The organism is Cryobacterium sinapicolor (assembly GCF_004403465.1).
In the GTDB taxonomy this organism is placed as follows: domain Bacteria; phylum Actinomycetota; class Actinomycetes; order Actinomycetales; family Microbacteriaceae; genus Cryobacterium; species Cryobacterium sinapicolor.
Genome location: NZ_SOGQ01000032.1, coordinates 56266 through 103852, shown reverse-complemented (window position 1 = coordinate 103852; position 47587 = coordinate 56266). Strand labels below are relative to the sequence as shown.

At 65.2% G+C, this 47587-nt stretch carries 41 protein-coding genes (1 of these 41 cut by a window edge); 20 read left to right on the top strand and 21 right to left on the bottom strand.

What is annotated here, in order from left to right:
- Window positions 1–239: 239 nt before the first annotated feature.
- From dhaM to dhaK, 3 genes are read right to left on the bottom strand one after another with little or no spacing between them, the layout of a single operon-like run.
- On the bottom strand, window positions 240–926 hold the full coding sequence (dhaM, locus tag E3T28_RS07085) for a dihydroxyacetone kinase phosphoryl donor subunit DhaM (RefSeq protein WP_134429267.1): 687 nt from the start codon (window positions 924–926) through the stop codon (window positions 240–242).
- A 1-nt stretch (window position 927) separates the two neighbouring features.
- Entirely contained in the window at window positions 928–1566 is a 639-nt protein-coding gene (gene dhaL, locus E3T28_RS07080; RefSeq protein ID WP_134429265.1) for a dihydroxyacetone kinase subunit DhaL, read from the bottom strand.
- 19 nt (window positions 1567–1585) lie between these two features.
- Window positions 1586–2587, bottom strand: a complete 1002-nt coding sequence (gene dhaK / locus E3T28_RS07075; RefSeq protein ID WP_134429263.1) for a dihydroxyacetone kinase subunit DhaK — start codon at window positions 2585–2587, stop codon at window positions 1586–1588.
- A 224-nt stretch (window positions 2588–2811) separates the two neighbouring features.
- Between dhaK and E3T28_RS07070 the strand changes: the two genes are divergently transcribed.
- Window positions 2812–3576 (top strand): MIP/aquaporin family protein, encoded by a 765-nt coding sequence (locus E3T28_RS07070; RefSeq protein ID WP_134429261.1) that lies wholly within the window; start codon window positions 2812–2814, stop codon window positions 3574–3576.
- 108 nt (window positions 3577–3684) lie between these two features.
- Complete coding sequence (gene glpK / locus E3T28_RS07065; RefSeq protein WP_134429259.1) at window positions 3685–5199, top strand: glycerol kinase GlpK; 1515 nt, start codon at window positions 3685–3687, stop codon at window positions 5197–5199.
- Between the two features lie 23 nt (window positions 5200–5222).
- On the opposite strand, the gene trpD is transcribed toward glpK, so the two are convergent.
- Window positions 5223–6275 carry an anthranilate phosphoribosyltransferase gene (trpD, locus tag E3T28_RS07060; protein ID WP_134429257.1) on the bottom strand — a complete coding sequence of 351 codons (1053 nt, stop codon included), beginning with the start codon at window positions 6273–6275 and terminating at the stop codon, window positions 5223–5225.
- Window positions 6276–6416: 141 nt separating this feature from the next.
- Here trpD and ctaE point away from each other — a divergent pair, with 141 nt between their 5' ends.
- The 5 genes from ctaE to E3T28_RS07035 are packed head-to-tail and all read left to right on the top strand — an operon-like array spanning window position 6417 to window position 11491.
- A complete protein-coding gene (ctaE, locus tag E3T28_RS07055) occupies window positions 6417–7049 on the top strand; it encodes an aa3-type cytochrome oxidase subunit III (RefSeq protein ID WP_134429254.1) in 633 nt (210 codons plus the stop codon).
- Window positions 7050–7071: 22 nt separating this feature from the next.
- The gene (qcrC, locus tag E3T28_RS07050) at window positions 7072–7884 is read left to right on the top strand and encodes a cytochrome bc1 complex diheme cytochrome c subunit (protein ID WP_134429252.1); all 813 of its coding nucleotides are present in this window, start codon (window positions 7072–7074) and stop codon (window positions 7882–7884) included.
- Window positions 7885–7940: 56 nt separating this feature from the next.
- Complete coding sequence (gene qcrA / locus E3T28_RS07045) at window positions 7941–9014, top strand: cytochrome bc1 complex Rieske iron-sulfur subunit (protein ID WP_134429250.1); 1074 nt, start codon at window positions 7941–7943, stop codon at window positions 9012–9014.
- On the top strand, window positions 9011–10630 hold the full coding sequence (gene qcrB, locus E3T28_RS07040) for a cytochrome bc1 complex cytochrome b subunit (RefSeq protein WP_174776808.1): 1620 nt from the start codon (window positions 9011–9013) through the stop codon (window positions 10628–10630). The genes qcrA and qcrB overlap by 4 nt, the downstream gene beginning before the upstream one ends.
- A 30-nt stretch (window positions 10631–10660) precedes the next feature.
- A complete protein-coding gene (locus E3T28_RS07035; RefSeq protein WP_134429248.1) occupies window positions 10661–11491 on the top strand; it encodes a methyltransferase domain-containing protein in 831 nt (276 codons plus the stop codon).
- A 325-nt stretch (window positions 11492–11816) separates the two neighbouring features.
- Here the strand turns inward: E3T28_RS07035 and ctaF are convergent, their stop codons facing one another.
- The 5 genes from ctaF to E3T28_RS07010 form a co-directional block, all read right to left on the bottom strand.
- Window positions 11817–12239 carry an aa3-type cytochrome oxidase subunit IV gene (gene ctaF / locus E3T28_RS07030; RefSeq protein WP_134429246.1) on the bottom strand — a complete coding sequence of 141 codons (423 nt, stop codon included), beginning with the start codon at window positions 12237–12239 and terminating at the stop codon, window positions 11817–11819.
- On the bottom strand, window positions 12240–13979 hold the full coding sequence (gene ctaD / locus E3T28_RS07025) for an aa3-type cytochrome oxidase subunit I (RefSeq protein WP_134429244.1): 1740 nt from the start codon (window positions 13977–13979) through the stop codon (window positions 12240–12242).
- A gap of 3 nt (window positions 13980–13982) precedes the next feature.
- Window positions 13983–14870 carry an aa3-type cytochrome oxidase subunit II gene (ctaC, locus tag E3T28_RS07020; RefSeq protein WP_134429242.1) on the bottom strand — a complete coding sequence of 296 codons (888 nt, stop codon included), beginning with the start codon at window positions 14868–14870 and terminating at the stop codon, window positions 13983–13985.
- Window positions 14871–15049: 179 nt separating this feature from the next.
- Window positions 15050–15406 carry an iron-sulfur cluster insertion protein ErpA gene (gene erpA, locus E3T28_RS07015; protein WP_134429240.1) on the bottom strand — a complete coding sequence of 119 codons (357 nt, stop codon included), beginning with the start codon at window positions 15404–15406 and terminating at the stop codon, window positions 15050–15052.
- 138 nt (window positions 15407–15544) lie between these two features.
- The gene (locus E3T28_RS07010) at window positions 15545–16966 is read right to left on the bottom strand and encodes a dipeptidase (RefSeq protein WP_134429238.1); all 1422 of its coding nucleotides are present in this window, start codon (window positions 16964–16966) and stop codon (window positions 15545–15547) included.
- Window positions 16967–17003: 37 nt separating this feature from the next.
- On the opposite strand from E3T28_RS07010, the gene E3T28_RS07005 reads away from it, so the two are divergent.
- Window positions 17004–17600, top strand: a complete 597-nt coding sequence (locus tag E3T28_RS07005) for a DUF3043 domain-containing protein (RefSeq protein ID WP_338145391.1) — start codon at window positions 17004–17006, stop codon at window positions 17598–17600.
- 17 nt (window positions 17601–17617) lie between these two features.
- Here the strand turns inward: E3T28_RS07005 and E3T28_RS07000 are convergent, their stop codons facing one another.
- Entirely contained in the window at window positions 17618–18763 is a 1146-nt protein-coding gene (locus tag E3T28_RS07000; protein ID WP_134429236.1) for an alkaline phosphatase family protein, read from the bottom strand.
- A gap of 91 nt (window positions 18764–18854) precedes the next feature.
- Here E3T28_RS07000 and E3T28_RS06995 point away from each other — a divergent pair, with 91 nt between their 5' ends.
- Window positions 18855–21338, top strand: coding sequence for a DNA gyrase/topoisomerase IV subunit A (locus E3T28_RS06995; protein ID WP_134429234.1), 2484 nt, complete (start codon window positions 18855–18857; stop codon window positions 21336–21338).
- A 66-nt stretch (window positions 21339–21404) separates the two neighbouring features.
- On the top strand, window positions 21405–22103 hold the full coding sequence (locus E3T28_RS06990) for an SDR family NAD(P)-dependent oxidoreductase (protein ID WP_134429232.1): 699 nt from the start codon (window positions 21405–21407) through the stop codon (window positions 22101–22103).
- An 18-nt stretch (window positions 22104–22121) separates the two neighbouring features.
- On the opposite strand, the gene E3T28_RS06985 is transcribed toward E3T28_RS06990, so the two are convergent.
- Complete coding sequence (locus E3T28_RS06985) at window positions 22122–24203, bottom strand: DNA gyrase/topoisomerase IV subunit B (RefSeq protein ID WP_134429230.1); 2082 nt, start codon at window positions 24201–24203, stop codon at window positions 22122–22124.
- Window positions 24204–24374: 171 nt separating this feature from the next.
- On the opposite strand from E3T28_RS06985, the gene E3T28_RS06980 reads away from it, so the two are divergent.
- Window positions 24375–24611, top strand: coding sequence for a DUF7455 domain-containing protein (locus tag E3T28_RS06980; protein ID WP_134429228.1), 237 nt, complete (start codon window positions 24375–24377; stop codon window positions 24609–24611).
- Between the two features lie 58 nt (window positions 24612–24669).
- On the opposite strand, the gene E3T28_RS06975 is transcribed toward E3T28_RS06980, so the two are convergent.
- From E3T28_RS06975 to E3T28_RS06955, 5 genes are all read right to left on the bottom strand, one after another.
- Window positions 24670–25398: a type 1 glutamine amidotransferase gene (locus tag E3T28_RS06975; protein WP_134429226.1), complete on the bottom strand. Its 729-nt coding sequence runs from the start codon at window positions 25396–25398 to the stop codon at window positions 24670–24672.
- Entirely contained in the window at window positions 25395–26570 is a 1176-nt protein-coding gene (locus E3T28_RS06970) for a MurT ligase domain-containing protein (RefSeq protein ID WP_134429224.1), read from the bottom strand. Before E3T28_RS06970 ends, E3T28_RS06975 begins: the two co-directional genes overlap by 4 nt.
- 101 nt (window positions 26571–26671) lie before the next feature.
- Window positions 26672–27985 carry an RNA polymerase sigma factor gene (locus tag E3T28_RS06965; protein ID WP_134429222.1) on the bottom strand — a complete coding sequence of 438 codons (1314 nt, stop codon included), beginning with the start codon at window positions 27983–27985 and terminating at the stop codon, window positions 26672–26674.
- Window positions 27986–28215: 230 nt separating this feature from the next.
- Window positions 28216–29550 carry an MFS transporter gene (locus tag E3T28_RS06960; RefSeq protein WP_134429220.1) on the bottom strand — a complete coding sequence of 445 codons (1335 nt, stop codon included), beginning with the start codon at window positions 29548–29550 and terminating at the stop codon, window positions 28216–28218.
- 51 nt (window positions 29551–29601) lie between these two features.
- A complete protein-coding gene (locus E3T28_RS06955) occupies window positions 29602–30525 on the bottom strand; it encodes a proteasome assembly chaperone family protein (protein WP_134429218.1) in 924 nt (307 codons plus the stop codon).
- Between the two features lie 95 nt (window positions 30526–30620).
- On the opposite strand from E3T28_RS06955, the gene E3T28_RS06950 reads away from it, so the two are divergent.
- From E3T28_RS06950 to E3T28_RS06940, 3 genes are all read left to right on the top strand, one after another.
- Window positions 30621–32108 carry a leucyl aminopeptidase gene (locus tag E3T28_RS06950; RefSeq protein WP_134429216.1) on the top strand — a complete coding sequence of 496 codons (1488 nt, stop codon included), beginning with the start codon at window positions 30621–30623 and terminating at the stop codon, window positions 32106–32108.
- Between the two features lie 100 nt (window positions 32109–32208).
- Window positions 32209–33579, top strand: a complete 1371-nt coding sequence (gene lpdA, locus E3T28_RS06945; protein ID WP_134429214.1) for a dihydrolipoyl dehydrogenase — start codon at window positions 32209–32211, stop codon at window positions 33577–33579.
- 70 nt (window positions 33580–33649) lie between these two features.
- On the top strand, window positions 33650–35080 hold the full coding sequence (locus E3T28_RS06940) for a 2-oxo acid dehydrogenase subunit E2 (protein WP_134429212.1): 1431 nt from the start codon (window positions 33650–33652) through the stop codon (window positions 35078–35080).
- 29 nt (window positions 35081–35109) lie between these two features.
- Here E3T28_RS06940 and E3T28_RS06935 read toward each other — a convergent pair whose 3' ends face one another.
- Window positions 35110–36648, bottom strand: coding sequence for a protein kinase (locus E3T28_RS06935; protein ID WP_166786952.1), 1539 nt, complete (start codon window positions 36646–36648; stop codon window positions 35110–35112).
- A 220-nt stretch (window positions 36649–36868) separates the two neighbouring features.
- On the opposite strand from E3T28_RS06935, the gene lipB reads away from it, so the two are divergent.
- Genes lipB through E3T28_RS06920 form a run of 3 tightly spaced genes read left to right on the top strand, consistent with a single transcriptional unit; the run spans window position 36869 to window position 39249 of the window.
- On the top strand, window positions 36869–37504 hold the full coding sequence (gene lipB, locus E3T28_RS06930; protein ID WP_134429208.1) for a lipoyl(octanoyl) transferase LipB: 636 nt from the start codon (window positions 36869–36871) through the stop codon (window positions 37502–37504).
- Complete coding sequence (gene lipA / locus E3T28_RS06925) at window positions 37501–38490, top strand: lipoyl synthase (RefSeq protein ID WP_134429206.1); 990 nt, start codon at window positions 37501–37503, stop codon at window positions 38488–38490. Before lipB ends, lipA begins: the two co-directional genes overlap by 4 nt.
- A gap of 48 nt (window positions 38491–38538) precedes the next feature.
- Window positions 38539–39249: a DUF4191 domain-containing protein gene (locus tag E3T28_RS06920; RefSeq protein ID WP_134429204.1), complete on the top strand. Its 711-nt coding sequence runs from the start codon at window positions 38539–38541 to the stop codon at window positions 39247–39249.
- A gap of 39 nt (window positions 39250–39288) precedes the next feature.
- Here E3T28_RS06920 and E3T28_RS06915 read toward each other — a convergent pair whose 3' ends face one another.
- On the bottom strand, window positions 39289–39729 hold the full coding sequence (locus tag E3T28_RS06915) for an RDD family protein (RefSeq protein ID WP_134429202.1): 441 nt from the start codon (window positions 39727–39729) through the stop codon (window positions 39289–39291).
- Between the two features lie 143 nt (window positions 39730–39872).
- Between E3T28_RS06915 and glnA the strand changes: the two genes are divergently transcribed.
- Entirely contained in the window at window positions 39873–41297 is a 1425-nt protein-coding gene (gene glnA / locus E3T28_RS06910) for a type I glutamate--ammonia ligase (protein ID WP_134429200.1), read from the top strand.
- 104 nt (window positions 41298–41401) lie between these two features.
- Here the strand turns inward: glnA and E3T28_RS06905 are convergent, their stop codons facing one another.
- Window positions 41402–44437, bottom strand: a complete 3036-nt coding sequence (locus E3T28_RS06905; protein WP_134429198.1) for a bifunctional [glutamine synthetase] adenylyltransferase/[glutamine synthetase]-adenylyl-L-tyrosine phosphorylase — start codon at window positions 44435–44437, stop codon at window positions 41402–41404.
- A 20-nt stretch (window positions 44438–44457) separates the two neighbouring features.
- A complete protein-coding gene (locus E3T28_RS06900; RefSeq protein ID WP_134363788.1) occupies window positions 44458–45795 on the bottom strand; it encodes a glutamine synthetase family protein in 1338 nt (445 codons plus the stop codon).
- Between the two features lie 101 nt (window positions 45796–45896).
- Between E3T28_RS06900 and panB the strand changes: the two genes are divergently transcribed.
- Entirely contained in the window at window positions 45897–46769 is an 873-nt protein-coding gene (gene panB, locus E3T28_RS06895) for a 3-methyl-2-oxobutanoate hydroxymethyltransferase (RefSeq protein ID WP_134429196.1), read from the top strand.
- 18 nt (window positions 46770–46787) lie between these two features.
- On the opposite strand, the gene E3T28_RS06890 is transcribed toward panB, so the two are convergent.
- Window positions 46788–46976 carry an SPOR domain-containing protein gene (locus E3T28_RS06890; RefSeq protein ID WP_134429194.1) on the bottom strand — a complete coding sequence of 63 codons (189 nt, stop codon included), beginning with the start codon at window positions 46974–46976 and terminating at the stop codon, window positions 46788–46790.
- A 12-nt stretch (window positions 46977–46988) separates the two neighbouring features.
- On the opposite strand from E3T28_RS06890, the gene map reads away from it, so the two are divergent.
- Window positions 46989–47587, top strand: the 5' portion of a protein-coding gene (gene map / locus E3T28_RS06885) for a type I methionyl aminopeptidase (RefSeq protein ID WP_134429192.1). It continues 268 nt past the right edge of the window; the window shows 599 of its 867 coding nt (coding positions 1–599); the start codon lies at window positions 46989–46991; its stop codon lies off the right edge, out of view.

Sequence of the window (47587 nt, the reverse complement as noted above, 5' to 3'; positions counted from 1 at the left end):
CAGGTGGTGCTCAACCACGCCGGTAGTGGGGCTGAACGACACGAATCACGCATCTGAACAGTGGGGCTCAACCGCACCACAAGTGGTGCCCAACGAAGCCAATATTCACATGATGCTCGGATGAGCCGCCGCCCACCTGGCCGGGGAACGCGTTCGGCTGCTCCCCCAGGGCATATTGTCTTTCACCAGGCGCTCAGACTCCGCCGAGTTGCATAATCGCCCAGGGCTGTGCAACGTGCCTATTCTTCTCCGAAGCCCGACTCCAGAAGGTCCCCGAGGGCTGCTACGGCCGCCGCTCCGTTCGCATCCGACGAAGAGATCTCCGCGCTCATGCCGCGGGTGAGTCCGAGCGACATCACGGCGAGCAGACTGGACGCGTCCTTACCGTTCACGGTGACCCGGGCCTCGAACGTGCTGGCGAGCTTCACGAAGTCGGCCGCCGGCCGGGCGTGCAGGCCAGCAGTGTTGACCAGGGTGACGGTTCGCGTGACCTGCTGCGGTAGCTCTGGGTCCGCGGCGACCTCGGACTCGGCCCCGATTGCGGACTGAGCGGCACGAACGACGGAGTCGAGGTCTCCCCCGACCTCGGCGGCGACGGCTGCCGCCACTCCCCCCTCGATGAGCGGCGCGTCCGCGATGCGTACCCGGGCACGAACCGCATCATCGAGGAAGTCCAACGCGGTTTCGGCCGTCAGGATGGCGGAGCCCAGATCACAAAGGAGCACCACGCCGGCGCCGGCATCAGCCTGCTCAATGCCGCTGAGCACCTTCGTGAAGCTCGTGCCGATCCCCCCGCCGTCCGTTCCGCCGGCCGGGACCATCCTCGTCTGTGGTGCCATTTGGCGCGCCAGATCCACGAGACCGTCGGCGATCTTCGTGCTGTGAGAGATGAATACGAGGCCGACGGACTGTTCAGGACCGGCCATGTCAGACCATCGAAGCGGTGTCGGCCGCTGCACGCAGCAGCAGGGCGGAAGACTGCGCTCCCGGGTCGCGGTGGCCGATGGCCCGTTCGCCCAGGTAGCTCGCCCGCCCCTTGCGCGCGACCCACGGTTCCGTCGCCTGCGCCCCTGACTCGGCGGCGACTGCCGCGGCCACGAGGATCGCCAGGTCGTCCGCGCCTTCGGCGCGGGCTGCCTCGGCTGCATCGACCGCAGGAGTCCAGGCGTCGACCATGGTCTTATCCCCGGACTCCGCCTTGCCGCGCAGAACGATGCCGTCCCGCGCTGCCGTCAGAAATGCGACCAGAGCAGAACCGTCAAGGTCGGCCGCGCCGGTCACAGCGACGGCCGCCTTGAGGAACGCAGTCCCATACAGCGGACCCGCGGCGCCGCCCACGGTTGAGATCAAGGTGGTCGCGACGAGCTTGAAGACGTCCCCGGGGTTCGCCTCGGACGGGAGATCCTCGAGTTTGGACAACACCGCCTGGAAACCACGATCCATGTTCTCGCCATGGTCACCGTCGCCGATTGCGCGGTCCAGATTGATCAATTCCACACGGTGCTCGCTCATCACAGCCGCACTGGTCCTGATCCAGGCCTTCGCCCAGGTGACGTCCAAATTCATTTGAGCTCCTTCTGCCGACCTACCGTCCCCACCGTAGCGCTGCCGTCTGGACGGGCGCATCCCACAGGGCGGTCAATTCGTCATCGAGTTTCAGCACGGTGATGGATGCCCCCTGCATCTCGAGCGACGTCGTGAAGTTGCCGACGAGGGTCCGGGTCACGTCGATCCCCTGCTCGGCCAACACCTCGGCGGCCCGTCGAAAGACGATGTACAGCTCGATCTGCGGTGTGCCACCCATACCGTTGACGAACAGGAGCACCTTGTCCCCGGCCACGAACGGAATGTCCTCGAGGATGGGGCCGAGGAGACGGTCGACGATGGCATCGGCAGGCTCGAGCTTGATGCGCGCGCGCCCCGGTTCGCCGTGGATCCCGATCCCGATCTCAATCTCGTCATCGGCGAGGGAGAAGCTGCCCTCCCCTGCGTGGGGAACAACGCAGGGAGTCAGGGCCACACCCATCGACCGGACACCGGAGATCACCCTCTCTGCGATCGCGGCCACGGTCTCCAGGGCGTCTCCACGCTCAGCGGATGCTCCAGCGATCTTTTCGACGAGGACCGTTCCGGCCACACCGCGTCGTCCGGCCGTGTAGAGCGAGTCCTTCACGGCGACGTCATCGTTGACCAGCACGGAGCGGACCTCGATGCCGTCGGCGGCGGCGAGGTCCGCGGCGGTCTCGAAATTCAGGACGTCCCCGGTGTAGTTCTTGACGATGTGCAGCACCCCTGCTCCCCCGTCCACCGCCTTCGTCGCGGCGAGGATCGGATCGGGTGTCGGCGAGGTGAAGACGGCGCCGGGCACGGCGGCATCCAGCATTCCGAAACCGACGAACCCGCCATGCAGGGGCTCGTGTCCGCTTCCTCCTCCGCTGACCAGACCCACTTTCCCGGTGACGGGGGCATCGCTGCGCACGATGTAGACCGGTTCCGTGGAAACCCGGACGATATCGGCGTGGGCAGCGCCGAACCCGGCCACGGCCTCCGCGACGACGTTCCTGGGATCATTGACGAGTTTCTTCATGTCTCTTCCTTCGATCGAGGTGGATGAACGGCCCGTCTACGGGCTGTTGTAGAGCAATGTGCAGTCCCGCCTCAACCTACGCGCTGCCCCCGTTACCGGTAAGGGGTTGTGATTTGCACGTCCACCGGCCCATTCCGCTGCGTTAATCGCCGCGCTATGTTATTGCCGATCACTCACTGCTTCGGGTTGCTTCGGCACCTCCAGCCTCACTAAGGAAGGTCAACGTGGACAATATTGGAGTCGTATTCTTATCGGAAGTGCTGGGCACGGCAATGCTGGTCCTCCTCGGAACCGGTGTGGTCGCCAACGTCGCGCTGGCCAAGAACAAGGGCCTTGGCGGCGGGTTCCTCATGGTCACATTCGGATGGGGCTTCGCGGTCTTCGCCGGCGTCATCGTCGCCTACAATTCCGGCGCGCACCTCAACCCGGCTGTCACCCTCGGTCTGGTCGCCTCGGGGGCGACGGAGTTCGGTTCGGGCGTCCCCGTGAACTTCCTTTCCGTCGTCACCTACATCGCGGCGCAGTTCCTCGGTGCGTTCATCGGAGCAATCATCTGCTGGGTGGCTTACAAACAGCACTTCGATGCAGAGCCGAACTCAGCCAACAAACTCGGCGTCTTCTCGACGGGTCCGGCCATCCGTTCTTACGGCTGGAACCTGACGACCGAGATCATCGGCACGTTCGTGCTCGTCTTCGTCGTACTCGCCTTCGGCGGAGGACGTCAGGGCGAGAGTGGCGGACTGGCCGCCCTCGGCGCACTGCCGGTTGCACTGCTCGTTATCGTTATCGGCACCTCCCTCGGAGGGCCGACCGGCTACGCAATCAACCCGGCACGAGACCTGGGTCCCCGCATCGCGCACTTCGTCCTGCCGATCAAGGGCAAGGGCCCATCCGACTGGGCGTATTCGTGGGTTCCGGTGATAGGGCCGGTCATTGGCGGTGTGCTCGCCGGATGGGCATCCCTGTTCCTCTTGCCTGTACTCACCTAGCCCTTCCCGTGGGCCGGTTCAGTCGATGAATCGGCCCACTCTTTGCGGTGTCACGCAATGGCGTGCGCTGGATCGAGCACAGATTTTCACAATTCAAGGAGGCATTCCATGGCAAAGTACGTCATCGCAATCGACCAGGGAACGACAAGTTCTCGAGCGATCGTTTTCGACAAAGCCGGCTCGGTGATCGCCGTCGGCCAGCACGAGCACGAACAGATCTTCCCGCGGGCCGGATGGGTGGAACACGACCCGATGGAGATCTGGAACAACACCCGTGAGGTCATCGGTCAGGCGCTGTCGAAGGCGAACCTGACCCGGCATGACATCGAGGCCGTGGGAATCACCAACCAACGCGAGACCGCCGTGGTCTGGGACCGCCACACCGGGCTTCCCGTCTACAACGCGATCGTCTGGCAAGACACACGCACCCAGCCGATCGTGGATCGTCTCGCTGCCGACGGCGGAGTCGAACGGTTCAAGGCCAAGGTGGGACTGCCGTTGGCGACCTACTTCTCCGGCACCAAGATCGTCTGGATCCTCGAGAACGTCGAGGGTGCCCGCGACAAGGCCGAGGCCGGCGACCTGATGTTCGGAACGACCGACTCCTGGGTACTGTGGAACCTCACCGGAGGGATCGAAGGCGGCGTCCATGCGACGGACGTCACCAATGCCAGCCGCACCATGTTCATGGACCTGAAGACCCTGCAGTGGGATGACGAGATCCTCGCCGCGTTCGACGTGCCGAAGTCGATGCTGCCCGAGATCCGCTCCTCCTCGGAGGTCTACGGGCTGGTGAACGAACACAGCCTGCTGCGGGAGGTGCCGATCGCCGGAATCCTGGGTGACCAGCAGGCCGCAACCTTCGGGCAGGCAGCCTTCGACCAGGGTGAGGCCAAGAACACCTACGGCACAGGTAACTTCCTGATCTTCAACACAGGCACCGACATCGTGCATTCGAAGAACGGTTTGCTCACCACCCTTGCCTACAAACTTGGCGACGCAGAACCTCACTACGCACTGGAGGGTTCGATCGCGGTCACCGGTGCCCTCGTTCAGTGGCTGCGGGACAACCTGGGAATGATCAGTACCTCCGAGGAAATCGAAACGCTGGCCAAAACCGTCGAAGACAATGGCGGCGCCTACTTCGTGCCGGCCTTCTCCGGACTCTTCGCGCCGTACTGGCGTTCGGACGCGCGCGGAGCCCTCGTCGGCTTGACCCGGTTCGTGAACAAGGGCCACATCGCCCGTGCCGCACTCGAGGCGACGGCGTTCCAGACCCGCGAGGTCCTTGACGCGGTCAACGCCGATTCGGGTGTGCCGCTGACCGAGTTGAAGGTCGACGGCGGCATGATCGCCAACAACACGCTCATGCAGTTCCAGGCCGACATCATCGGAGTACCGGTGGTGCGACCGGTCGTGGCCGAGACCACCGCACTCGGAGCCGCGTACGCCGCCGGCTTGGCAGTTGGGTTCTGGAGCGACCTCGACGAGCTGCGGGCCAACTGGCAGGAGGACAGCCGGTGGACGCCGCACATGGACGAGGAGGAGCGAAACCGCCAGCTGCGCAATTGGAAGAAGGCCGTCACAAAGACGTTCGGTTGGGTGGACGAGGACGTCGTTTAGCGCGCCAGCTCCGGCCGGTCGGGTCAGACCCGACTGGCCGCCACCCATTCGGCCAGCTTGGCCGTGGCCGCACCGGAGTCGACTGCCTCAGCGGCCACGGCCATCTTGGTGCGGAAACGATCAAGAATGTTGACCTGAGCCTGCCCAGGATCCTTTGCCAAGTCGAACGAGACCAGGCCGGCGGCCGCGTTCAGCAACACGATGTCACGGACCGCACCGAGCTCACCGCCCAGCATCGAATGGACAACGGTGGCATTGTGTTGCGCATCCGCGCCAACCAACTCACTGATCGACGACCGACGGATACCCAGGTCCCGCGGATCGATGTCGTGCTCCGTCACCAGCCCCCGCGACACCTCCCAGATATGGCTGTGACCGGTCGTGGTCAGTTCGTCCAGACCGTCGTCGCCCCGGAAAACCAGGGCCGTCGCCCCGCGGGTCTGGAAGACACCCACGATAAGCGGAACGCGGTCCAGATTGGCGACGCCGACGGCTGACGCCTCGGGACGAGCCGGGTTGCACAACGGGCCGAGGTAGTTGAACACGGTGGGGATGCCGAGTTCCTTACGCGCCTGGGCGGCATGCCGAAACCCCGGGTGGAACGCCGCGGCGTAGGCAAAGGTGATCCCGGCGGTATCCAGAATGGCCGCGACCTTGTCGGCAGTCAGCGTCAGATCGATGCCGAGGGCAGCGAGCACGTCCGAGGAACCCGACGCGGAGCTCGCGGCCCGATTGCCGTGCTTGACCACGGGGACGCCGACCCCCGCACAGACGATGGAGGCCATCGTCGAGATGTTGACGGTACCGAATCGGTCCCCGCCGGTCCCGACGATATCCAGGGCCATCGGGTTCACCGCCAGGGGGACGGCATGTTCAAGGATCGCATCCCGGAAACCGACGATTTCATCCACGGTTTCACCCTTCGCGCGGAGGGCCACGAGGAAGCCGGCCAGTTGAGCCGGAGTCGCCTCCCCGAGCATGACCTGCTGCATGCTCCAGGCGGCATCGGACACGCTGAGGTCCTCCCCCGAAAGCAGGGCGTTGAGGACGTTTGGCCAAGACTGAATTTCAAGCATGAGAAGATTTTAGCGAGATCGTCGGACCGCCCAGAATTCACTTCCGGAGGCGCGTTTGTTGCAATCAGGTAGTCATTCCGGCAAATGAGCGACAGGCCTGTCCGGATGACAATAACCACTCCACAAATCGGCCATAATGGAATGGTGACGAGCCCATCTATTACGTACACGGTCAATGCGCCCGTTGTTAACCGGCCCAACAGCGTGGCTGTTGGCACTATCGTCTGGCTGGGCAGCGAAGTCATGTTCTTCGCCGGCCTATTCGCCATTTACTTCACACTGCGGTCGACGTCACCGGAGTTGTGGTTGTTCGAGACGGAGAAGCACGGCTTCGGCTTCGCCCTGGTGAACACGCTGATCCTCGTGTCCTCCTCGGTGACCTGCCAGTTCGGCGTGTTTGCCGCTGAACGCCTGCAATCACGTTCGACCGGATGGAAGCCGAGCCAGTGGGGCATGGTCGAGTGGTTCTTCCTCACCTACGCCCTCGGCGCCATTTTCGTGTCCGGCCAGGTCTTCGAATACGCGACTCTCGTTTCCGAGGGAGTGTCACTCACCAGCAATGCCTACGGCTCTGCGTTCTACCTCACCACCGGTTTCCACGGAATCCACGTGACCGCTGGCCTGATCGCCTTCCTGCTCGTCATCGGGCGCGCTTTCGCCGTCAAGAACTTCGGCCATAAGGAAGCAACCAGCGCCATCGTCGTGTCCTACTACTGGCACTTCGTCGACGTTGTCTGGATCGGGCTGTTCCTCGTCATTTATGTTCTTAAATAGAAAGTCGGAGTGGACACCACGTATGACCACGATTAGCACACCCAAGCAGACCGGCGGTCGCAAAGCCGGACGTCGCAGCCCGCTTGCCAGCGTCGCCCTCATCGCGATCGGACTCCTCTTCACGGGAGGCGCTTACGCCGCTTTCAGCACGAGTACGGCGAGTGCCGAAACGAATGCTGCCTCCCAGCAGACCGTCGGTGAAGGCCAGAAGCTCTTCGCCGCGAACTGCGCCACCTGTCACGGATTGGAAGCGGCAGGCACCGAGGCCGGCCCCAGCCTGATTGGCGTGGGCGCGGCGTCAGTCGACTTCCAGGTCGGCACCGGGCGCATGCCGATGCAGTTGAACGGACCGCAGGCTGAGAAGAAGGCCGTCCAGTTCACAGACGAGCAGATCGCCTCTCTCGCCGCCTATGTCGCGTCCCTCGCGCCGGGTCCGGCACTTCCGGATGCGTCACTCCTCGACGGTGAGGGCGATGCCGCCAACGGAGCCGAGCTGTTCCGCATCAACTGCGCGATGTGCCACAACGTCGCCGGCGCCGGCGGTGCTCTCACCCAGGGCAAATACGCTCCTGCTCTGGCCGGGGTCACCGAAAAGCACATCTATGAGGCCATGGTCACCGGCCCGCAGAATATGCCCGTGTTCAACGACATGAACATCTCCCCGGAGAGCAAGCGGGACATCATCACCTACCTCAAGTACCTGGACAACAACCCGTCTCCCGGTGGATTCGCCCTGGGCGCCCTTGGACCGGTCTCGGAAGGTCTTTTCCTGTGGATCTTCGGTCTCGGATCCATCGTCGCCTTGACGGTGTGGATCACCGCGAAGTCGAACTGATCACCGCCCAGGTCTGACACAAACTGTTTTTATGAGAATTCCGATGAAGGAGAACAATGGCCATGGACGATAACAGCGGGAAGGACTTGACCGCCGCTGACTCGTCGAGCGTCGGGCATGAGGGGGCTCCCGCAGGCACGGCCGTCGTCGTACGGGATGCAGTGGCCAACCCGGGCTTCCCCCCACACCGCCCGCGCGTCACCGATCTCAACCCGAGCGCGGAACGTCGCGCCGAGCGAACCGTCTACACGCTGTTCTACCTGTCGATCGTCGGCAGCGTTTTCGCGATTGTGGCCTACATGGTTTTTCCGATCATCCCGGAAGAACCGGATTCGGTTCGTCTGAACAACCTCTTCATCGGACTAGGCCTCACTCTCGCCCTGCTCGCCATCGGCATCGGGGCCGTGCACTGGGGCAAGGCCCTGATGTTCGACCACGAAGGCGTCGACGAGCGTCACCCCGTGCGGGGGTCCGATGAGACCCGCGAACGTGCGGTCGAGATCTTCCACGAGGCCAATGTCGAATCGGGTATCGGTCGCCGCACCCTGATCCGGAACAGTCTGATCGGGGCGCTGATCGCCTTCCCGCTGCCGGCCGTCGTGCTGTTCCGCGGATTGGGCCCCCAGGACACCAACCCGGCTGCTCTGCTCGAACACACCATGTGGAAGAAGGGCACCAGGCTCGCCATCGACCCCACGGGCACGCCGATCAAGGCCTCGGACGTCACTCTCGGTTCTGCGTTCCACGTGATCCCCGAGGGTTTGCAGGACCTCGGTCACGGCAAACTCGAGGAGAAGGCCAAGGCCGCGGTTCTTTTGATGCGCCTGAAGCCGGAAGACATCAACGAGCCCGCCGACAAGAAGGATTGGTCGTACGACGGTATCGTCGCGTACTCGAAGATCTGCACGCACGTCGGATGTCCGGTCGCGCTCTACGAGCAGCAGACCCACACGCTCCTATGCCCCTGTCACCAGTCGCAATTCGACGTGACGAACCAGTGCGAGGTCATCTTCGGTCCGGCTAAGCGCCCACTGCCGCAGCTGCCCATCACGGTAGACTCCGAGGGTTACCTCATTGCACAGAGCGATTTCACTGAACCCGTCGGACCGAGCTTCTGGGAGCGGAATTGAGTACTGCAACTACGACCACTGAGCTGGTCGAAACGAAGAAGTCCGGTGGTCTCACCGGGGCCGCCGCAAACTACATCGACGAGCGCACGAGCATCTCGACTGCGGTCAAGGAGCTGGGTCGCAAGATCTTCCCCGACCACTGGTCCTTTCTGCTCGGTGAGGTCGCTCTCTACAGCTTCGTCATCATCCTCCTGTCCGGTTCGTTCCTGACCTTCTTCTTCAGCGCGTCGATGACGCCGGTGGAATACGACGGCTCATACATGCCGCTCAAGGGTGTGGAAATGTCCGCGGCGATGGCATCTTCTCTCGACATCTCCTTCGACATCCGCGGCGGACTCCTCATGCGCCAGGTACACCACTGGGCAGCACTGCTCTTCGTGGCCGCCATCGGGCTCCACATGCTCCGCATCTACTTCACCGGAGCGTTCCGCAAGCCGCGCGAACTGAACTGGGTCATCGGCTTCGTGCTGTTCATCCTGGCCATGGCCGAAGGTTTCACCGGTTACTCTCTCCCCGACGATCTGCTCTCCGGAAACGGACTGCGGATCATCGACGGAATGGTCAAGGGAATGCCGCTCGTCGGTACCTGGATCTCCTTCCTTCTCTTCGGCGGCGAGTTCCCAGGTGAGGCGATCGTCGGTCGTCTCTACTCCCTGCACATCCTCCTGCTGCCGGCTATCATCGTGGCGTTGATCGCAATGCACCTGCTCTTCGTGGTCGTGCACAAGCACACCCAGTACCCCGGTGCCGGACGCACCAACCAGAACGTGGTCGGTTACCCGGTTCTCCCGGTGTACGCGGCCAAGGCCGGCGGATTCTTTTTCATCGTCTTCGGCATCGTGATGCTGATGGCATCGCTGTTCACGATCAACCCCATCTGGAACTACGGCCCCTACGATCCTTCCCCTGTTTCGGCTGGAACACAGCCGGACTGGTACATCGGTTTCGCTGATGGAGCCCTTCGTCTGATCCCGCCGGGGCTCGAGTTCGTGTGGCTGGACCGCACCTGGTCCTTCAATATTCTGATCCCGCTCGTGACGCTCGGCCTCTTCATCCTGGTTGTCCTCATCTACCCGTTCATCGAGGCGTGGGTGACCGGGGACAAGCGTGAGCACCACATCCTCGACCGCCCCCGGAACGCCCCGACACGCACCGCCATCGGTGCCGCCGGCGTCACTTTCTACGCGGTGCTGTGGGCGACGGCCTCCTCGGACATCATCGCAACGCACTTCAAGGTGACAATGGAAGGAGTGATCCACACCATGCAGTTCCTGGCTATCGTGGGTCCGTTCATCGCCTTCTTCGTGACGAAGCGGATTTGCCTGGCGCTGCAGAAGAAGGATCGCGAAATTGTCCTTCACGGTTACGAGTCCGGACGCATCGTTCGTTTGCCTGGCGGCGAGTACATCGAAGTCCACCAGCCTGTCGACGAATACGAGCGCTGGAAGCTGGTCAGCTACAACGACTACAAGCCGCTCATGATCCGTCCGAATTCCCAGGGCAAGATCACGGTCGGGCAGAAAGCCCGTGCCGGGATGTCCCGCTGGTTCTTCGAGGACCGGATCGAACCGGTCTCCAGCACGGAACTCGAACGGTCGCACTCCGACCACCACTAGGCTCCGGCCGAAACTACAGAACGGGCATCGATGTCCCTCCAGACCCTGTCGGAGTGGCTTCGGTGCCCGAACTGTTTTCTCCCGCTCTCGCCCAACGAGCCTCTGGCCCTGCGGTGCGGGTCTGGACATTCGTTCGACGTGAACAAGCGCGGGTATGTGTCTCTGGCCGGCAGCGCGAGCGGTTTGATCGGCGACAGCGCCGCGATGGTCGACGCGCGCGCCCTCTTCCTCGAAACCGGCTGGTACCAACCGCTGCGTGAGCGCCTCGCCGAGCGGGTAGCGGCCGAGGATCCCACTCGGGTTCTGGACATCGGCTGCGGAACCGGCTATTACCTGCAGGGCATCCTCACGCACTCTCCGGCCGTCCGCGCTCTGGGCATGGATCTCTCCCCCGTGGCGGTCCGGCGCACCGTGAGCGGTCAAACTCACGTTGACGGGTTGGTAGCGGACGTCTGGTCCCCACTGCCGGTGCGTGATGCCTCAGCTGACGTGATCGTCAACGTCTTCGCTCCCCGGAACGCGTCTGAATTCCACCGAGTGCTTCGCGAGCATGGCCTGCTCTTCGTCGTCGTGCCGCAGGCGTCCCACCTCCGGGAGCTCCGGGCGGCCGGTCTGGCACTCGACGTACCCGCGAATAAAGGTGCGCACCTGTCCGCGGCTCTGTCCCCCGCCTTCGAACTCGAAACGCGGGACGAGCTGTCGTCCACGCTGAGGCTCGAACCGGCCCAGGCATCCGCTCTGATCGGGATGGGCCCCTCCTCCCACCACACGGATGCTGCGGCGCTCGCGCGCCAGCTGAGCGGCGTGCAGACCGTCACGGCGTCCTTCGAGCTGTTGGGATACCGGCGGCTCTCGAACTGACAGCGGCGCGTCCGCTGCTGGTTCAGCACACCTCGACTGCGTTGCCTGCCGCGATTCAGGCTGGTCAGTGTCCCGCGCGACGCTGACCAGTGTCCCGCTTCGGAATCGCCGGTATCGGCCGACGCACCACGCTGGCGGGTGCCGGATGGGCCGCGGGGCTCACGGTATCGATCAGACTCCCGGAGGACGGCACCCCCCGACTCGCCCGACCGGACGGCCTTACCAGCTTCTCAACACTTCGGATGCAGGCGACGACAGAACGGCGCCCAAGACCAGTGTCCGGAGCGCCGTTCGTCCGTGCCGTAGGCACGTGAGTGAGTTTAGATCAACGAGCGAAGTTGCCTCGATAGTACTCGTACACCCAGCCGACGAGGCAGATGACACCGATACCCAAGGCGATTATCGAGATCCACACGCCCACAGCCAGACCCAGGAAGAGCAGAGCGGCGCTGGCGGCCAGCAGGATAGGCCACCAGCTCCACGGGCTGTAGAAGCCGACCTCGGGGTCACCGTCGTCAATATTCGCGTCGAGGCGGTCCTCGGGAAGTTCGCCGCCCTGGGCGCTATGCACGCGTCCCAGATAGAAGGCGATAAAACTGAAGAGGATGGCAGACAGGCCGAGTGCGAACGTGCCAGCCCACTCAACCTTGTTTTGCAGCGGGTCGACGAGGCCCCAGATGACATAGGCCACCGTGATCACGACGAAAAAACCCGTCAGAATCCAGAGCAGATTTACGTTGGCTCTCATCTACTTTATCCTTTGCGACGCGGCGTCGTACGTAGGGGCATCCGGTGCATCCTTTGCCGGCCCGATACCGACCGTAATGGGCGCCTCCGGGTGGTTCAGGTCGAACGCAGGGCGCTCAGACCGGATGCGAGGGATGGAGGTGAAGTTATGACGGGGCGGCGGGCAGGACGTCGCCCACTCGAGTGACCCTCCGTAGCCCCACGGGTCATTCACGGTGACCATGGGAGCCTTGCGGGCAGTGATGTAGACGTTCAGGAAGAACGGGATCATCGAGACCGCGAGGATAACCGAACCGATCGTGGACAACTGGTTCATCCACGTGAAACCGTCTTCGGGCAGGTACGAGGCGTAGCGCCGCGGCATGCCGACGACGCCCAACCAGTGCTGCACCAGGAAGGTCGTGTGGAAACCGATGAAGAGAATCCAGAAGTGCCACTTGCCGAGGCTCTCGTTGAGCATCTTGCCGGTCCACTTCGGCCACCAGAAATAGAACCCGCTGAACATCGCGAAGACCACGGTGCCGAAGATGACGTAGTGGAAGTGCGCGACGACGAAGTACGTGTCGGAGACGTGGAAGTCGAGGGGCGGGGAAGCCAGGATGACGCCGGTGAGACCCCCGAAGGTGAACGTGACCAGGAAGCCGAGGGCCCACAGCATGGGCGTCTCGAAGGTCAGGGATCCGCGCCACATGGTTCCGATCCAGTTGAAGATCTTCACCCCGGTGGGCACGGCGATGAGCATGGTCATCAGGGAGAAGAACGGCAGGAGGACAGAGCCGGTGACGTACATGTGGTGCGCCCAGACCGCCACGGACAGGGCCGCGATGGAGATGGTCGCGTAGATCAGGGTCTTGTACCCGAAGATCGGCTTGCGGCTGAAGACCGGGAAGACCTCAGACACGATGCCGAAGAACGGCAGCGCGATGATGTAGACCTCGGGATGCCCGAAGAACCAGAACAGGTGCTGCCACAGGATGGCTCCACCGTTGGCCGGATCGTAGATGTGCGAGAGAAAGATGCGGTCTGAAGCGGCGGCCAGCAGGGCCGCGGCGAGGACCGGGAACGCCATCAGGACGAGAAGGGACGTGACCAGGGTGTTCCAGGTGAAGATGGGCATCCGGAACATGGTCATTCCGGGGGCGCGCATCGTGATCACCGTGGTGATGAAGTTCACGGCGCCGAGAATCGTTCCGAAACCGCTCAGCCCGAGCCCGACCATCCAGAGGTTGCCGCCGACGCCCGGGGAGAACGTCGTACTGGCGAGAGGCTGATAGGCGAACCAGCCGAAGGACGCTGCACCCTGCGGAGTGAGAAACCCGCCGATGGCAACGAGGCTGCCGAAGAAGAACGCCCAGAACGAGAAGGCGTTCAATCGGGGGAACGCCACGTCGGGAGCGCCGATCTGCAGCGGCATGAGGGAGTTGGCGAATCCGAAGAACAATGGCGTCGCGAACATCAGAAGCATGATGGTGCCGTGCATGGTGAAGAGCTGGTTGTACTGTTCCTTCGTCTGTACGACCTCGAGGCCGGGGGCGAAGAGCTGTGCGCGGATGACCAGGGCCATGACTCCGGCGAGGCAGAAGTAGACGAAGGACGTGATCAGGTACATGTACCCGATGACCTTGTGGTCGGTGGAGGTGATCCAACGGACGATGACGTTACCCTTGCGGTCAACGCCGGGGGGCCGGCGCGATGCTGTCGGGGCGGCCGGTGAGGTAGGCGCCGTAGTGGTGGTAGTCATGGACTAGTTGCCCTCCTGCTCGGTCGGGGCTGTCGTGCCCGGCTGGTTCTGGTTGCGTTCGTACTCGAGCCCGAGCTGTCCGTCGTTGCCTGCGGCACGGAGGGAGTCGATGTAGGACTCGTAGTCAGCCTCGGATACGACCTCGACCTTGAACAGCATCAAGGAGTGGTACTCGCCGCACAACTCGGCGCACTTACCGGAGTAAGTCCCGATGCGCTCCGGGATGACGGACATGTAGTTCGTCTTGCCGGGGATCATGTCCTTCTTGTACAGGAAGTCCACCACCCAGAACGAGTGGATGACATCGCGGGCGTCGAGCGCCAGTTCGACTTTCTTGCCGACCGGCAGGACGAGGGTGGGGATCTCAGACTGAACCAGCGAGCCGGCCGGTCCGTCGACGTCGGGCTGACCCTGGATTCCGGCGGTGTACACGTCTTCATTGATGTAGTTGAAGTCCCACGCCCACTGCTTGCCGATGACCTGGACCTTGACCTCGGGCTCATCGAAGCGTGCCTCGATCTGCGCTTGGTCCCGCGCGGTGAAGGCGAAGAAGCCGACCACGAGAATGAGGGGAACGACCGTGTAGAAGATTTCGATCGGCATGTTGTACCGCAGTTGTACCGGGAGGCCGGTCTGGCCCTTGCGGCGCCGGTAGACCACGACAGCCCAGATCGTCAGCCCCCAGGTGAGAAGCCCCACGATCATCAGAACGATCCAGGAAGTTGTCCACAAACCGGAAATGCGCTCAGTCTGATTGGTCACCGCCGGCTCGCCCTCGATGAAACCGGGGAGGTAGCCATGGAGCTGGGCTTGCGAGCAACCTGCTAGAACAAGGGCCAACGACGCTGCGATCGGAATTGCAGCCCATCGGAGACGATGGTTTTTGCGCACCAGTAACCTTTCGGTGAGACTCGACGACACTTAACGGAAAGTGCTTTTATAGACTTCAAGCCTACTGCGGGTGGCACGTTCCGTTGTGCAAGAACAGGCCGCCTGAGGTAACGAATTCGCCGCCAGTCGCAGTATTCGCAGTGCTGTCGTTCCGTTGCTGTTCAATTGAAGCTGCGGGATCAACTGAAGGAATCTCCACACGCGCAACTGCCGCCGGCATTGGGATTGTCGATGGTGAACCCCTGCTTCTGGATGGTGTCCTCGAAGTCGATGGATGCCCCATCCAGGTAGGGAACACTCATTTTGTCGACGACGACCTCGACCCCATCGAAGTCGACCAGCGCGTCCCCTTCGAGCACTCGCTCATCGAAATACAGCTGGTAGATGAGGCCGGAACAGCCGCCGGGTTGCACGGCGACGCGCAGGCGAAGGTCTTCTCTTCCCTCCTGGGCGAGCAGGCTCCGCACCTTGTCGGCGGCGGCGGCGCTCAGACCCACGCCATGGGCGGCTGTGCTGGTGACGACTGTGTCGGTCATGGGGCTCCTCATTGTTCGCATCGTTCTTGCGTGGTCGTGTGCAGCGGCCGGATGTCCGCTGGATTCCACGCAGATTCTACCGAGCAATGCCGGGAATGCACCCCGTTCATTCCCGGCTCTCAGCCCCGCACGGTGAGGTCATCGTTCGGTGCGCTGGTTCAAGCGGCCGAGAAGGAAGGCCTCGCTGAGGATGGCCCGCTTGAACACACCGAGGTGCAAAGATTCGTTCGGGCTGTGCGCCCTGGAATCGGGGTCTTCGACCCCGGTGACCAAGATCTGTGCCTCCGGGAACACGCGGACCAGATCGGCGATGAAGGGGATTGATCCGCCGACGCCGATGTCCACCGGGCTTTCACCCCACGCTTCGGCCATGGCGCTTCGCGTCTCGGCGACGGCCCAGCCGCCGGTGTCCACCAGGAAGGCCTCCCCCGTGTCGACGTCGTCGATGTCGATTCGGGCACCGAAGGGAGCCATGGCGCGCAGGTGCGCCTCGAGCGCGCGGAAGGCCTCGTCGGCCGGCTGACCGGGAGCGATCCGGGTGCTGACACGTACGGTGACGGCCGGCGTGAGGGTGTTCGACGCGTTGGCCACGGACGGTGCATCGATCCCGGTGACCGTAATGGACGGCTGGGACCAGATCCGGCTGAGGACCGAGCCGTGCCCGATCGGGCTGACGCCGTCGGTGAGCCCGGTCTCCAAGCGGAGCTGCTCCACGGAGTAGTCGGGGGTCGGAACGTTGATGCTCGTCAGCCCGGCGACGGCGACAGAGCCGTCCTCGGCGTAGAGGCTGTCGAGGAGGCGAACGGCTGCCATCATCGCGTCGGGAACAGCTCCCCCGAACATACCTGAATGCGATGCGTGGTCAAGAGTGCGAACGGTCAGACGGAAGGTGACGTTGCCGCGCAGTGCCGTGGTCAGCGCCGGGGTGTTGATGTCCCAGTTGTTCGAGTCCGCGACGACGATGGCATCCGCCCGCAAGGCCTCCCGGTTCTCCCCCAGGAAGGTGGCGAAGGACCGGCTGCCGAACTCTTCCTCCCCCTCGATGAAGAGCGCCAGGCCAAGGTCGAAGTCGGGTCCTTCAGCCTCCACGAGAGCTCGGATCGAGGCGATGTGTACCATGACGCCCGCTTTGTCGTCCGCGGCGCCGCGTCCGTAAAGGCGGTCGCCGCGCACCGTCGGTTCGAAGGGGTTGGAGTCCCAGTCAGCATCCTGGCCGGGAGGTTGCACATCGTGGTGGGCGTAGAGCAGAACTGTCGGGCGCCCGTTCCGAGCGGCGCGCGTGGCCAGAACGGCCGGGTGGCCGAGCTCGGCACCGCCCGGGATCCCGGCCGTCTTGATTTCAACGGATTCGAACACCCCGAGACCGCGGACAAGGTTCGCGACGGCATCGGCGCTGGCGGCGACCTGTCGAGCGTCGAAGGCGTCCCAGGATACGGAGGGAATCCGCACCAGGGAGCACAGATCTGCGATGGTGGTGGGAAGGCCTCGCTCGACGGCCGCGCGAAGAGCCGGTGCGGCCGGGGAGATTGCCGTGGGAGCTGTTTCTCGAATATCGGTCATCGGGTAATCTTAAGGCAACCAATTGCAAGGAACTGATGTGGCTAAGCCTGTGAACCCAGACGCACAACCATCCATGGAGACCCCGGAAGAGACGAAGTCTCGTCTCGCGGCCGGCCACCCCGTCGGCAAAGGGCAGGCGACGCCCAGCCGGAAACAGCAGGAGGCCCTGAACCGGCGCCCTCTGGTTCCGGACGACCGAAAGCTCGCGGCCAAGCAGGCCAGAAGCAAGGCCGCTGAGACTCGCGAGCGCACTCGGATCGGGATGGCTGCGGGGGACGAAAAATACCTCCCGATGCGGGACCGCGGCCTGCAGAAGCGCTTCGTTCGCGATTTCGTCGACGCTCGCTTCAACGTGGGCGAATTCATGATCCCGGTGATGTTCCTCGTGATCCTGCTGAGCGTCTTCCCCGACCCGGCCATCCAGACCTACGGTTTCCTCGCTCTGTGGGCCTTCGTTATCGTCGCCGTGGTCGACTGCATCATCCTGGGCTTCATCGTCACCCGCAAGCTCAATGCCAAGTTCGGAGTACAGAAGGCCGAGCGGGTTCGCTGGTACGCGGCAATGCGGGCGTTGCAACTGCGCGTCTTACGTCTGCCCAAGCCCCAGGTCAAGCGCGGACAGTACCCGTCCTGAGGTCCGTTCTCCAACGCTCAGGCGGAGAATGCCCCTGATCTGATCAGCGGTACCCGGAGTTCCTCATCCGTCAGAGATCCGTGCTGACCGACCATCGACCGTGCGGATTGGTTCGGCTCTCGGGAGTCGTAGTAGGCGATGAGTTTGCGTGCGGCGACGATGACGTCGCCGATGCGCGGCAAGACATCGGGCGAAACATCGCCGAAGAGACCGGACTCGACAGCCTCAGTGCGCGTGAAGATCCAGGCGCGGTGGCCCTCGACGGCGCGCCACGTGTCGGCAAGAGCCGCGGCGGCCTCGTCGACCGCTTCGGGTTCGAGGTAGAGGTGCAGGCAGCGTGGGTCCCCGCCGATGTGCCGGACGCCGCCGACGAGTTCGGGAACCGTGTCGAAGAGCACGTGACTGGTCGCCGGGACGTCGATGATGCCATGGTCGGCCGTGAGCAGGAGCCCCTCGTCGGCCGTGAGTCCTGCGGCGAAGCGGGCGGTCGCATCGTCGAGGACTTCCAACGCAGCCAGCCACCGGTCGGACTCCCAGCCGTGGGCGTGGGCGGCCACATCCAGCTCGGGGACATAGAGGTAGACGAGGGCGCGCGGCTCGGTGTCCAGAAGGTGCCTGGCGGCGGCGAACCTGTCGGACACGCTCTCCGCCGGCACATAGCGCGCACCGCGAAGCGCCGCCTGGGTGAAACCGGATGCGGAATAGCGGCGGGGTCCGATAGCGAAACCGGGAACGCCGGCATCCGCCGCCCGTTCGAAGACTGTGCGCACGCGCTGCCAGGTCTCCGGCCGCATCCCGTCATCCCAGCCGGTCAGCTGGTTCACCACGCGGTCCCTGTCGGCGTCTCGGACCCGGTAGCCGACGAGGCCGTGCTGCCCAGGGGCGACACCCGTGGCGAGGGTCGTGATCCCCGCCGCGGTGGTGGACGGGAAGACCCCGTCGATCACGCTGGACTTGGTCAGCAGCGACTTCAGGAACCGGGCGTGCCCGGCCCGGGCGCGCAGGGAACTGATTCCCAGGCCGTCCGCGAGAACAACGACCGTTTTGTTCGTCGGAACGAGGCGTAGTGGATTGGGAAGACCCTGGACCGACGCGAGGGAAGATGTGAGTACGTCGGCAAGGCGAAGGGTGCTGAATTGGCGGGCCGGTAGCATAGAAGGCATCGTGCCAAGTTTGACATAGACAAAGCCGAATCGATCCAGCGCCTACCCGACAGCGCGCGTCCCGCAACGCACGCCTCAGCAGAATTCACGAATGAGCCGTCAAGACAGCACCCCGCCCGCCACGTTCACCGAGCGCATCGAAGACGTCGATGTCTCCACCGAGATGCAGGGCTCGTTCCTCGAATACGCCTATTCGGTGATCTACTCTCGGGCGCTCCCGGACGCCAGGGACGGACTCAAGCCCGTGCAACGGCGCATTCTGTATCAGATGAGCGAGATGGGGCTTCGTCCCGATCGCGGCCACGTCAAGTCCGCTCGAGTCGTCGGCGAGGTCATGGGCAAGCTGCACCCGCATGGCGACACCGCGATCTACGACGCTCTCGTGCGGATGGCGCAGGCATTCACGCTGCGCGTTCCCCTGATCGACGGCCACGGCAACTTCGGCTCCCTTGATGACGGCCCGGCGGCCCCTCGCTACACCGAGGCCAGGCTGGCCGCTCCCGCCTTGGCCATGACGGAGACTCTCGACGAAGACGTCGTCGATTTCGTGCCCAACTATGACAATCAGCTCACCCAGCCGGACGTTCTCCCGGCCGCCTACCCGAACCTGCTGGTCAACGGTGCGAGCGGTATCGCCGTGGGCATGGCCACCAACATGGCACCGCACAACCTGATCGAGGTCGTCGGTGCGGCGCGACATCTGCTCGCCCACCCGAACGCGAGCCTGGAAGACCTGATGGAGTTCGTTCCCGGGCCTGACCTGCCCACCGGCGGCACGATCGTCGGATTGGCGGGAATCAAGGATGCCTACGCGACCGGCCGCGGCAGCTTCAAGACCCGGGCACGGGTATCCGTTGAAGCCATCACCGCCCGCAAGGCAGGTCTCGTCGTCACGGAACTCCCCTACCTCGTCGGCCCCGAGCGGGTCATCGAGAAGATCAAGGATGGGGTCAATTCCAAGAAGCTCAACGGAATCTCCGATGTCACCGATCTGACGGACCGCACCAAAGGACTTCGACTCGTCATCGGGATCAAAACCGGCTTCAGCCCGGAGGCCGTGCTCGAGCAGCTGTACCGGGTCACCCCGCTCGAGGACTCCTTCAACATCAATGCGGTCGCCCTCGTCGACGGCGGCCCGCAGACGCTGGGACTTCGGGAACTGTTGCTCGTCTACATCGGACACCGCATCGAGGTCGTCACCCGGCGCTCCGCTTACCGGCTGGCCCGACGCAAGGAGCGCCTGCACCTCGTCGAGGGTCTGCTGGTGGCGATCCTGGACATCGACGAGGTGATCCAGGTCATCCGCGCCAGCGATGACAGCGAACAGGCACGCGCCAAGCTGATCGATGTCTTCGACCTGAGCCAGATTCAAGCCGAGTACATCCTCGAGCTCCGCCTGCGGCGCCTGACCCGGTTCTCCCGAATCGAACTTGAAAACGAGCGGGATCAACTGCTGGCGGAGATCGCGGCCCTGGAGAAGCTTCTCGGCAGTAAGGCGTCCATCCGCACTCTGGTGTCCGACGAACTCGCCTCGGTGGCCGATCGTTTCGGCACGCCACGGCGGACCTTGTTGACCGAGGCGACGGCGAGTATCGCCGGCGCAAACGGCGCCGCCGCCAAGCGGAAGGCCGCCATCCTCGAGGTGACGGACACCCCGACCCGGGTCTACCTCAGCGCAACGGGCAGGATCGCTCGGGTGGAGCTTGCGGCCGACACTGCGGACCTGCCGGAGCGGATCACGCCGGCACAGAGGCGCAGCAAGCATGACGCCGTCCTCTCCGTTTTGGACACGACCAGCCGAACTGAGATCGGAGCGGTCACAAGCCTGGGGCGGCTCATCCGCTTCTCCCCCGTCGACCTCCCGGTGTTGCCGCCGACCTCGGTCCAGCTCGGGGCGGGCGTGCGCGTGAGCGATTACCTGGCCTTGCCCAACAAAGCCGAGAGGATTCTGGCGCTCGTCGCGCTCGACTCCGAACGGTCGATCGTGCTCGGGACCAGACAGGGCACCGTGAAGCGCGTCACCGCGGGCGATTGGGCCAACAAACCAGACTTCGAGATCATCGCCTTGAAGCCCAAGGACGTGGTGGTCGGCGCTGTGCAGGGTGCGGAAGACGACGAACTGGTCTTCATCGCCTCCGACTCCCAGCTGCTGCGCTTTCCGGCCGGCTCGGTGCGCCCGCAGGGACGCACGGCCGGCGGTATGGCCGGCATCAAGCTGACCGCCGGCGCACACGTGGTTCACTTCGCCAGCGTGGACGCACGGAACGAGGATGTCCTCGTGGTCGCGACCATCGCCACCGGCAGCCACACGCTGACCGGAACCGATCCCGGCAGCGCCAAAGTTTCCGACTTCTCGGAATACCCGGCAAAAGGCCGGGGAACCGGTGGCGTGCGCTCCCAGCGATTCCTGAAGGGCGAAGACACCGTCTCCGTTGCGTGGGTGGGTCCCCTTCCGGCCCGGGCGGTCTCTTCAGATGGCACGCCCCGAACGCTGCCTGAATCGGGGTCGCGGCGTGACGCATCCGGAGCCATGCTCGATTCCGTGATCGGTGCCATCGGCGCCCGGATCGGCTGACCACTTCGCGCTGTCTCCAGCAGGAACCGCAGGACAGGGCGCAGGGTGGTGGGTTATGGTGGCGAAATGACACACCTCGACGACTCCGCCATTCTCGTCCTCGGCGCCTCGGGGGGTCTGGGACGTGAAATCGCCCGACTTCTGGCTGCCGGAGGCGCCCGACTCGTCCTGAGCGGGCGCGACCAGGCGAAACTTGAGGCGCTGTCGATCCCCGGGACCCGTCTCGCCGCCGACCTGACCGACCCGGAGGCGATTCCGGCTCTCGTCGCCGAGTCGATTCGAGTCAACGGGCGGCTCGACGGCATCATCAACGCCGCGGGGGTTGTCGCGTTCGGGCCCGCGACGGAGGTGAGTGACGAAACGCTCACGGAGCTGTTCGCCCTGAACACGCTGGCGCCGATCCGCCTGCTGCGGGCCGCCCGATTCGCGCTGACCGAATCCGCCGAGCAGGGCCGCGACCCCTTCGTCGTCACGCTCAGTGGGGTCGTCAGCGAAAGCCCGACCGCCAATCTCGCCGCCTACTCGGCGTCCAAGGCCGCCCTCGCGGCCTTCGGACAGGCCGCCGGCCGGGAACTGCGCCGCAGCGGCATCCGTATCTTGGACGCCCGGCCCGGCCATACCGAGACGGAACTCTCCACTCACCCGATCCAAGGGACCGCCCCGCGCCTGCCGGCCGGCTACTCCCCCGTTGTCGTTGCCCAGCGCGTCGTCGACGCCATCATCAACGGCGAGCGGGACCTGGCGAGCACGTCCTTCCAATCGTGAGACGCCCGGCCCGGGTCATCACACGTCGATGCGGTCGCGACTGAGTTTGTCCGAACTTTCGATGATGAATTCCTTGCGCGGGGCGACGTCGTTGCCCATCAGGAGTTCGAAAACGTTTCCGGCCATCTCGGCGTCGGCGACCCTCACCCGGCGCAGAGTGCGGTGCGCCCGCTCCATCGTCGTTGTCGCAAGCTGGTCGGCATCCATCTCGCCCAGACCCTTGTACCGCTGGATCGGATCCTGATAGCGCTTTCCGCTCTTTTTGAGGCCGGCAAGGACGGCCTGAAGTTCGACCTCCGAATAGGTGTAGATGGTTTCATTAGGCTTCGTCCCCGGGTTCATCACCACGACCCGGTGGAGTGGCGGGACGGCCGCGAAAACGCGGCCCTCCGTGATCATCGGGCGCATGTAGCGGAAGAACAGGGTGAGCAACAGCGTCCGGATGTGCGCGCCGTCCACGTCCGCGTCGCTCATAATGATGACCTTGCCGTAGCGGGCGGCGGACAGGTCGAAACTCCGGCCGGAACCGGCGCCGATCACCTGGATGATCGATGCGCACTCGACGTTGGACAGCATGTCGGCGACGGATGCCTTCTGCACGTTCAGGATCTTGCCGCGAATGGGCAGGAGCGCCTGGTGTTCACTATCCCGAGCGAGCTTGGCTGTTCCCAGTGCGGAGTCTCCTTCGACGATGAAGAGTTCACTCGTCGACACGTCGTTGCTGCGGCAGTCGACCAGTTTTGCGGGTAGAGACGAACTCTCCAGTGCGTTCTTGCGGCGCTGGGTCTCCTTGTGGGCACGAGCCGAGATGCGCGATTTCATCTCGGCCACGATCTTGTCCAGCACGACCGCGGCCTGCATCTTGTCGTCCCGCTTCGTCGACACGAATCGCTCGTTCATGGCCTGGGCGACGACGTTGGCGACGATGGCGCGAACCGCGGGTGTGCCGAGCACCTCCTTGGTCTGCCCCTCGAACTGAGGCTCGGGCAGCCGCACGGTGAGCACTGCGGTGAGGCCGGCCATCACGTCGTCTTTCTCCAGCTTGTCGGACCCCATTTTGAGTCGACGGGCGTTCAACTCAACCTGGGCACGGAGAAATTTGAGCAGGCCCGCGTCGAAACCGGCCTGGTGCGTTCCGCCCTTCGGCGTGGCTATGATGTTCACGAAACTGCGGACGACGGTGTCGTACCCTGTCCCCCAGCGAAGGGCGATATCCACGGCGCAGTCCCGGACCAGCTCGGTGGGCACCATGGCGCCCGTGGGGGTCAGAACCGGGACGGTCTCCCGGAAGGTCCCATTGCCGGTGAGGCGCCAGGTGTCGGTGATCGGGCTGTCGGTGGCGAGGTGGTCGACGAACTCCGAGATCCCACCCTCGAACTTGAAGGACTTGAGCACGTGCACGTCAGTGCGCTGGTCCGCGATCTCGATCCCCAGGCCCGGCACGAGGAAGGCCGTCTGGCGCGCCCGTTCGAGCAATTCCTCGGTCTGAAATGCCGCGCCCTTGGTGAAGATCTGGCGGTCGGCCCAGTAGCGCACTCGCGTGCCGGTCACGCCACGCTTGACTTTGCCGATGACGCGGAGCTCACTCTGCTTCTCGAAGGGTGTGAAGGGCGCGTCGGGGCTCTTCTCGCCCGAATCCGCGAAGATCCCCGGTTCGCCACGGTGGAAGGACATTGCCCAGGTCTTGCCGTCTCGGTCGACTTCGACGTCGAGACGTTCGGACAGGGCGTTGACAACGGATGCCCCCACACCGTGCAGTCCGCCGGACGCCGCATACGACCCGCTGCCGAACTTGCCGCCCGCGTGCAGTTTGGTGAAGACGACCTCGACCCCGGTCAGTCCCGTTTTGGGCTCGATGTCAACCGGCACACCGCGGGCCGTGTCGCGCACTTCGACGCTCTCGTCCGCGTGAAGCACGATATCGATGCTGCTGCCGAATCCACCCAACGCCTCGTCGACCGAGTTGTCGATGATCTCCCAGAGACAGTGCATGAGCCCCCGCGAGTCGGTGGACCCGATGTACATGCCCGGACGTTTGCGAACCGCTTCCAGCCCTTCGAGTACAGACAGGTGGCGGGCGGAATAATCAGAAGAACTCACAACAATCAAGAATACCGGTCGGCGCTCCCCGCCAGACGTCGACACCCGATCGAAGTGCACTACGCGGTGAGCGAAATAGCGGTCCCCCGACTCGATATCCGCGCCGGACCGTGTTTCCATGGAGTACAGGTTAAATTGGTATCAGTTGGTATCAGTCTGGAGGAGGAAACCATGTCCCAGATCGCAGCCGAGAATGGTGCCATCAACCAAGAGAAGGCTCCCCACCAGCTCACCGCGGCAGACCGCTGTGATGCGTGTGGGGCTCAGGCCTACATCCGTGTGGTCGTGAACAACAGCGAGCTGTTGTTCTGTGCACACCACGGTCGCAAGCACCAGGAGAAGCTCGCCGCCATCGCGGAGAGCTGGCACGACGAGTCGAGCCGCCTCCTCGAGGATCAGCGCTCCTAACGGAATCGGCGGGGCGCACAGCAGCTTCGGTTGCTTTGCGCCCCGCCGAGTCAGGCCGCTACTCTGTTGGAAGTCCGAGCCGTACCGCAACCTGGTTGCGTGCGGCTTTTGCCATGTCGTCAGCGGCCGACGAATGTCCGCCGGGACGGTATTCGTGTCCGATGCGCACCAGAGCAGTGCGCAGGAGGTGGTCGGCAAGACCGGGATTTCGGGCGAGCACAGGCCCGTGCAGATGAGTACCGACGACGCTGCCCATGACGAGTCCCTCGGAACCCGCGCCATTGCCGGTTCCGTAAAGCACTTGGCCGAGCGGCGACGCCTCGGCGCCGACGTAGCTGCGGGAATGGTTCTCAAAACCGATCAGCCGGCCGTGTCGGGAGGTGACCACGATGTCATCCGTGGCGCGTGCCGGCATCGGCACAGCGCGACCGGCCAGGATGCCCAGCCCCTCGACGACGGTTCCGTCGCCGAGTTCTATGCCCCAGCTCAGGAGTTCCCAGCCGGTTCCGACCAGGAGGATCGGGACACCCGCAGTGGCCCAGGTGCGCAACTCCGTGGTCATCGTCGCCAGGATGTCCCTGGCGCGCACCAGATCGGCGTCGGAGCCCGATCCGACGATGACGGCGTCGACCTGGTCGGGCAGATCAGCCGAGGAACGCACCTCCACCACGGCGGCCTCAACACCGGCCCACCGAGCCCGCTGGGCGAGAACGCGGGCGTTGGCGGCATCGCCGTTGGTACCGAGGAGTTCGGGTAGCAGTGACACGATCGAGAGCGGACGGGTCATTCCTGCTCCTCCTTGTTGGTGACGAGCCCCAGGTGTGCCCTGGTGCGTCGCATGGAGTCCGCGGAGAAAATGATCGTTTTCAAACCCGTGAGTGGTTCCGGCAGCGCCAGGAACTCGTCCAGGGCCAGGCCCAGGTCCGACTCGATGCGGTCGACGACCACGTCGTCGTAGACAAGCTGAAGGGCGATGTCCTGCGCCTTCGATCCGGACGCGATGCGGACCCGGCCCAGGCTCGAGGTGTTCACGGGCCAGAAGTACGACGGGTCGCGCACGTCGGACCCGATTGCGATGAGGATCTGATCGGTCCCCGGTTCGAGACTGTCGACGTTCAACTGGAAACTGGCCGGATTCTGCACCAGCACGAATTCGACCTGCCGACCCCGGACCGTGACGATCTCGCCACGGCCGAAGACCGGAGGAATGGCCGAAATGGCACCGATGGCCAGCACTGGATCGAAGCGTCCACCGAGTGCGGCCCGCGCTGTGCTCAGCGCGGTCAAGGCGTCCACGGCATAGTGCGTGCCGCGGGCGGGCAACCCGATCGGGTACCCCACCCCCGCAATGCTCACGGTCGCGCGGCGTCCGTGCACCGAAGTGAGAAGCATCCCCTCTCCCTCGTCCAGCCGGGAAGTGGTGGTCGCACTGTAGCCGAGGCCCCGCGGGTTGGCAGCGAGAACTTCTGCGGAAACTCCGTAGCGAGCGATTGCAGAGGTGCCGTCGAGGCGAGCGGCCAGGGCGGTCAGGTACTGATCGTCCGCGTTGATCACGACGGTTCCGGTAGCTCTGGCGGCGATCTTCGCGAGCATCGCCGCGACCATGTCCGAGTCATGGAACCGATCGATCTGGTCGACCATGACGTTCGTCAAAGCGACTACGCGCGGCGTCAGCGAACCGGAGATGAGGGCGCCATGGCCCTCATCCATCTCCAGCACGGCGATGTCGCCCGCGATATGGCCGCTCAGGCTCGCCTGCTCGAGCAGCGCCGAGGTCAGACCCTGACTTATGTTGGCCGTGGACTGGTTGGTGAAGACGACCATGCCGTGAGCGCGGAGAGCCGCGACCAGCATTTTGGTCGTGGTTGATTTGCCGCTTGACCCGGTGACGATGACCAGTCCACCGGGGAAGCTGTTGAGGGTGCGGGGAAGGAACCCAGGTGCGATCCTGTTGACCACGAGGCCGGGGATCGCGGATCCGCCGCCCGGCTTCCTCCATCGGGCCAGTTTCCGTACGACTCGTCCGAGGAGAATCGCCGGCGCGTAGCGCAAACCGATCTCTATTCGAGGTAGTCGCGTAGGGACTGCGACCGTGAGGGGTGACGCAGTTTGGCCATGGTCTTCGACTCGATCTGACGGATGCGCTCCCGCGTCACGCCGAACGTGTCGCCGATCTGGTCGAGAGTCTTCGGCATGCCGTCGCCGAGGCCGAAGCGCATTCGGATGACGCCGGCTTCGCGCTCGGAGAGCGAGTCGAGCAGGCTCTCAAGCTGCTTCTGCAGCATGGTGAACCCGACCGCGTCAGCGGGGACGACGGCCTCCGTGTCCTCGATCAGGTCGCCGAATTCGCTGTCGCCGTCTTCGCCGAGCGGAGTATGCAAGGAGATGGGTTCCCGGCCGTACTTTTGAACCTCCACAACCTTCTCCGGCGTCATGTCCAGTTCGCGACTCAGCTCTTCCGGCGTGGGCTCCCGGCCGAGGTCCTGAAGCATCTGGCGCTGCACTCGGGCCAGCTTGTTGATGACTTCGACCATGTGCACCGGGATGCGGATCGTGCGGGCCTGGTCGGCCATGGCACGCGTGATCGCTTGACGGATCCACCAGGTGGCGTAGGTGGAGAACTTGAAGCCCTTGGTGTAGTCGAACTTCTCGACCGCACGGATCAGGCCCAGGTTGCCCTCCTGGATCAGGTCGAGGAACTGCATTCCGCGGCCCGTGTAGCGCTTGGCGAGCGAGACGACCAGGCGCAGGTTGGCACCCAGGAGGTGGCTCTTGGCGCGGGCGCCGTCCTTGGCGACCCACAGGAGTTCGCGGCCGAGGGCGCTCTTCTTCTCGGAATCGGTCATCTGGGACATCTTGTCCTCGGCGAACAGCCCCGCTTCGATTCGCATCGCGAGCTCGACCTCTTCGGCGGCGTTCAGCAGGGCGACCTTGCCGATCTGCTTCAGGTAGTCCTTGACTGGGTCGGCCGTCGCGCCGGTGATTGCGCTGGAGTAAACCGGCACCTCGTCGTCGTCGTCGACGAGAGACAGCACCAGAGCACCACTCGGCAGCGCTTCGGCCGATGCTGCACGCTTCTTCTTGGCTTCGTCGGAGTCGTCGTCGGCATCCGCGTCGTCGCCGTGCCCGGCCTCATCGTGCTCGTCGGACGCCGGCTTGGCTTTGGCTTTGGTGCTGGCGGCGCGCTTGCGCGGTGCGGGCTTCTCTTCACCGTTCGCAGCCGCAGCCGCAGCCGCAGCCGCGGCCTTGGCCAGGGCCGCCTTGGTCGGCTTCTTCACGGCGGCGGCCTTGGGCGCCGGCGCAGCTGCGTCCGGAGCCTCAGGTGTGCTCGCGGTGGGCTCTTCGGTCTGCTCGATTTTTGTGCGGGTTGCCATTCGAACACCTCTCATGCCGTGGCCCGGGAGCCTGCGGCGCTGCCAGGCGGGTCCCGACCGAATGGATCTGGCGGGAAGTGGCCTGAGCAGTGTGGATTTTGGGCAGTACTAGGACCCATGTCAAGTCCCGGGCTATTCACACCGACACTGCTGTCGTTGCTCCCAGGACCAGAACGGGCCCTATTGACAATTATTGCATGCTTTGTGTATGAGACAAGCCAGACGCGCAGCTATTCGGGCCGCTGCCCGCGACGCCATGCCCGCGCCACGGCGACCCAGAGCGGCGCAACCTCCACTCCCTCGTCACGGGACAGCTGACTGCGGGTGCGGGCGCGGGCGTGCAGCAGAAAGATCACGCCGAGTCCCACAACCAGGAACTGCACGGAGAACGCGACCCGGAAGGAATCCAGCGAGTACAGATCGCTCGCCTCGCCTCCGGAAGTCCGCCAGCCGTCTTGAAGATCGAGAAGCAGCCCAATCAGGTAGACCATCACGAAACTGGCAGTGAAGCCGCCGACGTTGACGACGCCGTTCGCGGATCCGTGGCTGCGCTGGGGATTGAAGGTTCGCGCGAAATCGAAACCGATCAGCGATCCGGGGCCTCCGATGCCGAGGGCGACGAGCAGCACCACCATCAGCCAGAACGGCGGCTGCTCCGGCCACAGCAATACCGCTGCCCAGGCCGCTCCCATCAGCGCCACGACGCTCAACACGATGTTGCTGCGGCGCAGCGGAAAGCGTGCCGTCAGAATCCCGAGGATCGGCCCGCAGACCATGCCGGCGCCTACCAGGACCATGAGCATCGCCGCGGCGAGGGACGGTTCGTAGCCGAGTCCCGACACCATGAATGGGAAACCCCAGAGAAGGGTGAAGACGGTTCCGGAGGACTGCGTCACGTAGTGCGACCAGAAGCCGAGTTGCGTGCCGGGCCGTTTGAAACTGTGTTTGAGCTGCAGGAGCGCGCTATGCCAGCTGGTCGTCCTGTTCTCCAGGGATGCGCGGTCGGGCTGGTCCTTCACGACGACGAGGACCACGACGAGGGCCACCGCGGCAACTGAGGCGGCGGAGAGGAACGTCGGTGTCCAACCCCAGGTGTGCAGCACCCAGGCCAGCGGGACGGCGGACAGCACCTGGCCGAGTTGACCGATGTTTCCCAGCCACTGTGAGAGCTGCGGGACGATGCGTCCCGAAAACCACGATGCGATGAGACGAATCATCGAAATGAAGATGGCGGCGTCGCCGGCGCCGACGAGGATGCGTCCCAGCACGGCAATCGAAATGTCGGGGGCGAAAGCGAGCGTGATCTGGCCGACGATCATCAGCGCCGTTCCGGTGGCCACCAGCACCCGGGCCCCGTACCGATCGATCATCACGCCCACCGGCACCTGCGCCGCAGCGTAGACAGCGAGCTGCACCACGGCGAGGCTGGACAGCAGCGATGCGGATCCACCGAAGCGCTCGGTGGCCGCGACCCCGGCGATGCCGAGGGATGAGCGCTGGAGGACGGCAGAGAGGTACGCGAACGATCCGACGTAAAAGATCAACCAGGATCGGCGGGAGTTCATTGCCCCCAACTTACCCGCGCCCGGCGGCCCGCATCGACGGAGCGGTCGGCGTCAGGCGGGCGAACCGTCGTCTCGGCTGCGTCGGGTGGCGAGGAAGTTCTCCAGCTCGGCGGCGATCTCATCGGCGCTGGGCAACTCGCCGGCTTCGTCGGTCAACGGGGAGCGCAACGTGCTGCCCTCCATGTAGGCGTCGTAGCGCTCCTCGAGCGTCCCAACCAGCTTGAACAGTTCGGGGTTGTCCTGCACCTGCTCGTCGATGCGGCCGACGAAATCGCGGTTCTTCTCGCGCACTCGATCGGTGGGGAAGATCAGTCCGGTGGAGGCGCTCGTGCTGTCCAGCGCCGCCAGCGCGGCGAGGGGGAATTCCGTGTCGGCGAGATAGTGCGGGATCAGCAGCACGAACCCGACGACAGAGGCGCCACTCTCCTGGAGTCGATATTCCATCAGGTGAAGCGCGTTTGCCGGCACTTGGGTGTTGGGACGCCACACCGACATGCTCTCGACCAGATCGGATCGGTTTCCACTGACGGTCACGCCGATCGGGCGGGTGTGCGGGACCGGCATCGGTATCGCGTGCACCCAGGTCGTCGAGACCACCTTGAAACGGCGTTCCAGTTGGAGCACCGCTGCGGTGAATTGTTCCCAGCGGAAGTCCGGTTCGTAGCCGGCCAGGAGCAGGAACGCCTGGCCGATCTCGTCCCTGGCCTGGTACACCCGCAAAGCGGGAGGCTGGTAGTCGGTGAGGTGGTCCTGGTCGAAATGGATGACCGGCCGGCGCGCACGGTAGTCGAGCAAGACGTCGGCGTCGAAGGTTGCGACGACGGTGTGGTCGAGGGTCTCCAGAAGATACTCCGTGAACTGCGAGACTGCGCCACCGGCATCCGCGAAGCCCGTCAGACCCGCGACAAGGTGGAGCCCCTCCGGGACGTTCTCCGCGTCCGCAGTCAGCTCGTAAATGTCACCTGGATCCAGCATCCGTTAACTGTAAGCGCCAATTTCCGAGGCGTGCTGGAATAGGCGACGCCGCCGTGATGCCGAGAGCGAACACACCCGGAGCGTACGATCGGGGGATGAACGCACCTCGCCTGACCGTATCCACAGGACCTGCCGTCGAATCGGAGGTGGACGTTCTCATTGTTGGGGCGCTCCAGTCCGGTGACTCCGCCACTCTGTTCGCCGACCCCGCTTTCGCCGGCCTCGCCGACCAACTCGCCCCCTTGGGAATCACGGGCGGCAGAGACCAGGTGACGCGTATGCCCGCCTCGATCGGCAGTGCGCGCAGCATCGCCGTCGTCGGACTCGGCAAGAAGGCTACGGTCGACGCTCTGCGCCACGCCGCCGGATCAGCTGTCCGCCAACTGACCGGGGTCACCTCGGTCGCATTCGCCTTTCCAACGACGACGGACAATGAGACGGAGGCCGTCCTGGAGGGCGCCGCGCTCGGGGCGTACTCCTTCACCGCCTACCGGCAGAGCTCGCTCGCCGCGACCAAGGTGCCCGCGCAGCAGATCACGGTGCATGCCGCCGCGGAGCCGGAGGGAGCCGCCGTCCGCGTCGGAGTCATCGCAGAGGCCGTCAGCCTGGTCAAGGACCTGGTCAACATGCCTCCGCTCGATCTCTACCCCGAATCCTTCGCGCGGAAGGCCGCGGACGCCGCGGCCGGCCTGCCCGTCGACGTGCGGGTCTGGGACGAGAAGGAACTTGCCGCGGATGGCTTCGGTGGGATTGCGGGCGTCGGCCAGGGTTCCACTCGTCCTCCCCGCTTGGTCAAGGTCAGTTACAGCCCGGACGGCGCGACGCAGCATCTCGCCCTCGTCGGCAAGGGCATCACCTTCGACACCGGCGGACTGTCCCTCAAGCCGCCAGCATCCATGGTCGGGATGAAATACGACATGACCGGGGCGGCAACCGTTCTGGCCGTGACCTTGGCGGCCGCCCGTCTGGGCCTCGACGTGCGCATCACCGCCTGGCTGTGCATCGCGGAGAACATGCCGTCCGGCTCGGCTATCCGGCCCAACGACGTGTTGCGGATTCGCGGTGGCCGCACGGTGGAGGTGCTGAACACGGATGCGGAAGGTCGTCTGGTTCTCGCCGACGGTCTCGTCGCGGCCGGCGAAGAGGGCCCTGATGCGATTGTCGATGTGGCGACGCTGACCGGCGCCGCCCTCGTCGCACTCGGCACTCGCTACTACGCCGCCATGGGTGAGGATGCCCTTGTCGCCCGTGTGTTGAACGCCAGTAAGTCCGTCGGTGAACTGGTGTGGCCGATGCCGCTCCCCGAGGAACTGCGTCCGCTACTCAATTCTGATGTCGCCGATATTGCCAACGCGAAAATCGGCAGCGCTCACGGCGGCATGCTGCTCGCCGGGGTCTTCCTACAGGAGTTCATCGGGAGTCGCGGCGACGGCGACGCCGCCGAGACAATCCCGTGGGCCCATCTGGACATCGCCGGACCGGCCCACAACACCGGTGGCGGGTGGGGATTCACGAACGCAGGGCCGACCGGAATCTCGGTTCGGACACTACTGCGACTGGCAGAGGACTTTTCGCGCCCGTAGTACAGTCGAGTGGGCGAGAAATCTCGCCCACTCTTCGCCTGCCCGGATGCGCAACGTCGCGATGGGCAGACCGGGTTGTGATGCATAAGGGAGTATCTGGGTGTCGGAACAGAAGTTTGACCTTGTCGTTCTCGGCGGCGGAAGCGGCGGCTACGCGGCTGCACTGCGGGCCGTTCAACTCGGCCTCACCGTTGGCCTGATCGAAAAAGACAAACTCGGGGGAACCTGTCTGCACCTTGGATGCATACCGACCAAGGCACTCCTTCACTCGGCCGAGGTGGCTGACGTCAGCCGCGAGGCCGCGAAATACGGAGTCAAGACGCAGTTCGAGGGCATCGACATGCCCGCCGTGAACGTGTTCCGCAAGAACATCGTGGCGTCAAAGTACAAAGGACTGCAGGGGCTGATCAAGTCGCGCGGCATCACCGTGATCGAGGGCGAAGGTCGCCTCATTTCACCGAACACGGTGCGAGTCGGTGCCGACACCATCGTGGGTAAGAACATCGTCCTCGCTACGGGTTCCTACTCCCGCTCCCTGCCGGGGCTCGCCATCGGCGGCCGTGTCATGACCAGCGAGCACGCCCTCGAACTCGAGTTCGTCCCCAAGAAGGTCGCCGTACTCGGCGGCGGTGTCATCGGCGCCGAGTTCGCGAGCGTCTGGAAATCCTTCGGCGCGGACGTGACGATCATCGAGGCCCTTCCCCACCTGGTTCCCAACGAGGAAGAGTCCATCTCCAAGCAGCTCGAGCGCGCCTTCCGCAAGCGCGGCATCGAGTACTCGCTCGGCGTCCGGTTCCAGAGCGTCACCCAGCACGAGAACGGCGTCGTCGTCACTCTGGAGAACGGCACCGTCATCGAAGCGGAGATCCTGCTCGTGGCCGTCGGCCGTGGGCCGTCGACCGCTGGACTCGGCTTCGAAGAGGTCGGCGTCACCATGGACCGTGGCTTCGTCCTGACCGACGAGCGCCTCGCGACCAACATCCCCGGCGTTTTCGCCGTGGGCGACATTGTTCCCGGCCTGCAGCTCGCGCACCGCGGATTCCAGCAGGGAATCTTCGTCGCAGAGGAGATCGCCGGACTCAACCCCATCGTCGTCGACGACCTCAACATTCCCAAGGTCACCTACTGCGACCCGGAGATCGCCTCCGTCGGCTACTCGGAGGCCAAGGCTGCCGAGAAGTTCGGCGCCGACCAGGTCTCAACCTTCGAGTACAACCTCGGAGGGAACGGCAAGAGCTCCATCCTCGGTACGAGCGGTTCCATCAAGCTCGTCCGAGTCAAGGACGGCCCCATCCTCGGCGTCCACATGATCGGCGCCCGCGTCGGCGAGCTGATCGGCGAGGGACAGCTGGTTGTCAACTGGGAGGCGTACCCGGAGGACATCGCCCCGTTCCTGCACGCGCACCCCACCCAGAACGAGGCACTCGGCGAGGCCTTCCTGGCTTTGGCCGGTAAGCCGCTGCACGCGTAGTCGCCGAACTTCGGCATTCAGACATTCACTTCTCTAATTACAGACAAATGGCTTTGAAGGAGACAATCGCATGAGCGAATCCGTTAACCTCCCGGCACTCGGTGAGAGTGTCACCGAGGGTACGGTCACCCGCTGGCTGAAGAACGTGGGAGACCGCGTCGAAGTCGACGAGCCGCTGCTCGAGGTATCGACCGACAAGGTGGACACTGAAATTCCGTCCCCCATTGCCGGAGTGATCGAAGCCATCCTGGTGCAGGAAGACGAGACCGTCGAGGTCGGAACCGCCCTGGTCATGATCGGTGACGGTTCCGCCGCTGCCGCTCCGGCCGCAGAAGCGCCGGCACCGGTGGCCGCACCCGAGCCCGTCGCGGAAGCGCCGGCTCCGGTGGCCGCACCCGAGCCCGTCGCGGAAGCGCCGGCTCCGGTGGCCGCACCCGAGCCCGTCGCCGCCCCCGCACCCGTCGCAGCCCCCGCACCCGTCGCGGCACCCGTGTTCGCGCCGGCACCGGTCGCGGCACCCGTCGCCGCCCCGGCACCCGTTGCAGCCCCGGTTGCAGCCCCCGTTGCGGCGCCGGAACCGGTCGTCGCCCGAGGATCGCACGCGGGGACATCCGGCTACGTCACCCCCATCGTCCGCAAGCTCGCGAACGAGGCTGGCGTTGATCTCTCCACCGTGGTCGGAACCGGTGTCGGTGGACGCATCCGCAAGGAGGATATCGTGCTCGCCCAGGCCGGCGCTCCCGCCGGCACGCCTGCAGCAGCGGCTCCGGCCGTGGAGGTCTCCGCCCTGCGCGGGACCACCCAGCCCATGTCCCGTCTGCGCAAGGTCGTCGCCGAGCGAGCCGTCATCTCGATGCAGTCGTCCGCTCAGCTGACCACCGTGGTCGAGGTCGATGTCACCCGGGTCGCGATCCTGCGCGACGCGGTGAAGGCCGAATTCCATGCCAAGACGGGCAACAAGCTGTCCTTCCTGCCGTTCTTCGCTCTCGCCGCCGCCGAGGCGCTCCAGGCCAACCCGATCATCAACGCCACCATTGACGGTGACACGATCGTGTACCCGAGCCAGGAGAACATCAGCATCGCGGTCGACACCGAGCGCGGCCTGTTGACCCCCGTGGTGCGCAACGCGGGCGACCTCGATCTGGCCGGCTTCGCCGCTCAGATCGCCGACCTCGCCCAGCGCACCCGCGACAACAAGCTCAAGCCCGACGAACTATCCGGTGGCACATTCACGCTCACCAACACCGGTTCGCGCGGCGCACTCTTCGACACCCCGGTCGTCTTCCTGCCGCAGAGCGCCATCCTCGGCACCGGTGTCGTCTACAAAAAGCCCATCGTCGTCAGCCAGGGTGGACTCGATGCGATCGCGATCCGCTCGACCGTGTTCCTTGCGCTGTCCTACGACCACCGCATCATCGACGGAGCGGATGCGTCACGTTTCCTCGTCACGATGAAGCAGCGTCTCGAGGAAGGTGCCTTCGAGGCAAACCTCGGTCTCTAGTCGATATCACCAGACGACGGACGCTGTGACTAGTAGTCGAAAATCTCCCTGATTCGCCAGCCGGCCTCGCCCTTGACCACAAGGACCGAGGCCGGCTGTCGTTCTAGGTCGTGGGCCTGGAGCGATACGAGCGCGACGTCCCCCGTGCGCTCCACCAAGACCGCCGACCACAACGAGACGTCCTCGGCTTCGGGGGCGTCGCCGCCCTGGTGCATCATTCGCAGGGTGTGGCTGTCGGCGGTCAGGGCCGCCGATTGCGACTGGTGCACAGCATCAAGACAGACCACCGAGACCTCGTCCAGGCACCAGGCCCGGAGCCGCAAAAGAGCCGGAACCGCTGTCGCCGGGTCGTCACTGGCCGTTGCGGCTCTATCGGCGTCACGGTCGCCGGCACCTGATGCGTCCGACTTCGCCGGGTCGGACGACGGCAGGGCGGTGGCTCCGGCCGGCGCAGTGGAGGTTTCCGGCCGCACTCCCGCAGTCACCGCGGATCCACCCGGACCCCGTGCATTCAACGCGAGTCCGGTGCTCGCCACGGCGAAAATAACGGCAAGGAGCAGCGCTCCACGGCGGACGCGGAACCGCCTGCTCAGCACAGCTTTCAGCCCACCGGCTGGGTGGACTCCCCGCAGTCGACGGACCCCTGCAGATGTGCGGGACGCTAGAGTGCCGAGCAGTCGTTGGGCCCGCACCTCCCCCGAGGCGACGCGAACCGTCAGCGCGGCTGCGCGCCCGGAGGGATCGTCCGGAACAGGTCGCCTGAGCCAGTCGCCGGCCGTTTGCGGACCCCTGCCGTCGTCGCCGGTCCGGCTGAACGTCACCGGTTCGGCCTCGGCCCAGGCGAACAGGAAGTGCTCGAGCTGGCTTGGGGCTGTGGCCGCCGGCCGGGCGGACCGCCCCGCGCACCACCGGTCCAGGTCACGGAGGGCCGCCTGAGCCGGCACAACCGGATCGACTTGATCGAGCACCGCCCGGACGACCTGCGCGAGTCTGTCGTGCATCATGGCGAGGGCCTCGGTTCGCTCACGACCGGCGTCGGGGAGCTCTTGGAGCTCCCCCAGTCCGGTCAGGACCGGGCGCCCGAAGGAGTCGAAAAGAATGGTCGATAGGCTCACGGCCGGATGCACCAGGCCGATGGTCTGCAGTTCCGCCAGCGCGGCCGCGACGGGGGCCAGGATCGTGACCGCCTCCCCGGGAGGGAGATGCCGGCGGTTCTTCAGGAAGCCGCTCAGCGCCCCACCCGTCAGCTGTTCCAGGACAAGGCAGGTGCGGCCATCAGGCAGGGTGCCGACATCGACGAGCATGGTCAGTCGTCCGGGAGTCAGAGCGGTCAGGGCACGAACTTCGCGTTCAACCGCCAGGTCCTCCGTTCCCGTACGGAAAACCTTGAGCACAACGGATGTCCCGGAGAAACCAGGCCCCTTGCCGTGGACCTCACTCTCGGGTGAGGTCGACAGTGCCGGAGCCACGCCCACGTACAGGTCCGCCCGGTCACTCGACGCCAGGCGCCGCAGAACCCGGTACCCGGCGATCAATGCCTGGCCGCCGCCGACGGGCACTGGTGCCATCGACAGCACAGGTTCCGTCGACAGCACAGGTTCCGTCGACAGCACAGGTTCCGTCGACGGCAGCAGGGATACCGGCTCCGGATCCCGAACGCGTCGACCGCGACTTCTCATGTCGCCAATGCTGGCCGGGCCGCCCTCGTCCGGGCCGCCCGGGTTGCGGTTCGGGGACAACCAGTCCGGCATCCCCCTGGGGAGGAACGCCGGGGTTTAGGATGGCAACATGCTCGACTTTGTCGTCGCGGGGCTAAGCGCCAACTCCGTGCCGTATGTTGAGGGCCTTGAGCTCCAACGCGCAGTCCACCGTTCCGTCGTCTCCGGGGAGAGGCCGGACACCGTCATCTTCCTCGAACATCCGAGTGTGTACACCGCCGGGAAGCGCACAGCTCCCGAGGAGCGGCCCAGCAACGGAACCCCCGTGATCGACGCGGACCGAGGCGGGAAGATCACCTGGCACGGCCCCGGCCAACTGGTCGGGTATCCGATCACTCGTCTTCACGAGCCCGTGGACGTGGTCGGCTACGTGCGCCTGCTCGAGGGGATCATCATCGACGCCCTGCTCGGCTTCGGCATCGTCGGTTTTCGGGTCCCGGGCCGTTCCGGAGTCTGGGTCGGCCCGGACGGCCACGTAGACAAAATCGCTGCCATCGGAATCCGCGTCGCGGAAGGAGTGACCATGCACGGCTTCGCCCTCAACTGCAACAACTCGCTCGAGCCCTATGACCACATCATCGCCTGCGGGATCAGGGATGCCGGCGTCACCACCATGTCGAGGATGGTCGGTCGCGACGTTACCCCGGCCGATCTCATTGCGCCCATCACGGCCCAGTTCGAGACCGCCTGGGCGGTGTCCGTATGAGTGCGGCACCCGAGGGGCGGAAGATGCTGCGCCTCGAGATACGCAACATGGAGACCCCGATCGAACGAAAGCCCGCCTGGATCAAGACGGTGGCGAAAATGGGACCGGAGTACCGCAAGCTCCAGAACCTGGTGAAGGGCGAAAACCTGCACACGGTATGCCAGGAGGCCGGCTGCCCCAACATCTTCGAATGCTGGGAAGACCGTGAGGCGACCTTCTTGATCGGCGGGTCGCAATGCACCAGGCGGTGCGACTTCTGCCAGATCGATACCGGCAAACCCGCCGAGTACGACACTGACGAGCCGCGCCGGGTCGCTGAATCCGTTGTCAAGATGAATCTTCGTTACGCCACGGTGACGGGCGTCGCCCGCGACGATCTGCCCGACGAGGGCTCCTGGCTCTACGCGGAGACTATCCGGCAGATTCATCAGCAGAGCCCCGGGACAGGTGTCGAGATCCTGGTCCCGGACTTCTCCGGCAACCCGGACCACCTCGGCGAGGTCTTCTCCGCCCGGCCCGAGGTCTTCGGCCACAACGTGGAGACCGTCCCCCGCATCTTCAAGCGAATCCGGCCGGCATTCCGCTACGAACGTTCCCTCGACGTGCTCACACAGGGACGGGATGCCGGATTGATCACGAAGTCGAACCTGATCCTGGGCATGGGTGAGGAGCGTGCGGAGATCAGCCAGGCGCTTCAGGACCTTCACGACGCCGGGACCGACATTGTCACGATCACCCAGTATTTGCGACCGAGCGCACGGCACCTGCCCGTGGCCCGCTGGGTGAAGCCGGAGGAGTTCGTCGAGCTCAAGGACGAGGCCGAGGCCATCGGTTTCCTCGGTGTGCTCTCCGGCCCGCTCGTGCGTTCGTCGTACCGGGCCGGCCGACTGTGGGCTCAGTCCATGCTGGCGACCGGTCGCGAGGTTCCGCCGCAACTGCGCCACCTGGCGGATGCCTCGCTCGGGTTCGCGCAGGCGGTCTCCTGATCAAAAATCGGTCACGAGACATTCAGGTGACTCGGTAGTCTTGGAACTATGGCACGCAGCAAGGACAAGACTCCCCGCCCCCCCAAGAAGCCCGGCCGCATGAAGCAAATGTGGCAGGTGTTCCAGATGACACGTCGCTACGACAAGAAGATCGTGTTGTTCATGGTTCTCGGCTTCGTGGTGCCCGTCGCCGTCGCCCTGGGCCTGGCCCTCCTGTTGTCCCCCGGGAGCATCCTCAACCTTGTGCTGTGGACGATCTCGGGCGTGCTCGCCGGCATCCTCGCCATGCTCATCATCCTGGGCCAGCGGGCCGAGAAGGCCGCGTACACGCAGATCGAGGGCCAGCCCGGCGCCGTAGGCGCCGTGCTGCGCGGTTCGCTCAAGCGCGGGTGGGTGGGCAGCGAAATGCCCGTCGCCGTCAACGGCAAGACTCAGGATGCCGTCTACCGAGCCGTCGGTCGCGGTGGCGTCGTCCTGATCAGCGAGGGGCCGCGCACTCGCACGGCCCGCATGCTCGAGGAAGAGCGCCGGATGGTGACCAGGCTCGGCGGAAGTATCGCCGTCACGATCATCAGTGTCGGCCCGGACGCCGACGCCGTGCCGCTGCACAAATTGGCTCGGCGCCTCACCCGGATCAAGCCCACCCTGACCAAGGCCGAGGTGCTCGCCGTGAACAACCGGTTGAACTCCATGACCAAGAAGCTGCCGATCCCCAAGGGCGTCGACCCGATGAAGGCCCGCCCACAGCGCGGAAACTAGCCGTTCAGCCACGCCGGACAGGCCGGCCTGCCGAACAGGCTAGCTGCGGATGAGGACGGTTCCCGCGACCTTGTCGTGGAAACCGCGCTGGTCCGAGTCCCAGACCAGCGCGGGGACCGCCAGGCCCAGCAGCAGGGACCGCACGACGGGGCGCCACAGCCCGACCCAGCCCGGCTGGAGCGGGACGACGCGAAGCCCGACCAGGCGATGCCCGATGCTGCCGCCGATCGTCGGGACGAACACGATCTGGAGCCCCACGAAAATGGCTGTCACCGCGAAACCGTTGATGACGCCGTCCGTGCTGAAGAACAGCGCCGCCGCCCCGTAGGCCAGTGCCCAGTCCAGCGCGAGGGCGCCGATTCGGCGTCCGACGCGCCCCACGGACCGAGGCCCCTCATTCGGCAGACCGAGGCGCTCCCCCGGCCAACGGCTCGGCGGAAGCTGTCCGAAGGGGATTGAATTCGAGGCTGCGGCAGGCACGGAGTGAGTCTACCGAGCGGGCCCCGCTGTAACATGTGTGAAACATAAGCGTCACTGCCGGGTAACGGTGCCCCAGTAGCCTCAATGGAGCCGCAGTGCGCGACTCACAGTTCTACCCCCACGTCGTTTGGAGAAAACACCGCATGTTCCGCGATTCGTCAGAAGTGCTCAAGTTCATCAAGGACACCGACGTCAAGTTCCTTGACATCCGTTTCACCGATTTGCCGGGTGTGCAGCAGCACTTCAACATCCCCGCGTCGACGGTCGATGAGGAGTTCTTCACGGTCGGGCAGATGTTCGACGGTTCGTCGATCCGCGGCTTCGCGTCGATCCACGAGTCCGACATGCAGCTGATCCCGGACGTGACCACGGCTTACGTCGACGCGTTCCGCACGGAACGCACCCTCATCATGCTCTTCGACATCTACAACCCGCGTAACGGCGAGATCTACTCCAAGGACCCGCGCCAGGTTGCCAAGAAGGCCGAGAAGTACCTGGCTTCGACCGGGATCGCAGACACCGCCTTCTTCGCTCCCGAAGCCGAGTTCTACATCTTCGACGATGTTCGCTACGAAGTGAACCAGCACTCCAGCTTCTACTCCGTCGACTCCAGCGAGGGTGCCTGGAACTCCGGAAAGGAAGAGGTCGGCGGCAACCTCGCCAACAAGACCCCGTTCAAGGGCGGCTACTTCCCCGTCAGCCCGGTCGACCAGCACGCCGACCTGCGCGATGACATCTGCCTCAAGCTGATCGACGCCGGACTCATCCTGGAGCGCAGCCACCACGAGGTCGGCACCGGCGGCCAGGGCGAGATCAACTACCGCTTCGACACCATGGTGCACGCGGCCGACGACCTGCTCAAGTTCAAGTACATCGTCAAGAACACCTCGGCCGAGTGGGGAAAGACCGCCACCTTCATGCCGAAGCCGCTGTTCGGCGACAACGGTTCCGGCATGCACACCCACCAGTCCCTGTGGGCCGACGGGAAGCCCCTCTTCTACGATGAGGCCGGCTACGGCGGTCTGTCCGACGTCGCCCGCTGGTACATCGGCGGTCTCCTCAAGCACGCGCCCGCCGTGCTCGCGTTCACGAATCCGAGCGTCAACTCCTACCACCGCCTGGTGCCCGGCTTCGAGGCTCCCGTGAACCTGGTCTACTCGGCCGGCAACCGTTCGGCATCCATCCGCATCCCGATCACGGGCACGAACCCGAAGGCGAAGCGCATCGAGTTCCGAGCCCCGGATGCCTCGGGCAACCCGTACCTCGCCTTCGCCGCCCAGCTGATGGCCGGCCTGGACGGGATCAAGAACCGGATCGAACCGCACGAGCCGGTCGACAAGGACCTCTACGAGCTGCCGCCCGAAGAAGCCAAGAACATCCCGCAGGTTCCCGCGTCGCTCGGCGAGGCCCTCGTGGCTCTCGAGAACGACCACGACTTCCTGCTGGCCGGCAACGTCTTCACGCCCGAACTGATCGAAACCTGGATCGACTACAAGCGCGAGATGGAGATCAAGCCGTTGGCGCAGCGTCCGCACCCGTTCGAGTTCGAGCTCTACTACGGCGTCTAGGCCGTCAGGCACCCCGGCAGCCACTCGGCCACCGACGATAGGACCGCAGCCCCCATGGGGATGCGGTCCTGTCGTGTTCGTGCCCGCCCGCGATCGAGCCGTGCCTAGCCGCCGAACGGGCCGGAGCGTTCCACCGGACCGTAGAATAGCCGCTCGAACACCGCCCGGGATCGGCGGGTCACCGACAGGTACTCCTCTTCCAGCTGATTGGCGGAGCCCGGCGGGTACTCCAGCACCCGGGCGACACCCTCGAGTTGCACGCGGTCCGTCGGGAGGACATCCGCGGTCTTGTTGGTCCAGAGGGTGATCGCGGACCGGCAGCGAGACGCGAAGAGCCAGGCCGAGCTGAGCGTGTCGGCATCCGACTGGCTCACCAGCCCTGCGGCGACGGAGGCGCGGAGTGCTCCGAGCGTCGACGAGGTGCGCAGCGCGGGAATGTCAGCCGCGTGCTGCAACTGCAGCAGCTGAACGAACCACTCCACATCGCTCAGGGACCCGCGACCCAGCTTGAGGTGACGGTTCGGATCTGCCCCCTGCGGCAGCCGTTCGTTCTCGACCCGGGCCTTGATCCGCTTGACCTCACGGATCGCCTGCTCGCTGATGGAGGACGGATACCGCACCGCGTCGGCGACGGCCTCGAAGTCGGCCAGGAGCAGGGTGTCACCGGCGACGCCTCTCCCCCGCAACAGCGCCTGCGCCTCCCAGGTGAGCGACCAGCGCCGGTAATAGGCCTCGTACGACTCGAGGGATCGGGCGACGGAGCCGTTCTTACCCTCCGGGCGCAGCCCGATGTCCAGATCGAGGGGCAATCGGTTGTCATCGGTGAGCCGGGACAGCTCCCGCACGATGAACTTCGCCCGGTCGTGGGCAGCCTCTCCGGTGAGTCCGCCGGGGCGGAAGACGTACATCACGTCGGCATCCGAGCCGAACCCCAGTTCCGCGCCACCGAACCGGCCCATGCCGATCACGGCGAACTCGATCCCGTCGGTCGTTCGGCCGTCCTCGGCGCCGTCGAGCGTGGTGCCACGGATGGCGGCGAGCACCCCGTCAATGATGGTGGCGGTGACGTCGGTGAGTCCCGTCGCCAGCTCGTCGATGCTGACCTGCCCCAGAATCGCCGAGAAAGCCAGCCTCAGCATCTCCCGGCGCCGGGCCGTGCGCAGGATGGAGGCGGCGGCATCCGGGCTCTCATGCCGTGCCAGCACGGCGCGAGCCTCCTCCCGGAGGGTGGCCGCGCTGCGCGGCCGCAGATCGTCCTCGTCTTCCAACCAGGCGACGGATTCGGGGATCGTCTCCAGGAGCTCTCCGACGAACCTGGACGAGGACAGTACCCGGGTGAGTCGTTCGGCGGCACCGGACGAATCGCGGAGCATGCGCAGGAACCAGTAGGTGGTGCCGAGGCTGTCACTCAGACGCCGGAACGCGAGCAACCCGTAGTCGGGGTCGGCTCCCTCGGAGAACCACTGCAGCAGCACGGGCAGCAGATTGCGCTGAATCGTGGCCCGCCGGGACACTCCGCCGGTCAGGGCGGCGATGTGGCCGAGAGCGCCCTTCGTGTTGCGGAATCCGATAGCCGCGAGTCGGGCCTCGGCCTGGGCGCTGGTGAGATTCAGTCCTTCCGCCGGCAGTGCGGCCACCGCGGACAGGAGAGGTCGGTAGAACAGGCGCTCGTGCAGGCCACGCACCCGGTGCTTGGTGTTCAACCAGCGCACGGTCAGCTGGGCGGCATTCGGGGCGAGCCCTGTCGCCCGGGCAAGGACGCGCAGGCTCGACTCGTCGCGCGGCACGAGGTGGGTGCGGCGGAGCTTCTCCAGCTGCAGGCGGTGCTCCATCAGCCTCAGAATGCGGTATTCCTGAGCGAACTCGGCCGCTTCCGCGCGCCCGACGTAGCCGCTCTCCGCCAGCGCAGTCAGCGCAGGGAGGGTTCCCGCCTGCCGAACTGCCGGATCCGCCTGTCCGTGCACGAGCTGCAGCAGCTGCACAGTGAACTCGATGTCGCGGAGGCCGCCGGGGCCGAGCTTCAGCTGCACGGCGACTTCGTCCTCCGGAATGTTCTTGGTGACGCGCTCTCGCATCCGTTGCACGGATTCGACGAAGTTCTCCCGGCTGGCGCTGGTCCACACCTTCGGGGACACCGCGGCCACGTATCGTCCGCCAAGCTCGAGGTCACCGGCCAAGGGTCTGGCCTTCAGCAGCGCCTGGAACTCCCAGCTCTTCGCCCAGCGCTCGTAGTAGGCCAGGTGAGACTCGAGGGAGCGCACCAGGGCGCCCGACTTGCCCTCGGGACGGAGGTTCGGGTCCACTTCCCAGAGCTCGGGTTCCACGGCCGGTTGGTTCAGGCCGCGCATCAGGAGGATCGCCAGCCGGGTGGCGATGTCGACCGCGCGCGGCGCTTCCAGGCCGGCGTCCGGGTCTCCTTCGGCGACGAAGATGACATCGACGTCGCTCACGTAGTTGAGTTCGCCGGCGCCGGCCTTGCCCATTCCGATCACGGCGAGCCGGGTGGCACGCACCTCGCCTTCGGGGAAGACGCCCCGCCCCGCGACCAGCCCGGTGGACATGCTTCGAGCAACGGCCAGGGACGCCTCCAGGGCCGCCGCGGCCAGGTCGGCGAGCGTGCGGGCAACGGCGTCCAGTCCCGCGACCGGGTCGGCCTGCTCGAGGTCGTAGGCGGCCAGCTGCGCCAGGCGGCGCCGATAGCGCACCCGCAGGGCGACCCAGCCCTCGTCGTCGACGAGGCTGGCGAACCCGTCCGTGCTACCGACCGACTCGAGCAGGTCCTTGCGCAGCTCCGGCAGGTCGGGCAGGACCGGGAGCGGTTTGGCAAGAACCGACAATTCCTCCGGATGCCGCAGGAAGAACTCGGTCAGTCCGCTTGACGCCCCGACGACCCGGAGCAGCCGCTGGGTTGGGTCGGGGTGCAGGAGCAATGCCCGCACCTCGTTCGGCGCCTGCCGCAGCAGGGACACGAGCGCCATGAGGGCGGCGTCCGGGTCGGCCGTCTTGCCGAGCAGCGGGAGCAGGGCGGCCGGTTCGGGGCCGCCCAGGTCACCGACCTCGTCCAGCCGGATCCGCACCTCGCGCAGCTCGACGAAACCTACCCGGGCGAGCTCGGTCAGAGTCAGCTGTTCCCGTGCCATCGGGTCTCGTCTCCCGGTCGTCAGAGCATCTCGAGGTTCTTGTCGAGCTCGAAGGGAGTGACCTGCGAGCGGTACTCCTTCCACTCCTGGCGCTTGTTGAGCAGCACGTAGTTGAACACGTGCTCGCCCAGCGTCTCGGCGACCAGCTCGGACTCCTCCATGTATTGGATCGCGTGGTCGAGGCTGGCCGGGAGCTGCCGGTAGCCGAGAGCGCGACGCTCCGTGTCGCTCAAACCCCACACATTGTCTTCGGCCTCGGGGGGAAGCTCGTAGCCCTCTTCGATCCCCTTGAGCCCGGCGGCCAGCATGAGCGAGTACGCGAGGTACGGGTTTGCGGCCGAGTCGATGGCCCGATATTCGACGCGGGCGCTCTGCCCCTTGTTGGGCTTGTAGAGCGGCACTCGGATCAGGGCCGACCGGTTGTTGTGGCCCCAGCAGACGAAGCTGGGGGCCTCGTCCCCGCCCCACAGCCGCTTGTAGGAGTTGACGAACTGGTTCGTGACAGCGGTGATCTCCGGGGCGTGCTTGAGCAGCCCGGCGATGAACTGGCGGCCCGTCTTGGAGAGCTGGTACTGGGCGCCCGCCTCGTAGAACGCGTTGGTGTCACCCTCGAACAGGGACAGGTGCGTGTGCATTCCTGACCCGGGGTGCTCCGACATCGGCTTCGGCATGAACGTTGCGTAGACGCCCTGCTCGATGGCGACCTCCTTGATGACGGTGCGGAAGGTCATGATGTTGTCCGCCGTGGTCAAAGCGTCCGCGTAGCGCAGGTCGATCTCGTTCTGCCCGGGACCGGCTTCGTGGTGGCTGAATTCCACCGAGATGCCGAGGTCTTCAAGCATCCGCACCGACCGGCGCCGGAAGTCATGAGCCGTGCCGCCGGGAACATTGTCGAAGTAGCCGGCATGGTCGACCGGCACGGGACCGTTCTTGCCGTACTTGGACGACTTGAGTAGATAGAACTCGATCTCGGGGTGGGTGTAGAACGTGAAGCCGCGATCGGCCGCCTTGGCCAGGGTGCGCTTGAGCACATTCCGTGGATCGGCGACGGCCGGCTGCCCGTCGGGCGTCATGATGTCGCAGAACATGCGGGCGGTCGGGTCGATCTCACCGCGCCAGGGCAGGATCTGGAACGTGGTCGGGTCCGGGTGCGCGAGCACATCCGCCTCGAACGAGCGGGTGAGACCCTCGATCGCCGAACCGTCGAAACCGAGACCCTCGGCGAATGCGCCCTCCACCTCCGCGGGCGCGATGGCCACCGATTTGAGGGTGCCGACGACATCCGTGAACCAGAGTCGGATGAACTTGATTCCCCGCTCCTCGATGGTCCGGAGAACGAAGTCGCGCTGCTTGTCCATTCACGCCCTTTCTTGTCGCTCCCTAGGCTACTGTCTGGCGTCGGCTCTCAGGCGAAACAGGCCGCCGATCGGCGTGAACGCCGCTTGGCTACACTTGAGGCATGCCAGAGTCGACCGTTCCGGATGCCCCCCAGCCCGTCAGTGAGCGCAATCCATACGTTTCCGCGCAGTCCGGACCCAAACGGGTGCGCACGCGCCATTTCCACAACGCCAAGCAGCAGGGCATCCCGATCACGGGGCTCACCAGCTATGACATGCTCACGGCGCAGATCTTCGACCAGGCGGGCATCGATTTCCTGCTCGTGGGCGATTCGGCCGGGAACAATGTGTTCGGCTACGAGACCACGCTCCCCGTGACGGTCGATGAACTCATCCCGCTCACTCGGGCCGTCGCGCGCGCCGTCACCCGCGCCCTCGTCGTCGCGGACATGCCGTTCGGTTCATACGAGACTGGTCAGAGCGAGGCCCTGCACACCGCCGTACGCTTCATGAAGGAAGCGCAGGCCCACGCGGTCAAGCTCGAGGGCGGGGTGCGCAGCCACAAGCAGATCAGACGCATCGTGTCGTCGGGGATCCCCGTGATGGCTCACATCGGCTTCACTCCGCAGAGCGAGCACGGCCTGGGCGGACACATGATCCAGGGCCGTGGCGCTGCCGCTGATCAGTTGATCGACGACGCCCTCGCGGTGCAGGACGCCGGCGCCTTCGCGGTCGTGCTTGAGATGGTTCCCGCCACGGTGGCGGCCCTGGTCACCGCTCGGCTGGAGATCCCCACGATCGGCGTGGGTGCGGGTCCCGACGTCGACGGGCAGCTGCTGGTCTGGACGGACTTCGCCGGCATGACCGAGGGACGGGTGCCCCGGTTCGTCCGCCAGTACGCCAATCTGCGGGGGGTTCTGACGGATGCCGTGCACCGATTCAAGGACGACGTCGACTCCGGCGCCTACCCCGGGCCGGAGCACAGCTACGAGTAAACCCCGCGGCTCGCGAGACTAGCGGTCGTTCTCCGCCTCGTCGGCGGCCCATTTGGCGCTGTTCGCGCGCAGCTTCTCAAGCGCGTGGAGGGCCTCGTCCCGGGTGGCGAAGGGCCCGACGCGGTCCGTGGAGGGAGACTGCATCCCCTGCTCGACCGCGCCCGTGCGCATGTTGTACCAGAACTGGTGATCGGTGTCTTCGGACATATGGTTGATCCTATGCCTAAGGATTCCGTCGGTCACCTCCTTCCGGGAGCGGTTTCTCCGCTCCGCTCCGTTCCCCGCCACATCGTGCGCCCGGAGTACGTCGGGAAGGAGATGCCCTCGCCCTTCACGGGATCGGATGTCTACTCCCCCGACCGCATCGAGCTGATCCGCCAATCCGGCCGGATCGCCGCGGGGGCCATCGACGCGGTCGCCCAGGCCATCCGTCCCGGTGTGACGACAGAGGAACTCGACCGGATCGGCCACGAGTTCATGCTCGAGCGTGACGCCTACCCGTCGACTCTCGGCTACCGCGGGTTCCCCAAATCGTTGTGCAGTTCCGTGAATGAGGTCATCTGCCACGGCATCCCCGACGATACCGTGCTTGAAAACGGCGACATCGTCAACATCGACATCACCGCCTACAAGAACGGGGTGCACGGCGACACGAACGCCACCTTCATCGTCGGTGAAGCCCGGGACGAGGTCAGGCTCCTCGTCGAACGCACCCGGGAGGCGCTCGCCCGCGGCATCAAGGCCGTTGCTCCCGGGCGCCAGGTGAACGTGATCGGCCGCACCATCGAGTCCTACGCCAAGAGGTTCGGCTACGGGGT

What these genes read in the sequence shown, in the direction of transcription:
- dhaM (WP_134429267.1), bottom strand. Translation starts at nt 926, where the DNA reads ATGGCCGGTCCTGAACAGTCCGTCGGCCTCGTATTCATCTCTCACAGC.
- dhaL (WP_134429265.1), bottom strand. Translation starts at nt 1,566, where the DNA reads ATGAATTTGGACGTCACCTGGGCGAAGGCCTGGATCAGGACCAGTGCG.
- dhaK (WP_134429263.1), bottom strand. Translation starts at nt 2,587, where the DNA reads ATGAAGAAACTCGTCAATGATCCCAGGAACGTCGTCGCGGAGGCCGTG.
- glpK (WP_134429259.1), top strand. Translation starts at nt 3,685, where the DNA reads ATGGCAAAGTACGTCATCGCAATCGACCAGGGAACGACAAGTTCTCGA.
- trpD (WP_134429257.1), bottom strand. Translation starts at nt 6,275, where the DNA reads ATGCTTGAAATTCAGTCTTGGCCAAACGTCCTCAACGCCCTGCTTTCG.
- ctaE (WP_134429254.1), top strand. Translation starts at nt 6,417, where the DNA reads ATGGTGACGAGCCCATCTATTACGTACACGGTCAATGCGCCCGTTGTT.
- qcrC (WP_134429252.1), top strand. Translation starts at nt 7,072, where the DNA reads ATGACCACGATTAGCACACCCAAGCAGACCGGCGGTCGCAAAGCCGGA.
- qcrA (WP_134429250.1), top strand. Translation starts at nt 7,941, where the DNA reads ATGGCCATGGACGATAACAGCGGGAAGGACTTGACCGCCGCTGACTCG.
- E3T28_RS07035 (WP_134429248.1), top strand. Translation starts at nt 10,661, where the DNA reads ATGTCCCTCCAGACCCTGTCGGAGTGGCTTCGGTGCCCGAACTGTTTT.
- ctaF (WP_134429246.1), bottom strand. Translation starts at nt 12,239, where the DNA reads ATGAGAGCCAACGTAAATCTGCTCTGGATTCTGACGGGTTTTTTCGTC.
- ctaD (WP_134429244.1), bottom strand. Translation starts at nt 13,979, where the DNA reads ATGACTACCACCACTACGGCGCCTACCTCACCGGCCGCCCCGACAGCA.
- erpA (WP_134429240.1), bottom strand. Translation starts at nt 15,406, where the DNA reads ATGACCGACACAGTCGTCACCAGCACAGCCGCCCATGGCGTGGGTCTG.
- E3T28_RS07010 (WP_134429238.1), bottom strand. Translation starts at nt 16,966, where the DNA reads ATGACCGATATTCGAGAAACAGCTCCCACGGCAATCTCCCCGGCCGCA.
- E3T28_RS07000 (WP_134429236.1), bottom strand. Translation starts at nt 18,763, where the DNA reads ATGCCTTCTATGCTACCGGCCCGCCAATTCAGCACCCTTCGCCTTGCC.
- E3T28_RS06995 (WP_134429234.1), top strand. Translation starts at nt 18,855, where the DNA reads ATGAGCCGTCAAGACAGCACCCCGCCCGCCACGTTCACCGAGCGCATC.
- E3T28_RS06990 (WP_134429232.1), top strand. Translation starts at nt 21,405, where the DNA reads ATGACACACCTCGACGACTCCGCCATTCTCGTCCTCGGCGCCTCGGGG.
- E3T28_RS06980 (WP_134429228.1), top strand. Translation starts at nt 24,375, where the DNA reads ATGTCCCAGATCGCAGCCGAGAATGGTGCCATCAACCAAGAGAAGGCT.
- E3T28_RS06975 (WP_134429226.1), bottom strand. Translation starts at nt 25,398, where the DNA reads ATGACCCGTCCGCTCTCGATCGTGTCACTGCTACCCGAACTCCTCGGT.
- E3T28_RS06965 (WP_134429222.1), bottom strand. Translation starts at nt 27,985, where the DNA reads ATGGCAACCCGCACAAAAATCGAGCAGACCGAAGAGCCCACCGCGAGC.
- E3T28_RS06960 (WP_134429220.1), bottom strand. Translation starts at nt 29,550, where the DNA reads ATGAACTCCCGCCGATCCTGGTTGATCTTTTACGTCGGATCGTTCGCG.
- E3T28_RS06955 (WP_134429218.1), bottom strand. Translation starts at nt 30,525, where the DNA reads ATGCTGGATCCAGGTGACATTTACGAGCTGACTGCGGACGCGGAGAAC.
- E3T28_RS06950 (WP_134429216.1), top strand. Translation starts at nt 30,621, where the DNA reads ATGAACGCACCTCGCCTGACCGTATCCACAGGACCTGCCGTCGAATCG.
- E3T28_RS06940 (WP_134429212.1), top strand. Translation starts at nt 33,650, where the DNA reads ATGAGCGAATCCGTTAACCTCCCGGCACTCGGTGAGAGTGTCACCGAG.
- E3T28_RS06935 (WP_166786952.1), bottom strand. Translation starts at nt 36,648, where the DNA reads ATGGCACCAGTGCCCGTCGGCGGCGGCCAGGCATTGATCGCCGGGTAC.
- lipB (WP_134429208.1), top strand. Translation starts at nt 36,869, where the DNA reads ATGCTCGACTTTGTCGTCGCGGGGCTAAGCGCCAACTCCGTGCCGTAT.
- lipA (WP_134429206.1), top strand. Translation starts at nt 37,501, where the DNA reads ATGAGTGCGGCACCCGAGGGGCGGAAGATGCTGCGCCTCGAGATACGC.
- E3T28_RS06920 (WP_134429204.1), top strand. Translation starts at nt 38,539, where the DNA reads ATGGCACGCAGCAAGGACAAGACTCCCCGCCCCCCCAAGAAGCCCGGC.
- glnA (WP_134429200.1), top strand. Translation starts at nt 39,873, where the DNA reads ATGTTCCGCGATTCGTCAGAAGTGCTCAAGTTCATCAAGGACACCGAC.
- E3T28_RS06905 (WP_134429198.1), bottom strand. Translation starts at nt 44,437, where the DNA reads ATGGCACGGGAACAGCTGACTCTGACCGAGCTCGCCCGGGTAGGTTTC.
- E3T28_RS06900 (WP_134363788.1), bottom strand. Translation starts at nt 45,795, where the DNA reads ATGGACAAGCAGCGCGACTTCGTTCTCCGGACCATCGAGGAGCGGGGA.
- panB (WP_134429196.1), top strand. Translation starts at nt 45,897, where the DNA reads ATGCCAGAGTCGACCGTTCCGGATGCCCCCCAGCCCGTCAGTGAGCGC.
- E3T28_RS06890 (WP_134429194.1), bottom strand. Translation starts at nt 46,976, where the DNA reads ATGTCCGAAGACACCGATCACCAGTTCTGGTACAACATGCGCACGGGC.